Consider the following 57,671-nt stretch of genomic DNA (forward strand, 5'->3'; position numbering starts at 1 on the left):
CCATCAATCACCGCACCTGCCCCGCCGGGGCATATTATTGAAAAAGTGCCCTGTTTCTTCAAATAAGGGCTTACCCAAATCCGCACTAAGGCTAGAAGAGTAGATTGACCGCTAATTCAGATATTCGCCACAAGAACGCCTCCCTACTATCGGTAACCAGGGTGCTACCGCCGGAGGTCGTCACCAGCTCCTACTTTGACGAGCAACTAGCGGCCACCTACAAGCGACTGAGAATGCCCAAGGGCCTACTCGAGCGCCTCGCCGGTATTAGTGAGCGCCGCTCCTGGGGCCCCTCCATGCATTTTGAGGACGGCGCGGTGCAGGCTGCTGAGCAGGCTATCGCCCAGGCCGGTATCAGCAAGGAACAGATCGGGCTGATTATTAACACCTCGGTCACCCGCGATAATTTTGAACCGGCAGTGGCCGTGGGTATTCACGACCGCCTGGGTCTACCCCGTCACGCCCTGAACTTCGATATCACCAACGCCTGCCTGGGCTTTGTGAACGGTATTACGGTGGCCGCCACCATGATTGATGCCGGAGCTATCGACTACGCCCTGATTGTGGACGGTGAGGACCCCTCCCCCTGGCACGCTACCGCCCTGCGCCAGCTCAACCGCCCCGATTCAACCCGAGACGACGTACTGGCCCAGTTCGCTACCCTGACCCTGGGCTCGGGAGCTGCGGCCGCCGTCATTGGCCGCTCCGACCTGCACCCGACGGGCCACAAGATTATCGGTTCGGTCTCCCGCGCGGGAACCGAGCATCGTAACCTCTGCATTGGTGGTGAAGCCGACCAGGGGATGAATACGGACGCCGCGGGTCTGCTCAAGCACGGCCTGCAGCTGGTCGCTGAGGCCTGGGAAGAAGCCCACCAGAACGGCTGGGACTGGGGCAACATGCGCTCCTATGTAACCCACCAAATTTCTAACGCCCACACCAACGCCATTATTGAGGCCGTGGGTATCGACCGCGAGCGCATCCCCATGACCTTCCCGGTCTGGGGTAACGTGGCGGCAGCCGCCCTTCCCATGACCCTGGCTGAGGAAAGCGCCCACTTCGTAGACGGTGACCGTATTCTCTGCATGGGTGTGGGCTCCGGCCTGAACACCGCGCTCATGGAAATCACCTGGTAGGAGCCACTATGACGTTTTCTCAGCTCACTCCTGTTCCTGCCCTCTGGCCCGGCGTTGACCCTGCCTGGTCCCAGCAGGTGCAGGTGCCCGCGTCCGCCCCGGTAGAAGAAGCCGGGGCTAGCCGCCGCTGGCACTACCTCGATAATGGCCCGGCGCTCGAGGCCGCCGGGCGCACTCCGGTCGGTACCGTACTGGCGGTGCACGGTAATCCCACCTGGTCCTATCTCTGGCGGTCGGTCATCGCTGCCGCCACTGTTGCCGAGCAGCCCTGGCGCATTGTAGCGGTAGACCAGCTCGATATGGGCTATTCGGAGCGCACCGGCCTAACCCGCTCGCTCTCAGACCGTATCGCTGACCTCGGTGATTTTACGGCCGCGCTTGGGCTTGATACTACCGAGCTTCCCCTTGTCACGCTGGCCCATGACTGGGGCGGGCTGATCTCGCTGGGGTGGGCCCTGCGCCACCGTGAGATTGTCTCGGGTGTCATGCTGACCAACACCGCTGTTTTTCATGACGCCGGTGAGAAAATCCCGGTAGCCCTACAGGCGGCCCTCAACCCGGCTCTGCATTCCTGGGCGACCGAAAAATCAACCGCCTTTATCGACGTGACTCTGGGCCTGGCCCAGGGCGGTCTTGATGCTGCGGTCAAGAAGGCCTACAAGCTGCCCTACACCACCGCCGAGCATCGGGTGGGTGTGCGGAATTTCGTGGCCGACATACCGGCAACCGAAGCGGCTGCCAGCTATCGCCCTATGGTCTCTATTGCCGAAGGTATTACCGAGCTCGATGTACCTGCCCTGATGCTCTGGGGCACTAAAGACCCGGTCTTTCAGCGCCGTTACATGGCCGACCTGGCTACCCGCCTGCCGCAGGCAGATATCCACCGTTTTGAAACCGCCAGCCACCTGGTTGCCGAAGACGAAGACATCGCCAGCCCCATTCTGGACTGGCTGACCGAGCACTTCGTCACCGGCACCACCCAGCGGGACCTCCACCTCACCGCGCGCGCTGCCCGGGTGCCGGCGTCCGCTCATTACCGCCCCATGGGAGCCGAGCTGGCAGACCGGGCGGACGAGCCCACCCTCGCTATCGTTGATATGAGCAGCAAGGGGGACGGCACCGAGGTAGCCGCCCAGCTCTCGTGGGCTGAACTGGCTGCCGAGGTTGACCGGGTTGCCTCTGGCCTGCACCGGCTCGGGGTGAAGCCCGGCGACCGGGTCAATCTGCTGGTGCCACCCGGCATTAAACTCACCACCCTTATCTACGCCTGCCTCAAGATTGGGGCCGTGATTGTTGTGGCTGATACCGGCCTGGGCGCTGCGGGGCTGACGCGCGCGCTCAAGGGGGCCCGCCCGTCCTGGCTCATCGGTATTCCAGCTGCCCTCACCCTGGCCCGTACCCTGGGCTGGCCCGGCCAGCGCATTGCAGCCGGTTCCCTCCCCGCTGCCGCCGCCCGGGCCCTGGGCGTGGTGGGTGCGGTCGATGACTTTGCAGCCCCCGAGGTTTTTGCGGTAGCCGACCCTGACCCCGATGCGGACGCCGCCATCCTCTACACGTCAGGCTCCACCGGCCCGGCTAAGGGCGTGGTCTACACCCACCGCCAGCTGGCGGCTATGCGGGATACCATCGCAGCCACCTACGATCTGGCTGCCGGCAGCGGTCTGGTGGCGGGCTTTGCCCCCTTCGCCCTGCTGGGCCCGGCCCTGGGAGCTACCTCTGTCACCCCGGCCATGGACGTCACCAAACCTAAGACCCTCACCGCCGCAGCCCTGGCATCCGCAGCCCAGGCTATCGGGGCAACCACGGTCTTTGCTTCCCCGGCAGCCCTGATGAACGTGCTCGAGACCGTCGATGGCCTCAGCAGCCAGCAGCGCTCTGCCCTGGGGCAGGTCACCACCCTGCTCTCCGCCGGGGCTCCCATTACCTCTCCCCTGCTGGCCCGCCTGCAGACCCTGCTGCCGGCAGCTTCCCTGCACACCCCCTACGGCATGACCGAGTCCCTGCCCACCACCGACGTCTCCTACGCCCAGATTCAGCAGGCCGAGCAGGACGCGGCAGCCGGGCTCCTCGGCGCTGGCGGCGGTGTCTGCGTTGGCACCCCCGTCCACGGGGCAGCCCTGCAGATTGCTCCCCTGCTGCCGGATGGAACCGCCTCAACCGAGGTCACCACCGAGCCCGGTATCACCGGTGAAATTCTGGTGGCAGCCCCGCACATCAAGGACCGCTACGACACCCTCTGGGTCACCGAACGCGCTTCCAGCGCCACCCCCGGCTGGCACCGCACCGGCGATGTGGGGCATTTCGATGCCAGCGGACGCCTCTGGGTTGAGGGCCGCCTTGCCCACGTGCTGGTGACCGCCCAGGGCGTACTCACCCCGGTTGCCCTGGAACAGGCTGCCGAGCTCGATGCCGAGGTGCGCCGGGCAGCCGCTGTTGCTACCGGCCCGGCCGGGGCGGCGTCCGTCCTGATCGTGGCCGAGGTTGGCCCCACCTTCCGGGGCAAGAAGACCCGCAACGGCCTGGCTCCGGCTGACCTGGCCCAGCGGGTGCGGGAGCGGGTACTGGCTGAGACCGGTGTAGAGGTATCGGCTGTGCTGGTTGTTGCTGAGCACCCCACCGATGTGCGACACAACTCAAAGATTGACCGCCCGGTTCTTGCTGCCTGGGCTGAGCAACTCCTCCAGGGGAAAAAGGCCCGTCTGGGAAAGGGGGTTATCGCGTGGTAGTTTCGCTGCGTCCGCTCACCCCCGAGGTCTGCCAGCCTGCCCGTTCTGAGCGGGTGCTGGTCACCGGCGCCTCTGGGCTTCTGGGCCGTGAGGTTGTCTTTGCCCTGCTGAGGGCAGGGTATGCTGTGCGGGCCTTCCAGCGCGGGGACTCCGGTATCGCCCAGATGCTCCCTGCCCACCTGGCCGACCGCTTCGACCAGGTGCAGGGTTCTCTCACCGACCAGCTGGCGGTGCGCCGGGCTGTTACCGGTGTTCAGGGGATTATCCATCTGGCCGCTAAGGTGTCTGTGGTCGGGGACTGGGAGGACTACCGGCAGGTCAACGTCGAGGGCACCCGCACCCTGCTTGAGGCTGCCCGCACAGTCGGTATCGGCAAGTTCCTGCACACCTCTTCGCCCTCTGTAGCCCACACTGGAGCCTCCATCGTGGGCGAAGGTAACCCGCCCGCTAGCCCCGACCAGGCCCGCGGTAACTATGCCCGGTCTAAGGCCGAGTCTGAGCTGCTGGCCCTAAGCTACAATGCGGACGACTTCTGGGTGGGTGTGCTGCGCCCCCACATTGTCTGGGGCCCCGGCGATACCCAGCTGGTGGAGCGCGTCCTAGAACGCGCCGCTGCAGGCCGTCTGCCCCTACTCAACCAGGGCACCGCCATGATTGACACCCTCTACATCGATAACGGGGCGGACGCTTTCGTACGCGGCTACCAGCGCCTGGAAGCGATTCGCGGGGTACCCCTGGTGGTTACCAACGGCCAGCCCCGCCCGGTCGGTGAGATTATCGCCGGTATGTGTACCGCCTGCGGCGTCAAGCCCCCGGCCTACTCGCTGCCGGCGTCCGTGGCCTACGGACTGGGTTTGGTGATGGAAAAGGCCTGGGCCCGTTGTGCCCCCGGGCAGATTCCCCCGCTGACCTCTTTCTTAGCCGAGCAGCTGTCCACCGCCCACTGGTTCGACCAGCGCACCACCCGGGAACTCCTGGACTGGTCCCCTGCCATCTCCCTGGAAGAAGGGTATGAGCGGCTGGGCGACTACTACGGACGCAGATTTCGTAGGAACTAATAACTAGCCCTTTTCGAATAGGCAGGCAGAGCGCCGACAGCCAGCTGGACCGGGGCTGGCGGTGAATTGGGCGAGCGCCCCGCGCGAGACCAAGAGGGTTGCTGGCCTAGGCGCTCTGCCTGCTGTCAGATGTAGTCACATTCCTCTGGGCTTTCTCTGGCAATGGGGGCACCGGTAGGAGCTCCTTCCTCCGAAGGGCTCCCGCACTATCAGCGAGGTGCGCCCCGCCTCTAGGCAGCGGGGGCAGGGTTTTCCTGCCTGCCCGTAGGCATTGAGGGACCGGTCGAAGTAGCCCGATTCCCCGTTGACGTTGACGTAGAGGGCATCGAAGCTGGTGCCGCCCTGGGCTAGGGCATCCCGCATGACGGTGCGCGCGGCGTCCACCAGTTCGCGGGCGGTTGAGACTGGGATGCTCTTGGCGGGTTTGGCGTAGTGTAATCTGGCCCGCCATAGGGCTTCGTCGGCGTAGATATTGCCCACCCCGGAAATGGCGCTTTGGTCGAGCAGGAGCTTCTTGATGCCGGTGGAGGTGCCCAGCATGGTGCGTCTGAACTGCCCGAAGTCGAAGTGGGGGTCGAGCGGGTCGCGGGCGATGTGGGCAACGGCCTGCGGGATGAGGGGTAGCCCCAGTGCGGACGCGGACGCCCCCGGCACCGGCTCCCCGGCGGCGTTGCGGGTGGGTAGCAGGGGGCTTACAAACATGCCGCCGAAGATGCGTTGGTCCACAAAGCGCAGGGTGAGCGGGGCTTCGCGCCCGCTCTCGTCGGTGGCTCCTGCTAAGTCTATGAGCACTTTGAGGTGTTTTTCTGCCGGTAGCTCGGGGGCTTTGAGCAGAACCTGCCCGCTCATGCCCAGGTGAATGACCAGGGCAAATTCTTCGTTGCCCTCAAAGAGCAGCCAGAGGTACTTGCCGCGTCTGGCCACATCCGCCACGCGCAGGCCCGTCAGCAGTCGCTCGAAATCCACCGGCCCGGCCTCGTGGCGCCGCACCGAGCGTCCGTCCACTACCTGCACGCGCTCCAGCACCGCACCGAGGATGTGCCCGGCTAGGCCCCGGCGGACCACCTCGACCTCGGGTAACTCCGGCATATTCACTCCGCCTTTCCAAAAATGAAAAAATATGCACCGCGTGGTGCCCACATCTTGAACATATCAGGTGCAGAATAGAGCCTGTGCATTCTCACCTGTCACCAGCCTACTGATATATGGCGGGCGGCAGGGGGCAGAACCAACCCTTCTGTAAAAGGAGAGACTTTTGTCGACACCCCCACCCCCCACGAGGCAGCACGCTGATGTGCCGTCCTTCGCCCACGAGCAAGAAGGCTTCCAGCAGGGCCTCAAGCCCCGGCAGATTCAGATGATTGCCATGGGCGGGTCCATCGGAACCGGCCTCTTTCTCGGTGCGGGCGGACGCCTGCACGACGCCGGCCCCTCCCTCATCTTCCTCTACGCGATCGCAGGTTTTTTCGGCTACCTGATTCTGCGGCAGCTGGGTGAGCTGGTCAGCTACCGCCCCTCGTCCGGCTCCTTCGTGAGCTACACCCGCGAATTCTACGGCGAAAAATGGGCCTTCTTCGTGGGCTGGATGTACTGGTTCTCCTGGGCCGCCACTGCCATTGTGGACGCCACCGCTATCGCCATCTACTTCAACTGGTTTAGCCAGTACATCCCGGCTATTGAGCAGATAGACCAGTGGGTTGTGGCGTTGGTCGTCATTGTTGTGGTGGTCTCGATGAACCTGATTTCGGTCAAGATCTTTGGTGAACTCGAGTTCTGGTTTGCCCTCATCAAGGTGGGCTCCCTGCTGCTCTTCATGGTGATTGGCATCTTCTTCGTCATCTTCGGTACCCCCACCGGTTCCCCCGTGGGCTTTACCCATATCGCGGAGTCCGGTTTCCTCCCCAACGGCCTGCTGGCTGCCCTGGTGGTCTCTCAGGGCGTTATCTTCGCCTACTCCGGTATTGAGCTGGTCGGTACAGCCTCGGGTGAAATCAAGGACCCCCGCAAGGCTATCCCCAAGGCCATCAATACCGTGGTCTGGCGTATCGCCCTCTTCTATGTAGGCTCCGTACTGCTGCTCTCCCTGCTGCTGCCCTACGACGCCTACTCGGCCGATGAATCTCCCTTCGTCACCTTCTTCGGCTCTATAGGCGTGGACTACGCCGCCCCCATCATGCAGCTGGTGGTCATTACCGCAGCGGCCTCATCACTGAACGCGGGCCTCTACTCCACCGGCCGTATCACCCACTCCATGGCCATGAACGGCTCAGCTCCCCGCTTCACCGGAGCTATGAGCAAGTCTGGCGTACCCATCGGCGGTATCCTGCTCACCGGCGCCGTGGCCCTGCTCGGTGTAGTCATCAACTACTGGAAGCCCTCAGAGGCCTTCGAGATCGTCCTGAATATCTCAGCCGTCTGTATCGTGATTGGCTGGATGGCCATCACCCTACCCCACCAGCGCTTTGTGGCCATGGCCCGCCGGGGTGAACGCGTCCGCCCCGAGTATCAGGCCCCCCTAGCTCCCGTCACCAACTGGCTCACCATGGCCTTCCTGGTGGGTGTGCTGGTACTCATTGCCTTCGACTACCCCATCGGTACCTACGCCCTGGCCGCTATGGCCCTGGTGGTACCGATTCTGGTGATCGGCTGGCTGGCTGTGCGCAAGCGGGTTCGGGCTCTAGCAGCCGAGCGTGCGCAGCAAGTACCCACCCAGACCACCTCGATCAACATCGTGGGTAGGGACGACGAAATTGGTCTTCCCTAGTCCACAGTAAGGCTTTACCCCAACACTAAAAAAGAGGGGCGGGCCCACCGTATCAAACGGTTTGAGCGGGGGGCCCCGCCCCTCCTTTTAAGGACTGCATTGAGATTCTGTAGACAGCCGGTGCTTTAGCCGTAGACCTTATAGTAGGCCTGCTCAGCGGCCATACGCTCAGCTTCTTTTTTGCTGGTGCCCTTGCCCTGCCCCATGACCTTACCGGCCAGGAGGACCTTGGCGGTGTAGCGGCGGGCGTGGTCGGGGCCGGTGCCCTCAACCTCGTAGACGGGCTCGCCGGTGCCCTGGGCGGCAGCGTATTCCTGGATTTCGGTCTTCCAGTCGCGCCCGATGTTCAGGGTCTTGTTGTCATCCAGCAGGTGGGAGGTGTGAGCCAGAACGAGCTGGTGGGCGGCCTCAGGACCGTGCTTCATATACACGGCACCGAAGACGGCCTCCATGGTGTCAGCCAGAATGGAGTCCTTATCGGCACCACCGGTTTTCTTCTCGCCCTTACCCAGGCGGACGCAGGGCCCCAGCTTGAGACTGCGGGCCAGGTTGGCCAGGGTTCGGGTAGAAACAATCACGTGGTGGCGCTTGACCAGCTCGCCCTCGGGCAGGTCAGGGAACTTCTTGTAGAGCTCTGAGGCGACGGCCAGGGACAGCACGGAGTCGCCCAGGAATTCTAGGCGCTCGTTGTGGGGTATGCCGCCGTTTTCAAAGGAGTAGGAGCGGTGAGTCATTGCAAGCTGAAACGTCTCGGTATCGAGGTCGATACCGAGACGTTTCAGAAACTCTTGTGATGCAGAGTTAGTCATAAGGCGCGAATTAGGCGTCAGCTACCTTGCGGCCCTTGTACTCGTAGAAGAGTTCGTTGCCAGCTGAGTCAGTCACGAGCTTTGCCTGGTGGGGCAGGGAGTAGGTGACGCGACCGTTTTCTACGGTCTTGACCAGCTGAGGAACGGAAGCCTTCCACTGGGAACGGCGGGCGCGGGTGTTAGCACGGGACATTTTCCGCTTGGGAACAGCCACAGCTATCTCTTTTCTCTTGTTGCTTTATAAGTTTTATTTGTCGTTCGCATCGAGCAGCGCTGATAGCGCGTTCCACCGGGGGTCGATGACCTCATGGTGGTGCTCAGGGTCGTCCTCTAGGCGTGCGCCGCATTCGGAGCACAGGCCCTGACAGGAGTCACTGCAAACAGGTTGGAACGGCAGTTGAAGAATCACTGCGTCCCGCAGCGCCGGTTCGAGATCAATTTCATCGTTCTCTACGGCGTACTGCTCATCTACTTCATCTTCGGGGCCGCCTTCGGGGGCCTTCTCGAAAACAAAAAGCTCTTGAACATCGGCTGTAACATCAAAGTCAACCGGGTCTAGGCAGAGGCTGCATTCACCGGAAACGGTGACAGTTGCAGTACCAGTTACCAAGATACCATCTGAAACGGATTCCAGGCGAACATTGAGGTCAATGTCGCTGCCTTCTTCCGCCTCAATCAGAGCGTTGCCAAAGTCGCTTGGCGCTGGCAGAACTTCATCAAGGGTCTCCATTGCGCCCGGGCGATGAGCTAGATCTCGAACCGAGATCTTAAGGGGCGATGAATCTTTTCGTGAAATGACGAACTCCCTATCGAATGTTTTAAACCAAGTACCTATTTTAGGGGCTTAAGACCGGCCGAATCAAGCGCTCTAGGTTTAACCTCTTGTTTGGCTGACCACATTAATGCTCGGGGTAGAGGGCTCGCTGCACCGCGCGCGGGACGAAAGCCCGCACGTCCCCACCGAAGCCTGCGACCTCTTTAACGATGGTCGATGAGATGTGGTTGTACTTGGGGTCTCCGGCGATAAAGCTGGTTTCAACCCCGGCGATGTGCCGGTTCATCGAGGCCATGGGAGCCTCGTATTCATAGTCAGCGGTATTGCGCAGCCCCTTCACGATGAGCACGGACCCCTGGTCGCGCACGAAGTTAGCCAGCAGCTCCCCCTCGGGTAGCACCTTGGCGCTCACCCCGTCGAAGAGGGCGAAGGTTTCCTCAACCATGGCGACGCGCTCTTCGAGGGTGAAGCGGTACTTTTTCTTGGTGTTGTGGGAGACCGCGACGATGACGTTACCGTAGATTTTTGCGGCGCGGGTGATGATTTCGACGTGACCGTTGTGGATGGGGTCAAAGGATCCGGGGCAGACAACCAATTGCATGTCTCTAGGCTACAGCAGGTTGGTTAGGTATGACACACTAAGTCACGCTCTCTTGGGCACCAGGGCTAGGCCGGTAATCTTGGGTTCAGACAAAGATACGGACGCCCGCCCTGCACTTGTGATGGTGGGCTAGACGAGAACGGGGTGGGCACCAGATGGCCACTGAGAAAAAGCAACGGGCCTTTGAACGGGTTGGGCTAGCGGCCGGGCTGATGGGGGCGGACGGCCACTGGCGCTCTACCATCTTCGAAGAGATGTCGGCCCTTGCTCACCGCTACGGTGCCCTGAATCTGGGGCAGGGTTTTCCAGATACGGACGGCCCCACAGAGATGCTTGATGCCGCAGCGCAGGCGCTAGCGGGCGGGGTCAACCAGTACGCTACCATTGCGGGCAACTCCGCCCTGCGGCAGGCCATTGCCGAGCATCAGCAGCGTTTCTATGGGCTCGCCCTCGATCCCGATACCCAGGTCACAGTGACCGCAGGTGCTTCTGAGGCCCTGGCAGCTACCATTGCGGCCCTGGTAGAACCGGGCGACGAGGTTGTTCTCTTCGAACCCTACTACGACCTCTACCCTGCCGCTGCCGCCCTGGCCGGGGCGCGCGTCCGCACCGTTCCGCTCGTGCCACCCACCTTTGAGCCAGACCTGGACGCCCTCGAAGCAGCTTTTTCTGACCGCACAGCCCTGGTGGTGGTCAACGACCCGCACAACCCTACAGGTATGGTCTTCTCAACCGAAGCAAAGACTAAGATCGTGGAGCTGGCGACCAGGTTCGACGCTGTGATTCTGGCTGACCAGGTCTACGAGCACCTGGTCTTTACCGGCCCCTACCAGCCCATTCAAACCCTGCCAGGGGCGGCGGAGCGCACGGTGGCGGTTTCAGCGATTTCGAAGACCCATTCGGCCACCGGCTGGCGGGTGGGGTGGATGACCGGACCAGAAAACCTTATACTCCCCATCCGCCTGGTGAAGGGCTATTTCACGCACTCTGCGGCCGCTCCCCTGCAGGCAGCTGCGGCTGTTGGCGTGGGCCTGGGTGATGACTTCTATACCGGCGTGCAGGCCCGGTACGCCCAGCAGCGGCGCATTTTGGTGGAAAACCTAGCGGGCTCACCGTGGGAGGTAACTCCCCCGGCAGGTACCTTCTTCGCGGTAGCCGATGTGTCGCGGGTCCTGGCTGAGCGGGGCCTGATCTCAGCAGAAGAGCTCTGCCACCTGCTTCCCGAGCAGGCCGGGGTCGCACTGATTCCCCTGACCGCCTTTACGACCGAGGCCTACCGGCAGCGGGTGCAGACCTACGTGCGTTTTGCCTTCTGCAAACGCCCGGAAGTACTACAGGACGCCGCCACCCGCCTGCGCGCCTATAGCGGCTAAGCCCTAGTTGCGGGCGTCCTTTGCCCGGATGAGGTCAAGGGCAACCAGGCCGCCCAGCATGGCCAGGCGCACGGGTTCGGGGGCGCCGGGGTCGAAGTTCACCCCGTAGCGGCTCTTACCGCGCAGCCCCGCCACCAGGCCGCCCCATTCGCGGGCAACGCGGGCAGCTACATGGCCGTTAACCGTGATGTTGAAGTCGTACTCAAAGAGACTACCTTCGAGCTCCAGGGTGAGGCCCGGCAGCTCGATGGTGAGGCGCTTGCGCATGAAAGAGAACTGCTTTTGCACGTGGGCAAAGAGAGAGCCATCGGGGTTCAGCAGTTCGTAGCGATCCAGGCCAAAATCAAAGGGGTCAACAATCTTAAGAAGAAGGTTCCCGTTACCGTCGACCAGGTCAAAGGTGCGGTTACCCTTGAGCAGGCGGCCTGCGGTTGAGCCGGTGGTGAGCACCCGGCCGAGCACGCGCCCGTCCTGGCTCTGCATCTCAAAGTCATTGCTCATGAAGCTGCGGGTTTGCTGCACCACCAGGGTGTTTTCGGTCAGCAGGGGCGCGGACGCTCCCTGGTTCGTTTCTGGGGTCGGCTGGGGCTGATACCCGGGGTTGTTTGTGTTCTCACTCATAGTTCCACCCTAAACTAGACGGCGGGCTCCACATAATAGAGCACGGTCTCACCGTATTTTTTCTCGGCAAACTTTTCAAGGCCTTCGGGCCAGGCGGGCTCGTCGGTGCGGGAGGCCCGTTCAACCACCACCACCGCTCCCTCGGTCAGGCGGGGCGCCAGCAGGGCCAGCAGATCTTCGAGCTCGCTGTTGGTCACGGCGTAGGGCGGGTCAATAAAGACCAGGTCCCAGGCGGACGCCCCCGCCGAAAGGTAGGTGCGGGCCGTCATCTTATGCACGCGGGCCGCACCCCCGGCGGTCTTGCCCACAGCGGCGATGTTTTTTTCGATGACGGTAACGGCCTTGGGGTAATGGTCCACGAAGTCCACGTGGGCAGCCCCACGCGAGAGAGCCTCGCAGCCCAGGGCACCCGAGCCGCCGAAGAGGTCGAGGGCGCGGACGCCGTCCAGCATGTTGTAGGTATCCAGGCGAGAAAAAAGGGCTTCTTTGACCCGGTCGGTGGTGGGGCGGGTGTTGTCGCCGGGGACGTTGGCTAGGCGCAGGCCGCCTGCGGCTCCTGCAATGATGCGGCTCATTCGGCTGCGCTCCGCTCGTAGTGGTAGAGGGTGGGACTGTTATAAGGGTACCGGTAGGGCTGGTGAGAACAAAGAGAGGGTTAGGTATGGGTGACCGGTGACGGAGGGCCCGCCGAGTACTTGAGTTGACCGCATTTATTCTGGTTTACCCGCAACCAGTTGCGGGTAAACCAGAATAAATGCGGGGCCTACGGCCTTGGCCGAACCTACCCACGCCCTAGGAAGGCCTCGCGGTCGGCGTCGAGGGCCCGGTCGATGGTGCGGGCCAGGTCGGGGTGTTTGGCCAGGGTGGGGTCAGCCTCAATAATTCCGAAGGCGTCCTGCCGGGCCCGCTCGATGAGCTTGGCATCGGTCAGGGCCCGCAGCAGCTTGAGGGTGGACTTCTTCCCTGACTGGGCAGCGCCGAGAATATCGCCTTCGCGCCGCTGTTCCAGGTCAACCCGCGAAAGCTCGAAGCCGTCGGTGGTGGCCGCTACCGCTGCCAGTCGCTCCCGGCTGACGCCGTCCGCCGGCTGCCTGGTGACCAGTAGGCAGGTGCCGGGCAGGGAGCCGCGGCCAATGCGTCCGCGCAACTGGTGGAGGCCAGAAATACCGAAGCGGTCGGCGTCCATAATGATCATGAGGGTTGCGTTGGGCACGTTCACGCCCACCTCAATCACGGTGGTAGACACCAGCAGATCAATGCGGCCGGCGGAGAATTCGGTCATGACCCGGTTTTTCTCGGCGGTATCCATTCGCCCGTGTAGCCCCTCGATGCGCACCCCTGCTAGGGCGGGAACGTCCTCGAGCTCCTCCAGGGTGCTCTCGACCGAGGCCAGCGAACCGCGGGCGCTCTCCCCCGCCGCAGCCTGGGAGCCCAACCCCTTACCTGTGAGGCCACCTGCCCCGAAGAGAGTCTGGCCCGCTTCAGCGTCACCGGGGGTATCGGCCCCGCCGATTTTGGGCACCACCACATAAACCTGGTGCCCGGCATCGATTTCTTCGCGGGCGCGGGCCCAGATGCGGTCGGCCCAGCGGGGATGCTCTGCCAGCGGCACCACGTGGGTGGTAATTTTTTGGCGGCCGGCCGGTAGCTGGTCAAGCACCGAGGTGTCGAGATCGCCGAAGACGGTCATGGCGACGGTACGGGGTATGGGGGTGGCGGTCATGACCAGCCGGTGGGGCAGCTCCCCGCCGGGCCCGCGCAGGGCATCACGCTGTTCAACGCCGAAGCGGTGCTGCTCATCGACCACGACCAGCCCGAGGTCGGCGAAGGTCACCGAGTCTCCGAGCAGGGCGTGGGTGCCGATGACGATGTCTGCCTCACCCGAGGCGATAGCTAGCAAGGCTTCCCGTTTGGCCTTGGTTTTGAGTGAGGCGGTCAGCAGAACGACGCGGACGCCCGCCCCGGCGCTCCCGGAGCTGTCCTGCGGGGCCAGCATGTCACCCAGAATCTCGCAGACCGACCGGTAGTGCTGTTCGGCCAGCACCTCGGTGGGGGCCAGCATAGCCGACTGGGCACCGTTATCTGCCACCTGCAGCATGGCGCGCAGGGCCACCACGGTTTTACCCGAGCCCACGTCCCCCTGGAGCAGGCGGTTCATGGGCGAAGAGCTGGCCAGGTCAGAGCGGATTTCTGCGCCAACGGCCTGCTGACCCTCGGTCAGCTGATAGGGCAGGGCCTCCAGCAGGGCGTCCGCGAAACCGCCCTCTACATAGGGGCGGGCAACGGTCTGGTGGGCGGCGCGGGCTGCACGAATACGGGCAAGAGCGGCCTGTAGCACGAAGGCCTCGCGGTAGCGCAGGGAGTGGTGGGCTGCCCGCCAGGTTTCTTCGGTATCGGGGGTGTGCACGGCCCGGTAGGTCCACTCGAGGGAGGGGATCTTGCGGCTCTTGCGCACGGTAAAGGGGACGGGGTCTTCGAGCTCCTTGAGGTTGATGCGCTCAATCAGGGTCTCGATGGCTGCGGCCACCTTATCGGTGGGGAACTTGGGGCTGGCCTTATAGACCGGTATGGGGGCGGACGCCCGCGCGGCGGCCCGCTCTATCGCTTCGGCGCTGGCGCCGGGGGCGGCGGCCAATTCTTTCCCGGCGATGACGGCATAGTGGGGGTTGGTCAGGGTGATTTCGCCCCGGTAGGAGCCCACCTTGCCCGAGAACATGACCTGGTCGCCCTCGTGAATGTCGCGGGCTGCTGTCCAGGCGTTGAAGAAGCTCAGGGTCATGGTGCCGCTGGCTGTCAGCGAGTAGGGTTCGGGGGCGTAGCCGCCAAAGATGTCTCCCAGCTGGTAGCTGGGCTGGGTGCCCGGTAGCTGGGTGTCGGTGGAGCCCCCTGCGCTACCGTGCAGACGGGGGTTGGTGTAGCCCCGGGTGTAGGACGCCGGTGGGGCCGCTCCCCGGTAGGCGTTGGGGTTAGGGGGTTGCCAGGCGGGCTCGGGCTGACCAACCTGATCTAGCTGGTCGGTGATGGTGATTTCTGTGATGGACCCGCGGCGCGATGCCATCTGGCGGGTTGTCACCCGCACTACCCTGGCGACGATGGTAGCTTCGGTACCTTCTACCAGGGATGAGAAGGGGGTCAGTTCCCCGCGCGGCAGGTACTTGCGGGGGTAGTAGTCCAGGGCCTGCCCCACGGTTTCTAGCCCCAGGTGGGTCTTAAAGGACTTGGCCAGGGTCGCTCCCAGGTAGTCGGCCAGGGGGGCGTTATCGAGGCGGTCTTCTGCTGCGTAGCGGGCCAGGGCGTCCTTTGCCTGCTCGCTCAATTCCGGGGTCTTTCGTTTACGGGCTGCCATTAGGAGGTAGGCTCCTGGTGGGCGGGGTCATCCAGGGAGGTGGTTCGCACGTTGAGGGGCTTGCCCGCAGCGCGGATGAGGGCCAGGGCGTCCTCGGCCTCGGGGACGTGCACGTGGATAGCCCACAGGGCCTCATTCCCAGCTTCGACCTGGGCAATGGAGACCGAGTCCCCGACCGTCTCAAGTGCACTGCGCAGCTGGGTTACTTCGAGCACCGGCAGATAAATCTCGCACATGACCTCGATGCGAGGCTCCCCTGCCGAGCGCTGTCTCGTGTTTCGGGTCGGTAAGGACGCCGCCCCCACCTGGAGCAGGTCGCGGTAGGTGGCCTGCGGGGCGGCTCCCAGCAGCTCTGTTGCCAGGGCCACTAAGACCAGGTGCAGGCCCAGGGCTCCGGAATCAACCCAGCCGTTACGGGCGTGGTCTGCTTCGGCGGTAGCTCGCAGGGCAGCCTCTGAGACGGCCAGTAGCTTCGTGAGGTAGTCCTGCCAGGGGTCCTCTTCATCGGTAGGATCTGGCAGCGGGCAGGTGGCTAGAGCCTGCATGAGGGTCAGCATGGTGCCATCTGCTGGCTGGCTGAGGGCAGCGGACGCCTGCTGGGCTCCTCGTTCCCAGGCGGCGCAGAGCCCCCCAGGAGTAAGAGGCTGCACCGGGGACGGTGCTAGTTGCCCGGTCTCCCCCAGCTCTTCTGCCAGTCCCAGCAGCCACACAGCTAGCAGGGTTCCAGAGTTGCCTCTGGCCCCGCGCAAGGCTGCCCGCGCGGCCAGAGCTAGGGTGGGTTCGTCCGCCATGCCGGCGGTGTCGGCGGCACGCCCGAGGGTGGCGACCATGTTGGCCCCGGTGTCGGCGTCGGCCACGGGGAAGACGTTAATGCGGTTGAGAAGGGATCGGTGCTCCACCAGCTGGGTGCGAGCGCGCAGTAGCCAGTTCAGCCACCAGTCAGCGGGAACCTGCCTCAAAGTGATCCCATCCTTTCGCGGTGTAGGTGCGGCCGTCGACGGTGATTCCGTCACCTGCCTGTACCGTACCAATTCTAGTAAATCCGGGCGGTATCTGTGCAGGTGGGCAGGTGCCTAGTAGACCGTGGTCTTCCCCGCCGGTCAGTACCCAGCGTAGGGCTTGGGCGTCCGCCTGTTCGGGGGTGCCTGCGGTGAGCAGGGCTGCAGGGCCTACCCTGTTGACCCATGGGGCCAGGGCCGTCGAGTCAAGGTCAAGAGCCACACCGGAGGCCGCTGCGATACGGCCGCCGTCGCGTACCAGCCCGTCGGAGACGTCCATGAGGGAGGTCAGGTGGGGGGCGCCCTCCGGCCCCAGGTGTAGGGGTGAGCGGGGGCGCTGCTGGGCGCGGACGCAGGCGGTCAGCTCTTCGGTGGCAGTGAAGGGGGCTGAGTCGAGCAGGGCTAGGCCGGCAGCGGCGGTACCCAGGGCACCGGCGAAGACTACGGCGTCCCCGGGGCGGGCCCCGCTTCGAGTGATGGGCCGGTCGGTCAGGCCCACGGCGGTAACAGTTACCGAGATTTCGCTGCCGGAGCCCATATCACCGCCGGCAATTGTGCAGGTGGTAGCCCCCTGGGCGGTGCAGGATTCGGTAATCCCCCGGGCAAAATCCTGCACCCAGCTCACGGGGGTATCAGGGGTCAGGGTAAGGGACACCAGCAGGGTGACCGGGGTAGCCCCCATAGCTGCGATATCGGCCAGGTTCTGGGTAGCGGCCTTCCAGCCCACCTCATACCCGCCGGTTGTGTAGCCCGAAGGCCAGCTGCGGCGGAAGTCCTGGTTTTCGGTTTGGGTGTCGGTACTCATGACGGTCAGCCCGCCCCGCAGATCGAGGGCAGCAGAATCGTCCCCCGGCCCCAGGACCAGGGCGCCGGGGGTACCCAGCTCGGCACGGACGTCCGCCGCCCGCTCATTGTGCTCGGCCAGCACGGGCATAAACAGGGCAAGAAGCTGGCCCTCACTCACCTGGGCAACGGTCTGCATAGGGCTCCTAGTTCCTGGGCGCGCGGTTACGCCAGACAAAGTTAAAGACCACCAGGGCCAGGCCCGCCGTGGCAATACCCGTAAAAATAAGCAGGGGGCGGGCACCGTTCATAATGGTGTTGCCGCGCTGGAAGATACTCCCCCCGGTCACTGCCCCAGCCTGGTGCCCCTGGGCTTCTGCCCCGGCAACACCGGCGGCCTGGTTGGGGTCGGCAGATGAAGATCTGTTCCCCTGGGCCCCCGACACGTTCAAGAAGCCCTCCACCCACTCAGGTGCCCCCGCGTACCCGGGGTTCTGCTGGCTACTTGAGAAAATACCCAGCACGGTTCCATCTACCGGTGAGATTTCCAGCTGGCTGGTATCGGCGTCCATCCGGGTCGGGTCCTGGGCCCCGGCGACGCTGTTGCCCAGGGTTGAGGGCACGAAGGCCCCCTGGCCCGGCGCCGCAACTTGGTTGCCCTCGCTTTGGCCCGTACCGGCGGACGGCTGGGCCGAGGGGTCGGCGGCGGGCAGGCTGGGCAGCCCGGCAGCTCCACCGGTTACATCGGGGGCGGACGTCTCCCCCGGCGGTACCGGAAGCACGATGACCGACTCGCTGGGGGCAGGAACCGGCTCAGGGTCAGCCGAAGGCACCGGGTCGCTGGTGGGTTCTGGTGCCGGGCTAGATGGCGCAGGTGAGCTAGGTTCAGGCGCGGGGCTTGTCGGCTCTGCACTCGTAGGCTCAGGGCTAGGAGTCTCCGGTGTGGGAGTCCCAGGTGTTGGTGTTTCGGGGCTGGGTGATTCAGTAGCGCTAGGGGCGACTGTGATCTCCAGGCTAGGGCTCTCGCTCGGGATCTCGCCCACCAACGGTGTGCTGGTGGGCGTGGAGCTTGTCGGGGCGGGGCTTTCTGTCGGGTCAGCGGCGAAAGCGCTCTGGGGGCCGGTGAAAACCTGCCCGGCGAGCAGGGCAAGGGGGGCTACCGTCACAGCAAGAGCCGTCCCCGCCGCATAATAGGTCTTCTGCTTCACAGCCCCTCCTTCCATCGCTCATATCCAGGTAGTCTTGTTCGGCTACCTGCCCCGGCTAGCTCTACCCCTACCCTACCGAATCTGCTCTCCCCCGGCTAGCGCCCTCCACCACCGGCGTCCTGCCACAGCGAAAGTTATACAATAGCCAGGTGAGAACACCGCGCAAACCCCTCGTCCTCGTCCTGACCGCTCTAGGCCTGACCGGCTGCGGGGCAGGTGCCGTCAACCTCGAACCGGCCCCAGACGCCGCTAACCCCACCTGCGCCTACGCCCTGGTTGCTATGCCCGATACCGTGAGCGGCCTGGCGCAGCGCGAAACCACCGCCCAGGCCACCACCGCCTGGGGCGACCCCAGCGCCGTCATCCTCAAGTGCGGGGTCGAACTCGGCACAGCCCCCGTGTCGGATACCTGTGTCTCGGTCAACGGCGTTGACTGGATCGTTAAGCCCGCCGACGAAGAACTCGCTACTGCCGCCGAGCAAACTGCCACAGGCACCTGGGTTGCCGAAACCTTCGGCCGCGACCCCGCCGTGCAGGTAACCTTCGACGCTGACCGGGTATCGTCCTCCACCGTCCTTGCAGAAGTATCGTCGGCCGTTGCCCAGATACCCCAGCAGATGCAGTGCACCAATGTCGATGACACCCTTACCGGTGTCGACAGCGGCACCGGCAGCTAAACGAGAAACCGTGTAAGCGAAAACCCCCGTTACCGTCTCAGGTAGCGGGGGTTTCGTTGGCATCTAGAGGCAGGGGGCTTACCCCGGTGCCGTCGAAGGCTCCTAGCGCAGGCCCAGGGGGCGCTCCAGGGCCAGGGAAATCAGCTCGTCGATCAAATCGCCATAGGCCAGGCCGGTGTTCTCCCACATGGTCTTATACATAGAAATCGGGGTAAAGCCGGGCATGGTGTTCACCTCGTTAATCACCAGGCGGCCGTCCTCGGTGTAGAAGAAGTCAGCGCGGCACAGGCCTTCACCGTCAACGGCAAGGAAGGCCTCAACAGCCAGCTGGCGCATCCGCTCAGAAACCTCAGCGGGCAGGTCAGCCGGGCAACGGGTCTCAGCGGAAGTCTTCGACACGTACTTGGCCTCAAAATCATAGAAACCGTGTTGCTCATCAACGACCACAATCTCACCGGGGTAGGACGCCCGGGGCAGCTCAGAACGGTGCCCATCGAGCACAGCGCACTCAATCTCACGGCCCACAATACCGGCCTCAATCACCAGCTTGGGGTCGTGGGCCTGGGCCTCGGCAATCGCCGCATCGAGCTGGTCCGCCGAATCAACCTTGGTAATACCGAAGGACGAACCCGCACGAGCAGGCTTCACAAAGACCGGGTAGCCCAGTTTTTCGATGCGTTCGCGGGCACCGGCCTGGTCAAGCACCCACTGGCGGTGGGTCACAACCTCGTAGGGCCCAACCTCTAGGCCAGCGGCCTCGAAAGCCACCTTCATAAAGTGCTTATCCATGCCGATAGCAGATGAAGCTACGCCGCAGCCCACGTACTTCAAATCTGCCATTTCCAGCAGGCCCTGCACGGTGCCGTCCTCGCCGAAGGGGCCGTGGAGCAGGGGGAAGACCACATCAATTGCCGGGCCCATCTCAACGCTGGTGGCTTCGGCGGAGTCAATCAGGCGCAGGCGGTTGTCGCCGCCGCCCAGGGGCAGGAAGACCTGCTTGCCCTCAGCGGGGAACTCTGCCAGAGCGGTAGCCTCGGTCAGCTCGACCAGGGCCGCCTCGTCGGTCAGGTACCAGCGGCCGTCCTTAGTGATACCGATAGTAACCACGTCGTACTTGTCGTGGTCAATAGCCCCGAGTACGCCTCGGGCGGTAATCAGTGAGATGGAGTGCTCGGACGAGCGCCCACCGCACAGCAGGGCGACGGTAGGTTTGGTGCTGGTTTCGGTCATAACGTCCTTTGGTTTCGTGCGGGGCACAGCCCCGTCTGCCCTAGCCGGCTGCCGGGGTGCTTTCCTCAGATTTGAGGGAGCGGCCCAGCAGGGCGGGGGCTAATTCTTCAACTGATATTCTACGGTCGAGCACGGCGGTGACCGCTTCGGTGATGGGCATTTCTACCCCTACTTTTCGCGCGAGTTCTGCCACAACGGGGGCAGATTTAATAGACTCGGCGGTCTGGGTCATGACAGTGTGTAGCTGGTCAGGGGCAATGCCTTCGGCCAGCAAACGACCGGCAGTGTGATTGCGGGAAAGCGGTGAGGCACAGGTAGCGATGAGGTCGCCCATACCGGCCAGGCCACTCATGGTCTCGCTCTTACCGCCAAGAGCCAGGGCCAGGCGGGTGGTCTCAGCAAGACCCCGGGTCATGACCGAGGCTTTGGAGTTATCGCCGTACTGCTTGCCCTCGCACATACCCACGCAGAGAGCAATGACGTTCTTGACCAGGCCGCCAATTTCTACGCCCACAATATCGGTGTTGGTGTAGGGGCGGAAGTAGTCAGCGGCGCAGATAGCGGCAACCGCCTGTGCGGTTTGCTCGCTTTGAGCGGCAACCACGCTGGTGGTGGGCTGCTCCGCGATAATCTCCTTGGCCAGGTTGGGGCCAGAGAGCACGGTGACCCGCCCCGGCACAGCCTCAACTGTTTCGGGGGCTGCACCGCTGGCGATCAGGTGCCCTTGGAGCACCTCAATCATGACCTCGCTCATGCGCAGGCCCGTGCCCATTTCTAGGCCCTTGGCGAGAGACACCAGCAGGGCGTCTTCTTCCATCAGGGGGGCAAAGACCTCAAGCTGGGAGCGCAGCACCTGGGCCGGAATAGCCAGCACCACGATGCTGGCCCCGGTCAGGGCTTCAGCGGCGTCGGCCGTCATGACCATGCTGTCAGGGAGCTTGACCCCGGGGAAGTAGCCCTCGTTAGTGCGGCTCTGCTGCATGGCTTCCATCGTGGTGGGGTTACGCCCCCACAGCACGACCTGCCGGTCGGCGCCTGAGCTGGCGGCGGCGTCCGCAAGAACCTTGGCAAAAGCGGTGCCCCAGCTACCTGCTCCAAGAACAGCGATTTTCTGGTGCTTCACATTGGTCATGGGTGCGGGCCTCCCCTAGCGGTTACTGGTCAGGTGACTGGCGGACGTCCAACACGGCATTCCAGCGCCCGGCAGGGGCTTTCTCCCCGCGCAGGCCTTCAAGCAGGCTGGTAACGTCATCAAGCATACGGTTGGTGACGGCGTTCAGCTCGTCGTGGGTATAGCGAGCACCGGCTTCACGGCGCTGAACCAGGTCGCTGAAATCGACCGGGTCGCCCACCACAATCTTGACCTTCTTACGGGGCCAGCTGAAGCGGGGCTTGCCGCGGCGGGGCCAGAAGTCCTGGTCGCCCCAGTGGGCTACCGGGTAGACCGGGGCGCCGGTGGCCAGGGCCAGGCGGGCTGCCCCCGATTTACCGGTCATGGGCCACATGTCGGGGTCCTTGGTCAGGGTGCCCTCGGGGAAGATAATGACCGCTCCCCCGGCGTCCAGAACATTCTGGGCAACCTCAAGGGACTGGCCTGCCCGGGCTGAGCCGCGGGCAACCGGGATGTGGGCGCACTGGCGCATGAGCCAGCCCAGCACCGGCACCCTAAACAGCGCTTCTTTGGCCAAGAACCGGGGCAGCACGCCCTCAAGGAAGAGGGGGTAGGCTGCGGTAATCGGGTCTACCACGGTCAGGTGGTTTGAGACCACGATAAACCCGCCGGTCTTGGGTAGCTTCTCCCGCCCCTCAATCTGCGCCTTCATGGGCAGGTTGTAGAGGGGTCGCAGGAGCGTACCGGCTACGGTGTAAACCGTGTCCCCCATCTTGGTGGGCTTGATATCACTCAAAGAAGCGCTGTTCTTGCTCATCTTAGGCAGTGACCTCGAAGTTAGCGCCCAGGGCGGTGAGCTTATCAACGAAGTGCTCGTAACCGCGGGAGATCACAGAAACACCGGTGACGTTTGAGGTGCCTTCAGCGGTCAGGGCAGCAATCACGTGGGAGAAGCCACCGCGCAGGTCGGGCACGTTGATGTCAGCCCCATGCAGGGGGGTCTTACCGGTGATGATGGCTGAGTGCTTGAAGTTCTGGTGGCCGAAGCGGCAGGGGGTGGGGCCCAGGCAGTCCTTGTGCAGCTGTACGGTAGCGCCCATGCGAACCAGGGCGTCGGTGAAGCCGAAGCGGTTCTCGTAGACGGTCTCGTGAACAACGGAGACACCCTTAGCCTGGGTCATGGCTACGACCAGGGGCTGCTGCCAGTCGGTCATGAAGCCGGGGTGCACGTTGGTTTCAACGAAGAGGGGGTTCAGGTCGCCGCCCTGGTGGAAGAAGCGGATGCCCTCGTCGGTGATGTCCAGGCCGCCACCCAGCTTGCGGTAGACATTGATGAAGGTGGAGAGGTCCTTCTGGTTGGCGTTGCGCACGAAGATATCGCCGCCGGTGGCCAGGGCTGCTGACGCCCAGGAGGCTGATTCGTTGCGGTCGGGCATAGCCACGTGGTTGAAGCCGGTCAGCTCGTCGACGCCCTCAATGATGATCTGGCGGTCGGTTTCGACGGTGATGATGGCACCCATCTTCTGCAGGATAGCGATGAGGTCCATAATCTCGGGCTCAATAGCAGCGCCGGTCAGCTCGGTCTTGCCCTTGGCACGGGAAGCGGCCAGCAGAACCTGCTCGGTAGCACCAACTGAGGGGTACTCTAGGTTAATCTGGGCGCCCTTGAGGCCGTCTGCGGGGGCCTTCATAGAGATACCGGTGGGCAGCTTCTCAATCTTGGCGCCGAACTTTTCGAGCACGCGCAGGTGCCAGTTGATGGGGCGGTCACCAATCTTGCAGCCACCCAGGTCGGGAATGAAGGCCTCACCGATAGTGTGCAGCAGGGGGCCACAGAGCAGAATCGGGATGCGGGAGTCGCCTGCGTGCACCTCAATGTCGGTGTGGTTGGCTACAGAGACCTTCGAAGGGTCCATGCGCAGCTCACCGGCCTGCACGTTGTAGTCCACCGAAACGCCGTGCAGCTCAACCAGGTCGGTAACGACCTGTACGTCCTTGATTTCGGGAACGTTGCGGAGCACCGAGGGGGTGGAACCCAGCAGGGCGGCAACCATGGCCTTGGGGACCAGGTTCTTAGCACCGCGGACGTTTACCTCGCCCTTCAGAGGGGTGCCACCTTCAATACGCAGTGCGCTGACCATGTATGTCCAATCGTCAAAACTACTAGGGTGTTGATTCGCGTTACTTTACGCGTCAATTCTCGTTTACCAACTTTACCCCACTTAGGTGCACTGGTTGTTGTACAGGCGGTGTTCTTAGCCATACCACAGCTTTTACTTATCTAGACGGGCCAGGCAGAACACCAAAAGGACGCCGGTGCGCGGGGCACGGCGTCCTTTGGGTTAAGCTGTGGGCTGGTTTTACAGCTGCTGGGTGCGGGGCAGCCAGGCGGGGCGCTTGGCCTCGTAGGCGGTGATGGCGTCCTCATGCTGCAGGGTAAGGCCGATGTCGTCCAGGCCTTCCATCAGGCGCCAGCGCACGTAGTCGTCAATCTGGAAGGGTACGGTCAAAGCGCCGACGGTGACGGTCTTGTCTTCCAGGTCAACGGTGACCTCGGTGCCGGGTTCGGCCTCTAGCTGCTTCCAGATCAGTTCGATGTTGTCCTGGTCTACCTGGGCCGCGACCAGGCCCTGCTTGCCGGAGTTACCGCGGAAGATGTCAGCGAAACGGGCTGAGATGACCACGCGGAAACCGTAGTCCTTGAGAGCCCAGACCGCGTGCTCGCGGGATGAGCCGGTGCCGAAATCGGGACCAGCAACCAGCACTGTACCGTGCTTGTAGGGCTCCTGGTTGAGGATGAAGTTTTCGTCCTTGCGCCAGCCAGCGAACAGGGCGTCGTCGAAGCCGGTCTTGGTCACGCGCTTGAGGTAGACGGCGGGGATAATCTGGTCGGTGTCGACGTTGGAGGCGCGCAGGGGCACCCCGATGCCGGTGTGCTTCTTAATGGGTTCCATCAAAAATCCGTTTCCGCCCGATCAAGCCGGGCTAATGCGAGTGGGATGCTTAGAGGTCAGCCGGTGAGGACAGGGTACCGCGGATGGCGGTAGCGGCGGCAACCAGGGGTGAGACTAGGTGGGTGCGCCCGCCCTTACCCTGGCGTCCTTCGAAGTTGCGGTTGGAGGTTGAGGCGCAGCGTTCGCCGGGAGCCAGCTGGTCGGGGTTCATACCCAGGCACATGGAGCAACCGGCGAAACGCCAGTCAGCCCCGAAGTCCTTGAAAATCTGATCCAGACCCTCTTCTTCGGCCTGGGCACGTACCTTCTGAGAGCCGGGGACCACCATCATACGGACGCCTTCGGCCAGCTTCTGACCCTTGACGATTTCAGCGGCAGCGCGCAGGTCCTCGATACGGGAGTTGGTGCAGGAGCCCAGGAAGACCACATCGACGGGGATGTCCTTCATAGGGGTACCTGCGGTCAGGTCCATGTATTCCAGGGCGCGGGAGGCGGCCTTCTGCTCGTTCTCGTCCTCGAAATCCTCGGGGAAGGGCACTGCCTGGGAAAGGGGGACGCCCTGGCCGGGGTTAGTACCCCAGGTAACGAAGGGTTCTAGCTCATCAGCATTGATGAAGACCTCCCGGTCGAAGGTTGCTCCCTCGTCGGTGGGCAGGGTCTTCCAGTATTCAACAGCGGCATCCCAGTTTTCGCCGGTGGGTGCGTGGGGGCGACCCTTGACGTACTCAAAGGTGGTCTCGTCGGGGGCCACCATACCGGCGCGGGCACCTGCTTCAATGGACATGTTGCAGATAGTCATTCGCCCCTCCATGGAGAGGGCACGGATGGCAGAGCCACGGTATTCCAGCACATAGCCCTGGCCACCGCCGGTACCAATCTCCGCGATAACAGCCAGAATGATGTCCTTGGCGGTCACGCCGGGCTTGAGAGTGCCCTCTACGTTAATAGCCATGGTCTTAAAGGGAGCCAAGGGCAGGGTCTGGGTAGCCATCACGTGCTCTACCTCAGAAGTGCCAATGCCAAAGGCTAGAGCACCGAAGGCGCCGTGGGTTGAGGTGTGGGAGTCACCGCAGACCACGGTCATACCGGGCATGGTCAACCCCAGCTGGGGGCCCACCACATGCACGATTCCCTGTTCTTTATCGCCCAGGGAGTGGATACGGACGCCGAATTCCTCGGCGTTCTTGCGCAGGGTTTCGATCTGGGTGCGGGAGGTCAGATCAGCGATGGTGGAGAAGATGTTCTCGGTGGGGGTGTTGTGATCTTCAGTTGCGATGGTGAGGTCGAGACGACGCAGGGGGCGTCCTTCCAGACGCAGACCCTCAAAGGCCTGGGGTGAGGTGACTTCGTGGACCAGGTGCAGGTCGATGTAGAGCAGGTCGGGCTTGCCGTCTTCGCCGGGCACTACGGTGTGCGCGTCCCAAACCTTTTCAGCCAAAGTTCGCGGGGTATGGTCGGTAATACCAGCCATGGAGTCCTCCATAAAGTTTTCTCGTGGTGCTTTAACAAGTGTGACCCGCCGAAGAAAATCTTTCCAATAAATGAACTTGCATATCACCATATGAGAAGTCATGATAGGTTATACGGACACAATCCTTTAGCTCTCGATCTTTCACACTCGAAAGGCTCCCACCGCAACCACTCACCTGGGCCGCAGCCCGGCCCACGACCACAGGCGAAAGTTACCACCATGCAAGATAACCGCAGCTCAGGCGTCGGCGTCCTCGATAAAGCCGCCCACATTCTTGACTGTCTCGAAGCAGGCCCCGCCACCCTCTCCCAGCTCGTTGAAGCCACCGGCCTAGCCCGCCCCACCGCCCACCGTCTCGCCGTCGCCCTAACCCACCACCGCCTGGTGGCCCGCGATGTTCAGGGTCGCTTCATGCTGGGGCCCCGCCTGGGCGAACTATCCAGCGCCGCCGGTGAAGACCGCCTGATCGCAGCCGCAGGGCCCGTACTCAACAACCTGCGCAATGTCACCGGTGAGTCCTCCCAGGTCTTCCGCCGCCAGGGCGACTGGCGCGTCTGCGTGGCCTCCGCCGAGCGTCCTATCGGCCTGCGCGACACCATCCCGGTGGGCACCCAGCTTTCCATGAAGGCAGGGTCAGCCGCCCAGATTCTTACCGCCTGGGAAGACCACGCCCGCCTGGTCGAGGGCCTACACAACGCCCGTTTCTCAGCCACCATGCTGGCAGCCGTCCGCCGCCGCGGCTGGGCCCAGTCTGTCGGCGAGCGCGAACGCGGTACCGCCTCCGTTTCAGCGCCGGTGCGCTCCCCCTCTGGCAAGGTCATTGCGGCTGTTTCTATCTCGGGCCCCATCGAGCGCCTGACCCGCCAGCCCGGCCGCCTGCACGCCGAAGTAGTGTGTGAGGCTGCAGCTGCGCTGACTGAGGCGCTGCGTAGCTAGAGCTGCTAAGAGGCTGAAATACAGAAACTCCCCGCTCACCGGTTTCGGTGGGCGGGGAGTTTTTGTTTTATCGGGCCTCGTGCAGGGCCTGGCGGTAGCCCTGGAGGCGGGCTAGTTCGTCTTGCACGGGGGCGGTGACGCAGCGGGCTGCCACATCTGCCAGGTTTGTTTCGAGCTGGCGGCGGATGTTCTTGGCGTAGATGCGGTGCCCCACTGCCGCTAGCCCTCGGCCCAGGGCCGCGGTGAGTATGCCCAGTAAGATGCCGGTGGCTACGAGCAGGGTGGGCACGGGCAGGGGGAAGCCCTCAACTGTGGGCGGATCGGGCAGCACAATCTGGAAGTAGCCGGCAAGAGCCAGGCCGGTGAGCCAGAGCAGACCCACAAGCGCCGTTGCCAGCCCCACCCATTGCAGGACGTTGAGCAGGTGCCACCACCAGCGTTTTTTCTGGGCATCGTAATGCACGGTAGCGGCAGCCCGCTCAATCTCACCGGGCAGGTGGCTCTCATAGGTGCGGGCAGCGTTCCTGATGGAGTGGCTCCAGGGCTCCTCGACGCCCTGTGAAACGCTGGTGGCAAAGGTGCGCAAGGACGTTGAAAGGGCCGCTTTCTGGGGCGCTCCCAGCGGTGGCAGGGATGACTTAGAGATAGGTGCCCCGTCGTGTTCCTTATGCAGGCCTAGGCGTTTGAGGGGGTCGCGTTTGATTTTGAGCAGCCAGCGGGTTGCAATCCAGCCGGTGGACGAAGCAGCGTGAAGCCTATAGGAGTCAGCCGCGGCCTTGACCAGGGCTTCTGCGCCCGAGGCAGCGTAGAAGTCGTCCTCAAGCCGGGTCGTTGCGGCGGCGGTGATGCCCGCGGGCTCTCCCCCGCCGTCCTGACCAGCCAAATCTGTGCGGACGCCCGCCAGGTCAGCTTCGATGCGGGCTACCGCAGCGTTCTTGGCAACGGCCACCTGGCCGAGAATCTCGCGCAGGCGGGGAATCTGGTAGCCGGTGCGGGCAGAAACCCCCAACGGATCAGCAAGCAGGGTGGAGGTGAGCCCGTCCTGGGCCAGTAGGAGCTTGAGGGAGTCCAGAACTGCCGGAACCTCGGTTTCGTCCAGGCGGTCGACCTGGTTGAGTACGGCCAGGGTTACTGCCCCGTGGGCGGCTAAGGGCCGGATGAAGTCCTGGTGAATCACGGCATCGGCGTATTTTTGAGGGTCCATGACCCAGACCAGCACGTCCACGCACTGGGCCATTTTCTCCACAATCGCCCGGTTGGAGGCCTCTACCGAATCGAAGTCGGGCAGGTCAAGAAGCACGAGCCCGCCAGTGGCCTGTTCAGTCTTGCCAGCTCCCACCGAACGGCGGATTTTGTTCCACATGCCCACGGTCACCGGCACATCGGCGCGGTTGAGAGCCTCTGCTGCCTGGGCGGGGTCTTCGTCCATGTAGGTACGGTTGGTGACGCCTAGCCAGTCCAGCAGGGGTTCTGCCCCGTCCTTACCCCAGATGGCGGCCTGGGCGGTGGAGGTGGTGGGGCGGCGGGCTGCGCTCTTGGCGATGTCTTTACCGACCACCGCGTTGAAGAGGGTGGACTTGCCCGAGCCAGTAGCCCCGAAGAAACCGATGACGGTGTGTTCGGCAGACAGTTCCCGGCGGGTTGCTGCCCGGCCCAGGGTTGCGCGGGCGGCTTCGAGGGTTTCGGGAGCTACTCGCCCTTCGCCCAGGTCAAGTGCCTCGGTGAGGGCGTCCAGGCGGGTAGCCAGGGCGGTGGTGGCGAAAGCTGTATCTGTGGTGGTCACGGTGGGTACTCTCGCTTACTTGGTCTCGGCTGTGGGTGCGGGGTTGGCTGCGGTGGAGGCGGACGCCAGCTGCTCCCCCGCGTGGGCCAGGATCTGGGCTGCTTCGGTCAGGTCGGCAGCTGAGGGGGTTTCGGGGTCGCTGCTGCCGCTTGCCTCGTCCAGGCGTTGGGTAAAGCGTTCTTGCTGGCTGACAAGGAGCTCTCGCATACGCTCTTCGAGGCGGGTGCGGGCTCCGGCTGCCATGCGGCGGACGGCGTCCTCACCAAAAATTGCTTCGAGCAGTTTCTGGCCCACGACGCCCGAGCCACCGGCGATACCCACTTCCAGGCCGGTGAGGCCGCCGGTCATGGAGAAGACCGCCACCATCAGAATCACGGCGGTGACGTTCACTCCCAGAGACATGAAACGGGCCCGCTGGCGTTTACCGGCGCCTTCGGCGGCGATGATGTCCATGACGTCCTGCTGCCAGGCTCGAATTGACTCGGCGACCTCTTCGGAGAAGTTCTCACCCAGGGCTGCCAGGTCGTCCCCGGCCAGCAGGGCGCGCCCGGCTCGGTCTTCGAGCCAGCGGCGCTGGGCGGTTTCGGCAGCGGCCGCAGCCTCTTCCATGATGACCGAGTGCAGGCCCACTTCAAGGGCCTGTTCCACCTCTACGGCACGGGTGGGCGGGGTGCCTCTGAAGAAGCCGGCGACGCGGTCGCGCACCTTGCCGATAGTGGTTTCTACCTGGCGGAAGAATTCACCGGTACCCACAAAGTCCTGCCAGCGGGTCAGCACCTCGCCGCGGAGCATCTGCCCGTCCTGGGTGGCCTCGTTCAGGTTGGCCAGGGCTCGCTCAAAGGCTGAGGTGACGTCCGCACGCAGGCGAGCTTCGGCGTCCTGCTGTTCACCGGCAGCCTGGGCGAGAATAGCTGCCTGCTGCCCTACCGCCCGCACCGCGCCTTCTAGGGTGCGGCGGGCGATATCGGAGCGGGCGTCCACGTCAGCGCCCAGGGAGCGCAGCCAGAAAATCAGGGGGGTGAGGGCGACGGAGGGCAGCAGGCCGCGTTCGTCGCGTTCCTGCTCGGTCACAGAGTGAATCAGGGCGGGAGTGATGCCCGCTTCGGTCAGCATGCGGGTGAGGTCGGCTTCAATTTCGTCTTCGGCGCCCTCGGGCACGCGGTTGAGCACCACGGCGATGGTGATATCGCGGGCAGCGGCCTGGCGCAGAATCTCCCAGGGCACGGCATCGGCGTAGCGGTTAGCGGTGGTGACAAACAACCAGAGGTCGGCAGCGCGCAAAAGCTGCTGGGCCAGGCGGCGGTTCTCGTCTGAGACCGAGTCGAAGTCGGGGGCGTCAATCAGGGCGATGCCGGCGGGCAGGGAGTCGACAGGTACGGTGACCAGCTCATCCTGGCCCTTGTGGGGGTTAGCGCCGGGTAGGGCTTCGCCGGGGGCTACCGGCACTCGCACCAGGTGGGGCAGCATACGCTCCGGGGTGAAGGCGTCAGCGTCTTCGGGGCGGTGCAGCAGGACGGGCTGGCGGGTAGTGGGGCGGATCGCGCCGGAGCGGGTGACGGGTTCCCCCATCAGGGTGTTGACCAGGGTGGACTTGCCGGCACCGGTAGAGCCACCCACCACGACGGTCAGCGGGGCGTCGAGGGTAGCCAGCTTAGGCAGGATGTAGTCATCGAGCTGGGTGACGGCGGTACGGGCTTCTTTGCGCGCGTCGTCAGCGGAAGCTGTGATGAGGGGAAAGGACGCTGCCGCCAGGGTGTTGCGGGCGTCGCGGACGGCTGCGAGAGCGGGGGTGATTGTTTCCTTGTGCACGTACCCTATTCTCGCATGTTTAGCGAAAGACGCGGGGCTTGGTAGCCAATGACGCTGTGGGCAAAAGAAAAGCTCCACATCCTACTGGATGTGGAGCTTTTTAGCCTGTGACCCCAACCGGATTTGAACCGGTGTTGCCGCCGTGAGAGGGCGGAGTACTAGGCCGCTATACGATGGGGCCGAAACTCTTTCGAGCTGCTACCGTTATCCAGCAACAGATAAAACTATACACACACCGTTTACCTGTGCGCAAGCTGGAAGGGTGTAATCTGCGCCATTTCTAAGAACACAGGCGCACGGGGCACATGTGGCGCCTACCGCCATATGTGGCGATGGCGCTGCCACATTTGGCGGCCACCGCAACATATTGCATTCAGACACACGAAAAAATCCCCCGCTTCGAATGAAGCGAGGGATTTTAGCCTGTGACCCCAACCGGATTTGAACCGGTGTTGCCGCCGTGAGAGGGCGGAGTACTAGGCCGCTATACGATGGGGCCGTAACATCTTGAACCAAGATGTTCGCTGGGATACCAGGACTCGAACCTAGAATGACGGTACCAGAAACCGTAGTGTTGCCAATTACACCATATCCCATTATTATTTACTCCGGCTTGTTTTCCTTTCGGAACTCATCGCCGCAACGAGTAATAACTCTATACGAGCTTTTGAGGGCGTGCAACTTGAAATCTGTAGAGCTGGCTCACATTCAAGTAGTTCACCCTGTGTTTACCCTTATTTCTAGCGGTTTTTGGCCCCAAAATTTTTGTAAAAATTCCTGAAAAAGCTGCTGCGGGCGTCCTACTTCCCCACTTTTCCATCTTCCTAGGTCTTATAAAAAGCACCACCCCGCTCCCCTACTAGGCGGGGTCACGGGGCGGTGCGTGAGCTAAACCTCGAAATTTTTTAGGCCAGCGAAGCGCGGAGCTTCTTCAGGCGGGCAAGAGAGGAATCCTTGCCCAGAATCTCCATAGACTCGAAGAGCGGCGGTGAAATGCGCTGGCCGCTCATGGCGGTGCGCACCGGGCCGAAGGCCAGGCGGGGCTTGATCTCAAGACCGTCGACGATAGCTTCGCGCAGGGCAGCTTCGATGGTGGTAGCGGTGAAATCGGTCAGGCCCTCAACGGCGGTAATAGCCGCATCGAGAACTGCCGGTGCTGACTCCTTAAGCTGCTTGGCGGCGTCCTCAGCAACCTCGATGTTCTCATCGGCGGTGAAGAGGAAGCCCAGCAGGCCGGGAGCCTCACCCAGAAGCTGCATGCGCTCCTGAACCAGAGGGGCTGCCTCGGTCAGAATGGCCTGCTCACGCTCGGTCAGGTTCTCGAAGCTCTCAGCGGAGACCAACTGAGCCTTGTGCAGGAAGGGAACCAGGCGGTTGCGGAAGTCCTCTGCTTCCAGCATGCGGATGTGGGTGCCGTTGATAGCCTCAGCCTTCTTGACGTCAAAGCGGGCGGGGTTAGCCAGCACGTCCTTGATATCGAAGGCAGCCACCATCTGGTCCATGGTGAAGATGTCTTCGTCGTGTGAGAGGGACCAGCCCAGCAGGGAGAGGTAGTTGAGCAGTCCCTCCTTGATGAAACCGGCATCCAGCAGGTTGTAGAGGCTGGATTCGGGGTCGCGCTTGGAGAGCTTCTTGTTGCCCTGGCCCATGACGTAGGGCAGGTGGCCAAATTCGGGGATGAAGCTGGTGACGCCGACCTCAACTAGGGCCCGATAGAGGGCGATCTGGCGGGGGGTGGAGGACAGCAGGTCCTCGCCACGCAGCACATGGGTGATGCCCATCAGGGCGTCGTCCACGGGGTTGACCAGGGTGTAGAGGGGCTTGCCGTTGGCGCGGACGACCACGAAGTCGGGTACGGATCCGGCCTTGAAGGTGATGTCGCCGCGCACCAGGTCGTGGAAGGTGATGTCTTCATCGGGCATGCGCAGGCGCAGGACGGGCTGGCGGCCCTCGGCCCGGTAGGCGGCCTTCTGCTCTTCGGTCAGGTCGCGGTCAAAGTTGTCGTAGCCCAGCTTGGGGTCTTCGCCCTTGGCCTTGTGGCGCTCTTCAACTTCTTCAGGGGTTGAGAAGTCTTCGTAGATAAAGCCGCCGGCCTTGAGCTTCTCTACTACCTCGGCGTAGATGTCCATACGTTCTGACTGGCGGTAGGGCTCGTGGTGGCCGCCGACGCCGACGCCTTCGTCCCAGTTGATGCCCAGCCACTGCAGGGATTCGAGCACCTGGTTGAAGGATTCTTCGGAGTCGCGGGCAGCGTCGGTATCTTCGATACGGAAGACCATGGTGCCGCCGGTGTGCTTGGCGTAGGCCCAGTTGAAGAGGGCGGTGCGCACCATGCCCACGTGCGGGGTGCCGGTGGGTGAGGGGCAGAAGCGGACGCGGGTTTCGCTGGGGTCGTTAAGTTTCAGAGCGTAATCACTCATGGATGTTGGCACATCCCTTTCTTCTTGAAAGCTGGTGGTGGGTTCTAGTTTACTCGCCGCTTTTCTCCGGCGCGGAACTTTGCTGAGGGCGGTCTTTTACTCGGCGCGGACGGTGTTGATGAGGGAGCCGATGCCCTCTACCTCAATCTCGACCTCGTTACCTGCGCTCAGGCGTCCTACCCCTGCGGGGGTACCGGTGAGAATCACGTCACCGGGCAGCAGGGTGAAGTATTCGCTGGCGGCGGCGACGAGTTCAGCCACGGAGAAGACCATGTCGGCGGTGGTGCCGTCCTGTTTGAGGTCGCCGTCCACCCAGGTTTGGATGGTGAGGTCGTCGGTGTCCAGGTCGGTTTCGATCCAGGGGCCGAGGGGGCAGGCACCGTCGAAGCCCTTGGCGCGAGCCCACTGGATGTCAGTTTTCTGGGCGTCTCGAGCGGTCAGGTCGTTGGCAACGGTGAAGCCGTAGATAACTTCGGGCACGCGGTCCAGGGGCACGGACTTGGCGATGCGGCCGATGACGACAGCAAGCTCACCCTCGAAGGAGACGTTATCTGACCATTCGGGCAGGGCGATGGGGTCGCCGGGGCCGATGACGCTGGTATTGGGCTTGAAGAAGAACTGGGGGGTGGTGGGGGTTTCGTTGCCCAGTTCGGACGCGTGGTCGCGCCAGTTGCGGGCCACACCAATGACCTTGGAGCGGGGAATGATGGGGGCCAGCAGGCGGACGTCCGCTAGGGGGTATCGCTTGTCGGTGGGGTTAATGCCTGTGTAGAAGGGGTCGCCGGAGAGGACAGTGATGGTCTCTTCGCCGGGCTCACCTTCAACCAGGCCAAAGTGCAGGGTATCGTCTACGGTAAATCGGGCAATGCGCATGGTTCTAGACTACCGGACTTGAACACAAGGTGACTCGCTTTTCGGTAGGGACCAGATTTCTCTCAAATTCCTTCATCTCAATACATACAGCCGTCACTTTTCTGGTCCATTCTCAAAAGTGGCAGCACTAGCTGAATTTCAGAAGTCATTGACAGCGCCCACCCCGCTCCCCTACAGTAATCACCAGTTCTTGTTCCCTACGGAAGGCTCCCCAGTGGATTTTTCAGCGGCTCTCTAGACCACGCTGAAACCCCTCACCGCGGTTTTCAGCACCTCACCTCTTTGACTCTGAATGGATCGCACCCACATGCCTATTTCCGTATCTGAACCCCACCTTTCTTTTAACAGCCTCAGCCTGATTTGGCCCGACGGCACCCCCTGCTTTGAAAACCTCACCGGCGCTGTCAGTGCCCCGGTTACAGCTCTCATTGGCGATAACGGCTCCGGCAAATCAACCCTGCTCAAGCTCCTAGCTGGCACCCTAGAACCAACGAGCGGCAGCATCAGTCGGCCCGGTACCGTGGCCTACCTGCCCCAGGATTTAGGGCTCACCCCGCAGACCACCATCGCCGACCTCTTCGCTATCACCGACGTCCTCGACGCTCTCACTGCGCTAGAAGCCGGCGACTACTCCGAAGAGCTCTACGACCGGATCGGTGATAACTGGGATGCCGCTGAGCAAGCCCAGGCTGCCCTGGCCGCGTCCGGCTTCTCTCCCGCCCTAGCCGCTACCGACGCCCGGGCCCTCATGCGGCGCACCGTCGGCACGCTCTCAGGTGGCGAGGCCGTCACCGCAGCCCTCACAGCCCTAGTTGCCACCCGCCCCGGCGTCCTACTATTGGATGAGCCCACCAACAACCTCGACGCCGACGCCCGCGCTACTCTCTACCGGCTCCTAGATACTCTGCCCTGCCCCGTGCTCGTGGTCAGTCACGACCGCGACCTGCTCGAGCGGGTCGATGAAGTGCTGGAACTCAGGCAGGGAACCCTGCGCTCTTTCACCGGCAACTACAGCGCCTACCGGCAGGCCATCGACAGCGAGCAGGACGCCGCCGCCCGCCACCTGCGCGAGGCCAAGCAGGTTGAGCGGCAGGAAAAGCGGGAGCGCATCGAGGCAGAAACCAAGCTGGCCCGCGCGGCCCGGGCTGGAGCGACCGCCCAGGCTAACCGGCGGGGTTCGCGTATGTCGATGGGGCTGGCCGCCTCCTCAGCCCAGCGGTCGGCGGCCAAGATTCGGCAGACCCACCAGGGCAGACTTGACGCTGCTACTGCAACCCGGAAGGCCCGGGAACGGGATATCCGCGAGGACCAGGCCATCTATCTTGACCTGCCCGGCACCCGGGTGCCAGCAGGTAAGCGGGTGCTGGAGCTAACCCTGCGGCAGGGTACCGGTGCGGACTCCAGCCCCTACCAGGGTGAGCAGGAGCAGGCGGATGACGGGGCGGCAGCGGCTACTCCCCTGCCTGAGCGGCTGATTGTCCAGGGCCCAGAGCGCCTGCGGCTGGCAGGAGCTAACGGGTCAGGTAAGAGCACCCTTCTGAGGGCAATTATGGGAGATGCCCAGGCAGCCGACACTGCCCACTACACCTGCGACTATCGGGTAGCGAACACCGGCTACCTGCCCCAACGGCTGGCCCTCCCCCAGGACCAAAGCATGCTGCAGCTGGTCATGGCAGCCAACCCGACGCTGACCGAACAGCAGGTGCGCGACGACCTAGCCCGACTGCTCTTCCGCCGGGAACGGGTACACCTGCCCGTGGGAGTACTTTCCGGTGGCGAGCGATTCCGCGTGGCCCTAGCAACCGTCCTCTTGGCCAGCCCGGCGCCCCAGCTGCTGATTCTCGATGAACCCACCAACAACCTCGATATGGCCTCGGTGGACTGGCTAATCCAGGCGCTAGCCTCCTATGAGGGTGCCCTCCTGGTCGTCAGTCACGACGAAGCCTTCTGTGCGCAGCTAGGCCTGACGGACGTCCTAACGCTCCCCAAGCACCACTAGAAAAGACCATTAAAACTAGAAAAACCCACCTAGTTGGTGGGTTTTTCTGATTTAGATGGTACCTACCCGAGGGGCTAGACCAGCTTGACGTTCCAGCCCAGGCGGTCCTCAACCTTGCCGGTCTGAATACCAACCAGCTCTTCGCGCAGGGCCATAGTGACTTCGCCACCGTCCGCACCTGATGCCGAGGGGATCTCAAAGTCAGCGGCCTTGAGCTTACCCACGGGGGTAATCACAGCAGCAGTACCGCAGGCGAAAATCTCGGTAATCTCGCCACTTGCCACGCCCTCGCGCCACTCGCTCAGGGTAATCTTGCGTTCTTCCACGGTGTGGCCGCGGTCCTCAGCCAGCTTGATAATAGACTTACGGGTCACACCGCGCAGAATAGTGCCGGTCAGCTCGGGGGTGACGATACGTCCGTCCTTGTAAACGAAAAAGACGTTCATGCCACCGAGCTCTTCGATGGCGTCATCGCGGTTGGGATCCTTGAAGATGACCTGCTTACAACCGTTGGCCTCGCCCTCCAGCTGGGCAGCCAGAGAAGCCGCGTAGTTGCCGCCGCACTTGGCCTCGCCGGTGCCGCCCACACCAGCGCGGGCATAGGTGGTGGATAGCCAGATATCAACGGGCTTGGGGGTGCCGAAGTAGTTACCGGCAGGGGACGCAATGATGAAGAAAGAAACCTCGTGGGCCGGGCGGATGCCCAAGAAAGCCTCGGTGGCAATCATGAAGGGGCGCAGGTAGAGGGATTCACCGTCACCGTTAGGCACCCAGTCGGCATCGATGGTGACCAGCTGGCGGATGGCTTCAACAAAGAGTTCTTCGGGCAGGTTGGGCAGCACCAGGCGGTCTGCTGACTTATTCAGACGGGAGGCGTTCTCTTCAGGACGGAAGGTGGTGATGGACCCGTCTGCCTGGCGGTAGGCCTTGATGCCCTCAAAGATTTCCTGGCCGTAGTGGAAGACGGACGCCGCAGGGTCCAGGCTCAGGGGGCCGTAGGGCAGAACCTGGGCGTTGGTCCATTCGCCGCCGTCGGTGTGGGTGCCGCGCCAGTCGATGCGCACCATGTGGTCGGTGAAGTAGTTGCCGAAGCCGGGGTCGGCGAGGATCTCGGCGCGTCGTTCGGCACTGGCGGGGTTGGGGTTGCGGTTGATGGTGAATTCGAGTGACATGCTCATCCTTCAAACTGTGTCGTGGGGTCTCTTATCTAGGGTACCCCAGGGTCTTTCGCTCTGTTAGCTAGCTTACGCAAGACCCCACCGGGTTTCGGTGGGGTCAGGGGGCTTAGCCCAGCTGGGCGAGGATTGCGTCGCCGATTTCGTCGGTGGCGCGGGTCGCGCCGGGGTTGGCGGCCAGGTCAGCTTCAACGGCCTGTTCGATCCGGGCGGCTGAAGCCTCGTGGCCCAGGTGGCGCAGGAGCATGGCAGCTGCCAGGACGGTTGCAGTCGGGTTGGCCTTGTTCTGCCCGGCGATGTCGGGGGCTGAGCCGTGGACGGGCTCAAACATGGAGGGGTAGGTGCCGTCAGCGTTGATATTGCCGCATGCTGCATAACCGATGCCGCCGGTAATGGCACCGGCCTGGTCGGTAAGAATATCCCCGAAGAGGTTATCGGTGACAATCACATCAAAGCGGGCGGGGTCGGTGGTGAAGAAGATGGTGGCTGCGTCAATGTGCAGGTAGTCGGTGGTGACCTGGGGGTATTCTTCGGCGACCTTGTTGAAGATGCGGTTGTAGAGGGCACCAGCGTTGACCAGCACGTTGGTCTTGTGGATAAGGGTCAGCTTTTTCTTCTCGCGGCTGGCGGCCAGTTCGAAGGCGTAGCGCACCAGGCGTTCGATACCGTAGGCGGTGTTGACCGACACTTCGGTGGCAATTTCAGCGTCGGTACCGGCGCGGAGCACACCGCCGTTACCGGCGTAGGGGCCTTCGGTACCTTCACGCACGACTACAAAGTCGATGTCACCGGGGTTGGTCAGGGGTGAGACAGCGCCGGGGAAGAGGCGGGAGGGGCGCAGGTTGATGTAGTGGTCGAAGGAGAAACGCAGGTTGAGCAGGATTTCTCGTTCGATCAGGCCGCTGGGAACGGCGGACGAGCGCGGGTCGGCTCCCACTGCGCCGAAGAGGATGGCGTCGTGCTGGGCGAGTGCGGTCTTGGTCTCTTCGGTGAGGGTCTGACCGGTGGCGAGCCAGTGCTCTGCACCGAGGGGGTATTCGGTGGAGGTGACAGTGATGTTGTCGAGTTCGGCGGCGCGGGTAAGGACGCGGTGGGCTTGGGCTACTACTTCGGGGCCGATGCCGTCGCCGGGGATGACGGCCAGGTTGATGGAGCTGTTTTCAGTCATGGTTTAAGGCTAGTCCTGCGAGCGCAGCTTTGCCCATATTTTGACTGGTGGTTTCATATATTGATCTAGGGTGTGAGGTTGTCGGTAGCTGGTAGGGACGCTACCGGCTTATTGCCTGTGGGGGCTACTTCTAGGGTGGTGAGCCTGCCACCAGCCAGATGGGCGAGGACGAGCGCATCCCCGTCCTGGGTGCCTACGGATAGGTAGGTTCGGGGCAGGTCCTGGTCGATGGGCTCGCCCGGGTAAAGCAGGTTGTAGGTGAGGCAGGTGCCGCAGTCGCAGGTCTGCTCTATCTGAGCTTCTTTAAGGGCAGCAATTGCTGCCTCACGTTCTGCTGTATTCGGTTCACGGTCGCTCGGGGTGAGGGGCTTGGCCAGGCTTAATACCGCCGCAAAGAACTCTTTTTCGCTGATCATAGGGAAACTATAACAATCAAATTACCCCCCCCCGCTAGCTAGTCTCACGATTTATACAAGTGACTGATATAGAAACGAAGGAGGGGTTTGCGGTGCTTTGGCATCTCTTTTGAACTGGCTGGTTCGGTGGATTTTAGTCAGCATCAGTCAAATCAGCCATGAGAGCCTCAACCGATGTGAAGGTCTTCCCGTGCCGCTGCTCAGCTTCCTGTCGTGCTCGTACATTGAGAGGGTTCTCGCGGTGCGGAGTAAAGGGCAGACCGTTATCAACGAGTGACTGCTTAAGGAACATATTCAGTGCAGTGCTGAGGTCGAGGCCGAGGTCGCTGTAGAGTTTTCGCACCTCTTCTTTAGTGGCGCTATCGGTGCGGAAGGAAATTGTTGCATCAGTCATGAGTGCTCCTGTTAGTACAACATCATTACAAATGTACCGAACTGACGTTAATCTGCACATTTCAATTTCACAGAAAACTATTCATATTAACATCATATCCAACAATAGGCATCGACACCCCCAACCAAATAGAAATATCTAATATTGATTAGATAGCGCATTCTATAGGACGAGGCAAAGCATTTATTGTCAAGGTTTACTTTATGCCACTGCCAATTTCACCAGCCAAATTACAAAATAACTATTCACTCAATAACTTTGATTTTTCCCTGGAAAACTCTTCATCAGTCAAAAGACCCTTCGAATGCAATTCCCCAAGCTTGCTGATAGCGTCATATTTATCACGAGCATTTTCAGTTTTTGCATGAGATTGAGCAGAATTGAAAGGATCCACCACTGAATTTTTTGAGTTGGAAATCTTTACAGCTTCCTCAATTTGGGCTTTTAGCACCTTAGCCTCAGACAGAAGTTTTTGAGCCCTATCATTTGCAGCAACCGACCCTTTAGGGAGAAAAATATGAGAATATGTGAAACTTCCTCCAGAAGTTGTCACAAGCTCAACTTTAATCTCACCAATCCTCTCTGTTGATGTAGTTTTTGAGCCTGAAGTAACTGCCCCCACCACAGCACCAGCACCGCCAAAAGCGATACCTCCAGCGACAGCTCGGGTTATACCTCCCTTATTTACTGTTTTCGATTCAGTGGTGTTATTTACAATTAGTGAAACTTCGGCAACTTCACTACCTTTAATTCGCTTAGGAGCTTTACCAAATCCATTTATTACATACAAATCACCATTAACATCACCAGTTATTCCAGAACCATTTGGGAGGTGGTTTTCAAACTTCTTCTCTACCCCAACATCTTTCAACTCAGCATCAAGCTTTTGTTTTACAGAATTTATTTTCTGCTCATTTTTCTTTCTTTTATCATTATCCATCATCACAAGACAGAAAATCATAAAAATAATCAATAGAAAAATAATAAATCCGTCCATCTAGCTATCTCCAATCTATATATATTAAAGTTTCTCGATTAGACCAGTTACCTGACTCTATCGCGAATTTTAATTTTAGTTTTCACATAAACAAGATCCGCAGCAAAAACCTGTACCTATGCGTTCTTCTCAATCAGCTCCTTGACAGCCTCAACGTCGTTGGGCAGGTCAATCACGTGGCGGTCGGCCTCCATAATGCCGGCAAAACGCTCAGGGATAGCGGGCTCGGCGCCGGTAGCTTCAAGGATGGTTTCAGCGAACTTAACCGGCAGGGCGGTTTCCAGGCAGATAATGGGGGTATCCACCTTCTCTGCCCAGTCGCGGGCGACCTTAACGCCGTCCGCGGTGTGGGGGTCAAGCAGCACGCCCAGGCGCTCGTTGGCATCGCGGATGGTGGCGACGCGGTCGGCGTGGGTTGAACGGCCAGAGGCAAAACCGTAGCGCTCAGCAGCTTCGGCAAAGGCCGGGTCATCGGTCAGGGAGAATCCGCCCTGGCGTACCTTGAGGCCAAAGAGGTCAGCGGTCCGCTCGGCGTCACGGCCTAGCAGGTCAAAGACAAAGCGCTCAAAGTTTGAGGCCCGGGAGATATCCATGGAGGGGCTGGAAGTCTCGTAGGTGTCAGCTGATGAGCGCACCCGGTAGTCACCGGTGCGGAAGAATTCGTCCAGCACGTCGTTCTCGTTGGTGGCCACAATCAGGCGGTCGATGGGCAGGCCCATCTGGCGGGCGATGTGGCCGGCGCAGATATCACCGAAGTTACCGGTGGGCACACAGAAGGAAACCTTCTGGTCGTTGGTTTCGGTCGCGCGAATCCAGGAGGAAACATAGTAAACAATCTGAGCCATCAGACGAGCCCAGTTAATAGAGTTGACCGCGCCAATGCGCTTCTCAGCCTTAAAGGCAGCGTCAGCAGAAATAGCCTTGACCACATCCTGGCAGTCATCAAAGACGCCGTCAAGGGCAACGTTGAAGATGTTTTCATCATCCAGGCCAAACATCTGGGCCTGCTGGAAGGGGGTCATACGGCCAGCCGGGGTCAGCATGAAGACCTTGATACCGGGACGGCCGCGCATGGCGTACTCGGCAGAAGAACCGGTATCGCCCGAGGTTGCACCCACAATATTGAGAGTCTCACCCCGGCGGCCCAATTCGTACTCAAAGAGTTCACCCAGCAGCTGCATAGCCATGTCCTTGAAGGCGGCGGTGGGGCCCTCAGACAGGTGGCCGATCAAAATACCGGGTTCCAGTTCAGTGACCGGCACAATTTCTTCGGAGGCAAACTTGGGGTAGGAGTAAGCCCGGGCAGTCATGGCCTTGATATCGTCGGCAGGAATGTCGTCGATGAAGAGCTGCAGCACCTCAGCTGCCAGCGCCGCGTAGCCTTCTTCTGCCAGAACGGTCCGCCAGCGGGTGAGGGTGGCCTCGTCAAGAGCAGGGTAGGTTTCGGGCAGGTAGAGACCGCCGTCGGGGGCTAGGCCACCGAGCAGGATGTCGGTGAAGCGGGCGGGAGTCTTGGATGCGTCGCGGGTTGAGATGTACTGCATGGGTATAAGCCTACCGAAACTGTCCGGCCGGTGGTGCTAGGCGCTCATACTGCGGTATGAATTTGGGGTGCGGACGCCCGCCGCCGCCTTCCCGGGGTCGGGGCGGCTTTTAGACTTAGGAGGGTGGATACCCTACAGATAGAACTGGCTACTACCCAGCGCCGGAAGAAGCTGGTCAATGCGTTTGCTGTTGCCCTGGGGCAGATACTGACCCTGGTGATAACGCTTGCCTTTGGTCTTGCCATGGTGGAGGGCACCTGGGCGCTGGTTTATATAGCGGCCTGGCTGGTTGCTACGTCGAGTCTCTATTTCAGGTATTCCCGGCCGGTTCTGGTGGTGGTTCTGGTGGTGGTATCGCTGCTGGTTACCATACCCGCCCAGTACCCGGCGGTGGGTTCCTGGTGGGCTGCCCCGGTGATGGTTTACCACCTGGTGCGGTATTTTTCGAAGCCGGTGCGTATTGGAATTTTTGTCGCAGCTCTCTTAGCTTCAGTCGTCGGTGGGTTTGTTTTCGCCCGCCCCTTTCTGGTCTATGACCCCAGTTCCTTCGAGTTCTACGCCACCGCCCTAACCGCTGCTTTTATCTGCGCGGCGATTGTCACGATTGCCTGGTTCTTTGGCGACTCCCGGCGGCTTCGCGAGAACCGCCACCGGGCCCTAATTGAGCGGAACCGCCAGTTAGAGCACGAGCGGGAGCAGGAACGGGCCCTTGCCGCCCTCGATGAGCGGGCCCGCATTGCCCGGGAAATGCATGATATCGTGGCTCATTCGCTGTCTGTCATCATTGCCCAGGCGGACGGCGCCCGCTACGCTGCCGCTGCCCAGCAGGCTGGGAGCGGGGCGGGGGCGTCCGCGCAGAATGAACCCGTGGAGCTAGCCGCCCTGGGCACGATTTCTGAGGCGGCGCGGTCGTCCCTGCAACAGATGCGTACCCTGCTGGGGGTCCTGCGCACCGATGAGGGCACTACCGTTGAGCCCCTCCCGGCCCTGCACAACGTCCCCCAGCTCATTGAGCAAACCCAGAAGCTGGGCATACCGGTGCGCTTTAGCACGGTATCGGGGGTTGAAGAGAAACTGCCGCAGGGTGCCGACCTGACCATCTACCGTATTGTGCAAGAGGCCCTGACCAACGTGGCCAAGCACTGCCCGGGCACTCCCCTGGTGACCGTCACCATTAGCGAGGGTAAGCAGACCCTGGATATCGACATCACCAACCTGCCCCAGGCCGAGCCCACCCAGCCCCTGCCCGGTGCCCGCCGCGGGCTGCTGGGTATGCGCGAACGTGTCGATATGTACCACGGCACCCTGCACTACGGCCGCCTAGCCGACGGGTCTTTTAGGGTTTTTGCCCAGATTCCCTTCGTGCCCTAGACCCGTTTTCACCAGCCCCCCATGATGACCAGGAGCGATAGAGTAAAACCGTGATTAGAGTTCTTCTTGTAGATGACCAGCAGCTTGTACGTTCTGGCCTGGCTATGCTGATTGGTTCGCAGGCCGATATGCAGGTGGTGGCCCAGGCCGGGGATGGTCAGCAGGCTATCGAGCTGGTCGCCGAGCTGCAGGCTGCTGGGCTGGGGCCTGATGTAGTGCTCATGGACGTGCGTATGCCGGTGCTCGATGGTATCGAAGCCACCAGCGCTATCATCGCCGCCCACTCCGAGGTCAAGGTGGTCATGCTGACCACCTTCGATATCGACGACTACGTCTACGCCGCGGTGCAACGCGGGGCCAGCGGCTTCCTGCTCAAGGACGCCCCACCCGAGCAGCTTCTCGGAGCCATTCGGACGGTGCAGCGCGGGGACGCCGTCATCGCCCCCAGCGCCACCAAGCGGCTGCTTGAACAGATGATTCCCCACCTGGCAGGAGGTGCACCCACCCAGCAGGCGCCCCAGAAACACGCTGAAAAGATTGCCAGCCTGACCAACCGCGAGCGCGAGCTCTTCTTGCTCATTGCCCAGGGCCTGTCGAATGGTGAGATGGCCCAGCAGCTCTTTGTTTCTGAGGCGACCGTCAAAACCCATGTCTCGCATATTCTGGCTAAGCTTGAGGCCCGCGACCGCGTGCAGGCAGTGATTATTGCCTACGAGGCGGGGCTGGTTTAACCTTCAATACTGAAAATTATTAGGTTCCGCAGACTCACAGCGAAGCTGCTGGCTCGGCGGCTGGCGTGAATCGCCGTATGAGCGAAGCGAATCGGGCGAGAGGGTCGGCAGCGAGCGTGAGTCTGCGGAACCTATTTCATACGAGCCTATTTCATACGAGCTTATTTCATACCTAGGTATGAGGCCCGCCCCTTTCGCTTCACTCCCTAGTGCGATGTGCCCTGCCCCACTGCCTTGCCATACTGGGTATATGAGCACCTCACACACTATTCCTATCGCTGTTTCTGCCCGGAATCTTTCTAAAACCTACACGGGTGAGTCCCCCGTGCACGCCCTGCGCAACATTTCCATTGATTTTGAGCGGGGCAAGTTCACGGCCATCATGGGCCCCTCTGGCTCCGGCAAGTCAACCCTGCTGCACACCCTGGCAACTCTCGATGCCCCCGACCCCGGGGAACAGACGTCCGTACAGGTCAAGGGCGTGGAGCTGACGGGGCTCAAGGACGCCGCCCTAGCTGAGTTCCGGGCCCGTAATATCGGCTTTATTTTTCAGGCCTTCAACCTGATCCCCACGCTCACAGCGGCCCAGAATATGGAGCTGCCCCTGGGTCTGGCCAAGATGGCGGTTGATACCATCTGGCGCGATGAGCTGGTACGCACCCTGGGCCTTGAGGACCGTCTCAAGCACCTGCCCTCCCAGCTCTCCGGTGGGCAGCAGCAGCGGGTGGCAATCGCCCGAGCCCTGCTCCCGCGCCCGGCCGTCATTTTTGCGGACGAACCCACCGGCGCCCTCGACTCGGCGACCAGTACCGAGGTTCTGGGGCTCCTGCAGCAGGCCAGCCGGGAACAGGGGCAGACTATTCTGATGGTGACCCATGACCCGCTTGCGGCCTCCTACGCTGACCGGGTCCTCCTGCTCAAGGACGGTCAACTAGCCGGCGGACTTGAAGCCCCCACCCAAACCGGTGTGCTCTCAGCTCTTGCAAGGCTCGGTGATTAGCGTGGCCACTACTCTAGGCACCGTCGCCTTCTCTCATCTAGGCAAACACCGTCTGCGCTTTGCCCTCACCTCTATCGGCATCGCAATTTCGGCTTTCTTTCTCACAGCCGTCCTGTTGATTAATACCTCCTTCTATGACGAGGTGAGGCAGGCAGCAGGCCAGAAGTACTCCACCGCCGATGCTGTTGTCGAAACTACCGATAGGTTCACTCAGGGGGGCGCCACCGACTACCTTCTCACCCAGGAGCAGGCTGACCGAATAGAAAATCTCCCCGCAGTTGAATCGGCCTGGGCAATGGCCGCCACCTATGCCGTTATCCACATACCAGACGAGGGCGAGCAGGCAGGGAGCACCTACAGCATCACCCAAGCCGATATGCCCGCCGAGGCCTTCTTCCCCTACTCCCTGAAAGAGGGCAGCCTACCGACGTCCGCCCATCAGATAGTGATTACCGACCGGGCAGCCGAAGCTCTCGCGGTAGGGGTGGGCGGAGCGGTCGTCCTCGATGATCTTTCTACCGTAACCGAGCAAACCGACCTGGCAGAGCCCCTCCCCCAGGCGGCCTACACCGTCACCGGTATCTACGAACGCCCCACAGGCTACAGAGCGGGACCAGATATGGTCTTTACACCGGGTAACGGTGTAGCAAACTACATTGAACGCAGCCACGCCTATTGGGGTAACACCCCCGACGGCATCTACGAGCAGGTTCTTCTGAAGCTCAAAGACCCCACCTCCACGTCCTTAATGGAGCTCAAGCAGACTCTTACCAACTCTCCCGGCCTTACCGTCTCGTCGGTTGAGGAACAGATTAGAAACGACGTCGGCAAGGGAATGGGCAGCTACACTGCCCTGCTCTCTATTCTTTTCGGCTTTGGGGCTCTCTCGCTCCTTATGAGCTCCTTCATCATCGCCAGCACCTACAAGGTGCATGCGGCAGCCCGCTCCCGTGAACTGGCCCTGCTCCGCACCCTGGGCGCTACCCGCCTAGCGGTGGTGCGCATGCTCCTGGTCGAGGCAGCGGCTCTCGGCGCACTCTCATCCCTCGCAGGTATCATCACCGCCTACCTTGCCGCTCTAGTTTTCAACGAAAGTGGCCGCATCACCTTTAACCCGCTAGCGGGTGCTCTCGCCATGCTGGTCTGCACGCTCATTACCCTCGCCGCCGTGCTCAAGCCGGTCTGGGCAACCCGGGCTATACCGCCGGTGGCGGCGCTCAACGGCTACCAGGAGCTTCCGAACGCTCCCCGCACCAGGCACACCTGGGCTTATATCGGCCTCTGCCTTGTACTCACCCTGGCTACAGTAGTCTGCGCCCTAGCCGGGCTTCAGGAGAGCCATGCGGGTCTCATCATGCTGGCTACGGTTCTGGCCGCCCTTACCTTCGTGGTGGCAGCTCCCCTGCTCGTCGCACCGGGCCTCGCCCTGCTCCGGGTCTTTGCCCGCCCCTACTCCACCGCGGCCCTGGCCCACAGCAACATCGCCCAATCGCGGGCGTCCGCCTCGGTAACCGTCCGCATGGTCTTCATCTGTGCCGCCTTCGTCAGCGCAGCCCTCACCGGTTATTCCACCATGCAGCAGAGCTTCATGGCAGAACTAGACCGCAACTACCCCTACGATGTTGAGGCGGTACTTGCCGAACCAGACATCGTCCGCCTGCATGAGATACAGCGCCAGGTCTCCCAGCTCGACGGTGTGGACGCCGCCCTTGTGGCCCTGCCCCAGGGTAGTGTGCTGACCTCGTCCGATAGCTGGTTCAGCACAACGGTTTACTCCGTAGACCCAGAAACCCTGTCTCGCCTGCACGGTGACCAGACCGGCCAAAAGCTGACCGAGCAGACGGTGCTGCTGAGCCAGGCCTACGCAGACTCCTTCGGGTTTCAGGAGGGCCAGCAGCTCTACATCGAAGGAACCCGTGACGCTATAGAACTCACCGTCAGCATCACCTCCGATACGCTGCGCGGCTTTCTCATCACCACGCAGAACGGCAACCTCATCAGCAGCACAGACCTGGTAGACCCCACCGGAGAGAACACCGAGGCAGGCCTGCTCCTAGCCGATTTTGACCCCGGTATCAGCTGGGGCGACCGGTTCTCTGTGCTCAACCCCATCGCCGAAATCACCGGCCTCGACGCGGGTGAACTTTCGGGCGTAGCAACCGAAAAAGCCCGCTTACAGGATGATATGCGCTCAGTTCTATGGGCCGTTCTGGGGCTTCTATCGGCCTCACTACTGGTCTCGCTCGTGGGGCTTGCCAACACCCAGTTACTGAGCACCCAGCAGCGGCGCCGATCCTACGCACTGCTTCGCATCAACGGCCTCTCCAGCCGTCGGCTGCAGGCTGCCGTCAGCTACGAAACCCTGCTACTGGCTGTCTTCTCCCTCATCTGGGGTGCTGGAGCCGGCCTTATCACAGCCTTGCTACTGCTGCAGGTTTTTGCTGTCAACAATTTCACCCTGGTTTACAGCGTGCAGGCCTGGCACTACCTAGCGATTATTGCAGGCGGCCTTGCCCTGGCCTGGGCCACGGTCTTTTTCCCGGCCCGGTCAGCCTCCCGTATACCGCCGGTTGCCGCCCTACAGGAGGTGAACTAGCAGGGCGGGGCGGGCGTCCGCCCCCTCAGAGAAGCGGACGCCCGCCCCTGCCCTAGCTGGCAGAGGGGCTAGCGCTGGGGGTGGGTACCGTCACCGATGAGGTGTTCTTGGGGTCGGTCTTGTCAGCGGCAACCCGCTCCCCGGCTGTAGCGTGAGTAGCCTCAAGCTCTTCCGAGAACTGCTCAAGACGCTGGTAGACAGCCTCATAGTAAGAGTTCTTCAGGTCGGTAATAGAAGAGTCATAAGAGATGCTCTCACGGCAGGAAATATCGGCCTGCAGCATCTTCTCAGCGCTTTCTGCCCCCAGCAGGCTCGCACTGTAGGCTGCCTGGTCGGTGCTTGAGACCTGGCCGAACCCCGCGTCCTTCATGCAGGTAGCCCACGACTCCTGCAGGGCCAGGTAGTTCTCATCGGCCCGCAAACTAGTATCAATGGCCTGGGCGAACTCAGGCGCTAGCAGGGCAGCCTTCATGCCGCTCTCCACTGATCCATAGATGTACTCGTAGCTCTGGGCCATGCAACCAGCTGAGTTGAGCTCACCGCTGGAGTACTCCATGAAAGTCACTGTAAAGGACTCACCGCCCTCCCCCAGATAGGCGTCCAGCCCCGCCTGGTCAAAGCTAGCGGTAGCCCGGCCTTCAGCGGCAGGTAACTGACCGTAACCCGAGGCTTTCAATTCCTCGGTGGTTCGGCCCGTGTAGACCGCAGAGTCCAAGGTCAACCCAGCCTCAGGCTCCTGGTAGCTACCGCCCGCCTCAGCCACGCAGCGCTCCACAAAAGCCCGACGGGCAGACTCAGCCTCTGCCGGTGGGAAAATCCAGGACTGCAAACTGTCAAGGTGCTCGGCCTGAGCGGTCTCAGCGGTCAGCTCATCGAAGTTCTGGGGCTGTGAAGAACACCCGGCCAGCCCTAAAGCTGTGAAACAGCTAAGCAAGGCCAGCCCCTTCACACAGCGATTCGTAAGTAATGACACGGCATCCTCCCTAGATAATCAGCCTCAATTCTAACTACTATAAATAAGCAGCATCACCACTATCCCCACACGAAACCACGACGACCTCGTCACAGAAAGCAGACTAGTAACGTTATGACCTCCCTTGACCAGCAAGGACTTCAGACCAGCCGCCGTGGCCTCATGCGCTTTGCAGCGCTCACAGGTGTGGCCGGTGTTGCCACCGCAGCAGGAACTGCAGCCATCAACGCTACCGCCCACGCAGCGGACGCAACCGCCAGCGTCTTCCCCTCAGATTTCTCCTACCCCACCGTTACCGGCCCCTCCCTGGCCCTGTGGGGTAGCTCGTCTTTTGACGGCGCACACGCTGACCAAGGGGTACCGGCAGGTTTCGATGCAAGCCCGCGAGCGCTGCTTTCTAGTTATCTCTCTGCCCCGGTTCTAGAGTTCGGGCGTGGTGGAGATACCTCGTCCCTCATCACTGCACGAAGGGGCACTAGCCACTATCGGTGCCATCTCATCTTCCCCAACGATAAGATTCCTGCATCGGGGCAGGTCAATGTAACTCTTGCGGGCGAATCGCTCATGAGCTGGGGCTCTTCCCTTCAGTTGCCCTGCTACGTCGGAGCGGTACCGGGTGTTTTATCTGCTGGCGCTTCTGAAGGGCAGTACGTGTTTACTCGGGCTGTCGCGGGCGATGAAATCTATGCTCCACCTATCAATGGAGCCACTGTAGTTCAGTCCTACCAAGAGATGATTAGTCGCACCTCATATCATGTCATTCAAATTGGTCGTAATAATCTCAATCAACCCCAGCAGATTAAGGATGATACCCAGCGAGCCTATGACATGGCTCCAGAACGTACCATCGTATTAGGTCATTTCAGGGGCCAGCATGACGGTAACGACTCCACCATGGCCAAGCAGGTGAACGACTATAATGCTTGGGCTGCTCAGACCTACGGTGTACGTTTTATGAATCCGGAAACCTACCTGCGCGAGACGACCCAGGAGTCTTGGCTGCGCTACGGTGCCCTGGCGGGCTCGGGTGTCTGGTCTTCTGACGATGACCGAAAGGCCTACGACGAAGGAAAGATCCCTGCAACCCTTTATGCCGCCGATGGTTTCCATCTGAACGGCTGGGGCTACGTTGCCCTATCGCAGATGATCTACTACAAGGTCACTGAGCTCGGCTGGTTCTAGCATCTCGGGTATAAGCATAAGGACGCGTCCCCCACCTTTCCTGCGGAAGGTGGGGGACGCGTCCTTCTAATGCATTGATAGGAAACGCTGCTAGTAGCCTAGGCGCTCTTGGGCTCCTCGTAACGGGGGAAGATGGGGGCCGGGGCGGGCAGCTCGGTGCCGGGGATGAGGGCCTGCCCCAGGGCCGCAAAGACGCGGTTCTCGGGAGCAACCGCCAGCAGGTCGAGCATCTTCCCCATGGAGGTGGGCATAACCGGCTGGGTGAGGGTGGCGACAATGCGGAGTACCTCGGCGGTCACGTAGAGCACGGTGTTCATGCGCTCTAGGTCGGTCTTGCGCAGCTTCCAGGGCTCCTGGGCGGTGAAGTAGCGGTTAGCTTCACCCACAACCTGCCAGATACGCTCCAGGGCGCGGTGGAAGGCCTGTTCATCGAAGTCAGCGCGGACGGGTTCGTACAGGGCCGCTGCCATCTCAAGCATGGCGGTATCTTCTGCGGTGAAGGCGCCGTGGGCAGGAACCTTACCGTCGCAGTTCTTAGCGACCATGGAGAGAGAGCGCTGGGCCAGGTTACCCAGGTCGTTGGCTAGGTCGGAGTTAATGCGGTTCTTGATGCCTTCGGCTGAGTAGGAGCCGTCCTGGCCGAAGGAGACATCGCGCAGCAGGAAGAAGCGCAGCTGATCCAGGCCGAAGCTGGCGACCAGGTCAGCGGGGTCAACCACGTTGCCGATGGACTTGCTCATCTTCTCGCCGTCAACCAGCAGGAAGCCGTGGCCAAAGACCCGCTTGGGGATCTCAAGACCGGCTGACCATAGGAAGGCGGGCCAGTAGATGGCGTGGAAGCGGGTGATGTCCTTACCAATCAGGTGAAGATCAACGGGCCAGAACTTAGAAAAGAGTTCGCCCTCGGTATCGGGGTAGCCCAGGCCGGTGATGTAATTGGTCAGGGCGTCCACCCAGACGTACATGACGTGCTTTTCATTGCCGGGTACAGGTACGCCCCAGTCGAAGGTGGTGCGGGAGATGGAGAGGTCGGTCAGGCCGTTCTTGATGAAGGCGGCCAGTTCGTTACGGCGGGATTCGGGGTAGACGAACCCCTCGGTGGAGTAGAGCTCCAGCAGGCGATCGCCGTACTTGGAGAGACGAAAGAAGTAGGATTCCTCTTCGGTCCACTCGACCTCGGTACCGGTTGAGATGGCGTAGCGGACGCCGTCCCGTACCTCGGTTTCGTCCTCGGTGTAGTAGGCCTCGTCGCGCACGGAGTACCAGCCAGCGTACTTATCCAGGTAGATATCGCCGTTCTCTTCCATCTTCTTCCAGATGGCCTGAGAGGCAGCGTAGTGATCGGTATCGGTGGTGCGGATAAAGCGGTCGTAGTCGGCACCTACCAGATCGGCCATAGCGCGGAAGCGGGCTGAATTCTCATCGGCCAGTTCCTTGGGGGTCTTGCCCTGTTTGGCAGCGGTGGTCTGCATCTTCTGCCCGTGCTCATCGGTACCGGTCATGAAGCGCACGTCGAAGCCGTCAAGCTTCTTGAAGCGAGCCATGGTGTCGGCGGCAATAACCTCGTAGGCGTGCCCGATATGGGGGGCACCGTTGGGGTAAGAAATCGCAGTGGTGATGTAGTACGGGGTAGAAGTCATAGGTACCACTTTACCCGTTTACACCAACCACTGCGAACGCTATTTCCCGTGCTGGAAAGGCGCGGGTGGGCTTCTTGCTAGTCAGCCAGGTTAATAACCGCCGCGCGGGAGGCGTTGACCACGCGCTTGATGGATTCGAGCACCTCGGCTGAGAGGGCTGAGTCCAGGGCAAGGACGCAGAGGGCTTCAGCGTTCTTGTCGTTGCGGGAGACCTGCATACCGGCGATGTTGATGGAGGCGGTGCCCAGCAGGGTACCGATAGCGGCAATGACGCCCGGGCGGTCTTCGTATTCGAGCACCAGCATGTGGTCGGTGATGGGGATTTCGATATCGTAACCGTTGACGTTGGTCAGTTTCTCGATGAGCTTGGGGCCGGTGACGGTACCGGCGACGGAGACCACTTCACCGTTAGCGAGAGCACCGGTGAGTACGGTTTCGTTGCGGAAGTACTCGGTATCGGTGGTAGTGACCAGCTCGACCTCAACGCCGCGCTGTTCGGCCAGCACGGGGGCGTTGACGTAGGAAACCTTGTCTGAGACGACGTCGGTGAAGACACCCTTGAGGGCTGAGAGCTTGAGGGAGGTGACGTCCTTGGTCGCGATTTCACCGGCAATCTTAACCTCGACGCGGGTGAGGGCTTCGTCGCCGCCGATGGCGGTGAGGATGCGGCCGACCTTCTCTGCCAAGGGAACGCCGGGGCGGACGTCCTTGTCAATGGCGCCGCCTGCGACGTTGACGGCGTCGGGCACCAGGTCGCCTTCAAGGGCCAGACGTACAGATTTTGCAACCGAGATACCGGCCTTTTCCTGGGCTTCAAAGGTGGAGGCACCCAGGTGGGGGGTGGCAACGACATTGGGCAGCTCAACAAAGGGCACGTTCTTAGCGGGTTCCTTGACGTAGACGTCGATGGCAGCACCTGCAATTTCGCCTGCGCGCAGGGCAGCATCGAGGTCAGCTTCGTCAATCAGGCCACCGCGGGCTACGTTGACAACGTAGGCGGTCTTCTTCATCTTCTTGAAGCTCTCAGCGTTGATCATGCCCAGGGTTTCGGGGGTGCGGGGCATGTGGATGGTGATGAAGTCAGAGCGGTCCACTAGCTCATCCAGTTCAACCAGTTCTGCGCCCAGGGCTGCTGCGCGGGCTGAGGTGACGAAGGGGTCGTAGGCGATAATCTCGGTGCCGAAGGCCTTGAGGCGTTCTGCAACCAGACCACCGATTCGGCCCAGGCCGATAATACCGATGGTCTTTTCAAAGAGCTCGACGCCTGAGAAGGCGGAGCGCTTCCACTGGCCGGCCTTCATGGAGGCATCGGCGGCTGAGATGTTACGGGCCAGACCCAGGATGTGCCCGACGGTGAGTTCTGCTGCGGAAATGACGTTAGAGGTGGGAGCATTGACCACCATGACGCCTGCCTTGGTGGCGGCCTTGATATCGACGTTATCGAGGCCAACGCCCGCGCGGGCGATGACCTTGAGCTTCTTGGCAGCGGCGATGACTTCCGCATCGACCTGGGTGGCTGAGCGCACCAGAATAGCGTCTACATCGGCAATGGCAGGGAGGAGTTCTTCGCGGTTGGCGCCGTCGCAGGAGCGGATTTCAAAGTCGGGGCCCAGGGCTTCAACGGTGGCGGGTGAGAGTTCTTCAGCGAGCAGAACGACGGGTTTTGCAGTCACAGGTGGTTTCCTTAGATAACGGGTGACGGTTGTGGGAAAGTGGGGCAGCTGGCGCTTCGGACCCTAAGGACGCCGCTGGTAGGGGTGCTCGGCAAAGAGCAGGAGTGCGGTGGTTAGGCTACAGTTCACCGTACGGCTGTAGCGAGACCGCTCCCCCAGTTTACTGGGGGTTGGCAAGAGCCGGCTACCTTGCCCTGGGTAGGTGAGGTAGCCGGCTCTTGAGAGTTCACTGCTGGTGCAGGTGAGAGTAGCTTGGCTTAGCGGGCAACTGAGCCGTCGACGTAGTCTGAGTCAACGGAGTTGTTCCAGGCAAAGAGCTTGCGCAGTTCGCGGCCGGTTGCTTCGATGGGGTGGGCTTCACCCTTGGCACGCAGCTCCTTGAACTCGGGGCCGCCGGCTGCCTGGTCTTCCATGAAGCGCTTGGCGAAGGTGCCGTCCTGAATGTCGGCCAGAACAGCCTTCATGTTTTCCTTGACCTCGGGGGTGATCACGCGGGGGCCTGAGACGTAGTCGCCGTATTCGGCGGTGTCTGAGATGGACCAGCGCTGCTTGGCGATGCCGCCCTCAATCATGAGGTCAACGATCAGCTTGAGCTCGTGCAGCACCTCGAAGTAGGCGATTTCGGGCTGGTAGCCAGCTTCGGTCAGGGTTTCGAAGCCGTACTGGATCAGCTGGGAAGCGCCACCGCAGAGAACTGCCTGCTCGCCGAAGAGGTCTGATTCGGCTTCTTCCTTGAAGGTGGTCTCGATAACGCCTGCGCGGGTTGCACCCATAGCCTTGGCATAAGCCAGGGCCAGGTCGAGGGCCTTACCTGAGGCGTCCTTTTCAACGGCAACGAGGGCGGGTACAGCGCGTCCTGCCTCAAATTCGCGGCGGACGGTGTGGCCGGGGCCCTTGGGGGCAACCATGGCAACGTCGACGCCCTCGGGGGCTTCGATGTAGCCGAATACGATGTTGAAGCCGTGGGCGAAGAAGAGGGCGTCACCTTCGTTGAGGTTGGGGGCGATGTCGTTCTTGTAGACCTCTGCCTGAACCTGGTCGGGGGTGAGGATCATGATGACGTCTGCTTCTGCTGCTGCTTCTGCAACGGTGAGCACGCGCAGGCCTTCTGCTTCTGCCTTGGCGCGTGACTTTGAGCCTTCTGCAAGACCAACGCGGACGTCTACGCCGGAGTCACGCAGGTTGAGGGCGTGGGCGTGGCCCTGGGAACCGTAGCCGATGATGGCGACGGAGCGTTCTGCGATGTTCGCCAGATCTGCGTCGTCGTTGTAGTAGATCTTTGCCATGGTGTTCGATCTCCTTGATCGGTTGAGGGGCAGCAGCTGCTGCTAAACCTTGGTTGTGATGAACCGTTAGTCTCTAGCCTAGTAGGTTCGGCTGATTTTGAGACGCAGGTTTCATATTTTGGAACGATATTTTTGGGCGGCTCTTCGCCTAGCCGCGCAGGGCCTTTTCGCTCATGGAGCGAGGGCCGCGAGAAAGCCCGATGGTGCCAGCACGCACGATTTCGCGAACACCAAAGGGTTCAAGCACCTCAAGCAGGGCGTTAATCTTATTGGCCGAGCCGGTGGCCTCGATAATGACGGACTCGGTAGAGACGTCTACAATCTTGGCGCGGAAGAGGTCGGCGGCCTGGGTGACCTGGATGCGGGCTGCCGCGTCCGCCTTGACCTTGATGAGAATGTGGTCTCGCTGGGCCGACTGTTCGTCGGGCAGTTCCACAATCTTGAGCACGTGGATCAGCTTGTTGAGCTGTTTGGTGACCTGCTCTAGAAGCACCCCTTCTGCGTCCACCACTACGGTAATGCGGGAGATGCCGGGAACTTCGGTGGGGCCCACGGCCAGGGAGTCAATGTTGAACATGCGGCGGGCAAAGAGGCCTGAGACTCTGGCCAGCACGCCGGGCTTATCTTCTACAAGAACCGAGAGGGTGTGGCGGCTCATAGCATCTCCTCATCTTCGCCCCAGGAGGGTGAGATATCTTTAGCAATCTGAATCTGGTCGTTCGATACACCGGCGGGCACCATGGGCCAGACTAGGGCATCGGGGCTGACGTTGAAGTCTACGACGACGGGGCGGTCGTTGATCGCCAGGGCCTGCTTGATAGTTTCTTCTACATCTGCATCGCTCTCGCAGCGCAGGGCTGCGCAGCCGTAGGCTTCAGCCAGTTTGACGAAGTCAGGCACGCGCTCGGTACCCATGCCGGTCTTGAGGTGTGTGTTGGAGTAGCGACCATCGTAGAAGAGGTTCTGCCACTGGCGCACCATGCCCAAGGACGAGTTGTTGATAATGGCAACCTTGATGGGGATGTTGTTCTGCACGCAGGTGGCCAGTTCCTGGTTGGTCATCTGGAAGCAGCCGTCACCGTCAATAGCCCACACGACAGAGTCGGGGAAGGCAACCTTGACACCCATAGCGGCGGGGACGGAGAAGCCCATGGTACCCAGACCGGCTGAGTTGATGAAGTGGCGGGGGTTTTCGCTCTGGATAAACTGGGCTGCCCACATCTGGTGCTGGCCCACACCGGTGACGTAGTAGGCATCGGGGCCGGTGAGCTCGCTCAGCTTTTGGATGACGTACTGGGGGGATCCCAGACCATCGTCAGTCTTGGTGTAGCCCAGGGGGTAGGTTTCCTTGAAGCGGTTGACCAGCGTCCACCAGTCGGTCAGGTCGGGAAGTTCAGAGGCGAACTCACCTTCGAGAATCTCGTTGAGTTCGGGCAGCACGTAGCGTAGGTCCCCCACGATGGGTACGTCGGCAATACGAATCTTTGAGATTTCTGCGGGGTCTACATCGACATGGATGACCTTAGCGTGCGGAGCGAATTCTGAGACGACGCCGGTGACGCGGTCGTCAAAACGGGCGCCCAGGGCAATGAGCAGGTCAGACTTCTGCATGGCGGTTACAGCAGGAACCGTGCCGTGCATGCCCGGCATACCCAGGTTCTGGGGGTCTGAGTCGGGGTAGGCGCCGCGGGCGGTCAGGGTGGTGACGACGGGGGCGCCAGTGGTTTTAGCAAGCTTGAGCAGCTCGTCGGACGCTTCAGCGCGGACGACACCGCCACCCACGTAGAGGACGGGGCGCTGGGACTCGGTGATAAGCTTAGCCGCTTCGCGAATCTGCTTGGAGTGGCCGCGGGTCACGGGGTTGTAGCCGCGGGGGTCGGTGTTAGCGGGCGGCCAGGAGAAGTCCATCATGCCCTGCTGGGCGTCCTTGGTGATGTCAACGAGGACGGGGCCGGGGCGGCCGGTTGCGGCAATTTTGAAGGCGGTGGCGATGCAGCGGGGAATCTCCTGGGCATCGCGCACCATAAAGGAGTGCTTGGTGATGGGCATGGTCATGCCCACGATGTCGGCTTCCTGGAAGGCATCGGTGCCGATGACCTTTGAGGAGACCTGGCCGGTAATACAGACAATGGGCACAGAGTCCATGTTGGCGTCCGCAATGGCGGTGAGCAGGTTGGTGGCACCGGGGCCCGAGGTGGCAATAGCTACGCCGACCTTGCCGCTGGCGATAGCATAGCCTTCTGCAGCGTGCCCTGCCCCCTGCTCGTGGCGCACCAGGATGTGGTTGAGCTTTTCAGAGTCAAAGAGGGGGTCGTAGGTGGGCAGAATTGCGCCGCCGGGCAGGCCGAAGATATCGGTAACACCCAGTTCTTCGAGGGAGCGGACGATGGCCTGCGAGCCGGTCATACGCTCTACCGGTGAGGTTTCTGAGCTGCTACGGTTGCCCAGGTTTTTAGCTAGATCTGCAGGGTTGATGGGATTTCCCGCTGTCATTGGTGATCCTCGCGATGGTCTGAAGATGATCTTGTGTGTGAGCGGTGGGTGCGCCCGTTGGGTGTAGGTAGTGCCGGGTTGCGGATAAACCTAGAAAAAAACCCTCCGCTTGGTTGAGCGAAGGGTGCGCACGCCGTAAGACACATCAAAGACTTATGCTGCGCACTCGTTCACGAGTCGCACCACAAGAATAATCTGTGACTGTTGGCGTGTTGTCATACCCTTTATTCTTGGTGCTCGAGGGCACACCGGTCAAACCGGTCTTAGAATATGACACAGCCAGCTCACCCCTCAGACACCAACGGAGAGGGGTAAAGCGGTCTAGCCTGGTCAAACGACACAAACCTGCACATCGTCATTTAAAGACTTTTAGGCAATCAGTAGCACTTTTCTAGCCAAGACTTCAGCTATAGCACGTAGACTGATGGTATGACTGAACCCCAGCTCACCAGTAGTGAAATTGCCAAGGCCCTGCACACTGTCTTTGATAGTCAGATTATTAACTATGGGGCCTACAACCTGGTTTTTGCTACAGGTTCATCTATCTACCGCAACCCCGATTTGGCATCCCATCAGGAAGAAAACCAGAGCCACTTCCTTATCGGCTACAGGGATACCCCGCGAGAGGCCGTCATCGCCCCGCTCTCCCTACCCGAAGTTCGTGGCACCGGAACTCCCACTTCTATCGACAACACAAATGCCGCCCGCACCTTTAGCCTTTCAGAGTTTTCCTTTGGGTTAGAATCCACGAACGGCACCTCTTTTTCTCTCACCTTTGATCCCCACATGACCGTCCAGACAACAGAAGGTAGCGGCGTACTGGATCAGGCACTTGATATTGAAGATTTTAAGCGCGTCATCATTGAGGCCTGGGAGCTCTAGCCCTCCCCCAGGGTGAAGCCCGCACACAAAAGATTGGGTATCGTCTGAAGACTAGACGTAGATAAACCAGGATGAATAAAAAAGAAGCCCGACCGGCTAGCCGGTCGGGCTTCTTACGCTGTGCGCCCCCTGGGACTCGAACCCAGAACCCATTGATTAAGAGTCAATTGCTCTGCCAATTGAGCTAGAGGCGCATATTTACTTGTCAGACCGAGAACCTGTCTCAGCAGCGGGTTCTACTATACGCACCTTTCTTGAGGCGTGCAAGTCGAAAAGGGCGTTTGTGAGCACCTTCATAAAAAGCGTATATATACAGCCCATACAGAAGGCCTCCCGCCATATCAGCAGGAGGCCCAGAAGCACTATTTACGGTACTCAGCAATCATCTCTGGCGTAATAACGTCCATAACAGCGGTATTGACGCGCTCAACGATAGGCTCCGTGACATTAGCCTCGGGTACGTCGGCTTCTGCCGACGGAGCCTCTGCTAAAGATTTAGTGATAGCCCCAATCTGGGCGGTGTGCTCACCAGCAACATCATCGAGCACCTCGCTACCAGCATGGTGCTCGCTCAGGCCTTCAATAATGTGAATGAGCATTTCGCGAAATTCAGGGTTTGAGAGCTCGCCGGCAGATCCAAGCTTGCGGTCAATGTTCTCCGCTTCGGCCAGCACGCGCCGCCCCTCTTC

The 57,671-nt window shown here is 61.4% G+C and carries 48 protein-coding genes and 4 tRNA genes (1 of these 52 only partly in view); 14 read left to right on the forward strand and 38 right to left on the reverse strand.

Translation table 11 applies throughout. From position 1 onward, the window contains the following. Window positions 1-104 precede the first annotated feature (104 nt). The 3 genes from L6758_RS03165 to L6758_RS03175 are packed head-to-tail and all read left to right on the forward strand — an operon-like array spanning window position 105 to window position 4,920. Window positions 105-1,136, forward strand: coding sequence for a 3-oxoacyl-ACP synthase III (locus L6758_RS03165; RefSeq protein ID WP_237205815.1), 1,032 nt, complete (start codon window positions 105-107; stop codon window positions 1,134-1,136). Window positions 1,137-1,144: 8 nt separating this feature from the next. Further along, window positions 1,145-3,862 (forward strand): alpha/beta fold hydrolase, encoded by a 2,718-nt coding sequence (locus L6758_RS03170; RefSeq protein ID WP_237205816.1) that lies wholly within the window; start codon window positions 1,145-1,147, stop codon window positions 3,860-3,862. After that, a complete protein-coding gene (locus tag L6758_RS03175; RefSeq protein WP_237218606.1) occupies window positions 3,856-4,920 on the forward strand; it encodes an NAD-dependent epimerase/dehydratase family protein in 1,065 nt (354 codons plus the stop codon). Before L6758_RS03170 ends, L6758_RS03175 begins: the two co-directional genes overlap by 7 nt. A 135-nt stretch (window positions 4,921-5,055) precedes the next feature. Here the strand turns inward: L6758_RS03175 and mutM are convergent, their stop codons facing one another. Next, window positions 5,056-6,009: a bifunctional DNA-formamidopyrimidine glycosylase/DNA-(apurinic or apyrimidinic site) lyase gene (gene mutM / locus L6758_RS03180; RefSeq protein WP_237205818.1), complete on the reverse strand. Its 954-nt coding sequence runs from the start codon at window positions 6,007-6,009 to the stop codon at window positions 5,056-5,058. Window positions 6,010-6,175: 166 nt separating this feature from the next. On the opposite strand from mutM, the gene L6758_RS03185 reads away from it, so the two are divergent. Beyond that, a complete protein-coding gene (locus L6758_RS03185) occupies window positions 6,176-7,684 on the forward strand; it encodes an amino acid permease (RefSeq protein WP_237205819.1) in 1,509 nt (502 codons plus the stop codon). Window positions 7,685-7,809: 125 nt separating this feature from the next. On the opposite strand, the gene rnc is transcribed toward L6758_RS03185, so the two are convergent. The 4 genes from rnc to coaD all read right to left on the reverse strand — a co-directional run bounded on the left by rnc (window position 7,810) and on the right by coaD (window position 9,869). After that, window positions 7,810-8,493, reverse strand: coding sequence for a ribonuclease III (gene rnc / locus L6758_RS03190; protein ID WP_237204467.1), 684 nt, complete (start codon window positions 8,491-8,493; stop codon window positions 7,810-7,812). Between the two features lie 10 nt (window positions 8,494-8,503). Beyond that, entirely contained in the window at window positions 8,504-8,707 is a 204-nt protein-coding gene (rpmF, locus tag L6758_RS03195; protein WP_135011069.1) for a 50S ribosomal protein L32, read from the reverse strand. Between the two features lie 33 nt (window positions 8,708-8,740). Further along, complete coding sequence (locus L6758_RS03200; RefSeq protein WP_185174525.1) at window positions 8,741-9,223, reverse strand: YceD family protein; 483 nt, start codon at window positions 9,221-9,223, stop codon at window positions 8,741-8,743. Window positions 9,224-9,392: 169 nt separating this feature from the next. Beyond that, the gene (coaD, locus tag L6758_RS03205; RefSeq protein WP_237204468.1) at window positions 9,393-9,869 is read right to left on the reverse strand and encodes a pantetheine-phosphate adenylyltransferase; all 477 of its coding nucleotides are present in this window, start codon (window positions 9,867-9,869) and stop codon (window positions 9,393-9,395) included. Window positions 9,870-10,024: 155 nt separating this feature from the next. On the opposite strand from coaD, the gene L6758_RS03210 reads away from it, so the two are divergent. Continuing rightward, entirely contained in the window at window positions 10,025-11,242 is a 1,218-nt protein-coding gene (locus L6758_RS03210) for an aminotransferase class I/II-fold pyridoxal phosphate-dependent enzyme (protein WP_237204469.1), read from the forward strand. Window positions 11,243-11,245: 3 nt separating this feature from the next. Here the strand turns inward: L6758_RS03210 and L6758_RS03215 are convergent, their stop codons facing one another. From L6758_RS03215 to L6758_RS03240, 6 genes are all read right to left on the reverse strand, one after another. Continuing rightward, entirely contained in the window at window positions 11,246-11,863 is a 618-nt protein-coding gene (locus tag L6758_RS03215) for an LURP-one-related/scramblase family protein (RefSeq protein ID WP_237204470.1), read from the reverse strand. Between the two features lie 14 nt (window positions 11,864-11,877). Then, window positions 11,878-12,438, reverse strand: a complete 561-nt coding sequence (gene rsmD / locus L6758_RS03220; RefSeq protein ID WP_237204471.1) for a 16S rRNA (guanine(966)-N(2))-methyltransferase RsmD — start codon at window positions 12,436-12,438, stop codon at window positions 11,878-11,880. A gap of 206 nt (window positions 12,439-12,644) precedes the next feature. Then, entirely contained in the window at window positions 12,645-15,209 is a 2,565-nt protein-coding gene (locus tag L6758_RS03225; protein WP_237211844.1) for an ATP-dependent DNA helicase RecG, read from the reverse strand. Then, window positions 15,209-16,168: a DAK2 domain-containing protein gene (locus L6758_RS03230; protein WP_237204473.1), complete on the reverse strand. Its 960-nt coding sequence runs from the start codon at window positions 16,166-16,168 to the stop codon at window positions 15,209-15,211. The genes L6758_RS03225 and L6758_RS03230 overlap by 1 nt, the downstream gene beginning before the upstream one ends. Beyond that, the gene (gene thiL, locus L6758_RS03235; protein WP_237204474.1) at window positions 16,149-17,189 is read right to left on the reverse strand and encodes a thiamine-phosphate kinase; all 1,041 of its coding nucleotides are present in this window, start codon (window positions 17,187-17,189) and stop codon (window positions 16,149-16,151) included. Before thiL ends, L6758_RS03230 begins: the two co-directional genes overlap by 20 nt. Before the next feature lie 7 nt (window positions 17,190-17,196). Beyond that, window positions 17,197-18,198 (reverse strand): hypothetical protein, encoded by a 1,002-nt coding sequence (locus tag L6758_RS03240; protein ID WP_237204475.1) that lies wholly within the window; start codon window positions 18,196-18,198, stop codon window positions 17,197-17,199. 149 nt (window positions 18,199-18,347) lie between these two features. Here L6758_RS03240 and L6758_RS03245 point away from each other — a divergent pair, with 149 nt between their 5' ends. Next, on the forward strand, window positions 18,348-18,875 hold the full coding sequence (locus L6758_RS03245) for a DUF3515 family protein (protein ID WP_237204476.1): 528 nt from the start codon (window positions 18,348-18,350) through the stop codon (window positions 18,873-18,875). Between the two features lie 102 nt (window positions 18,876-18,977). Here the strand turns inward: L6758_RS03245 and L6758_RS03250 are convergent, their stop codons facing one another. From L6758_RS03250 to leuC, 6 genes are all read right to left on the reverse strand, one after another. After that, on the reverse strand, window positions 18,978-20,132 hold the full coding sequence (locus L6758_RS03250; protein WP_423817179.1) for a D-alanine--D-alanine ligase family protein: 1,155 nt from the start codon (window positions 20,130-20,132) through the stop codon (window positions 18,978-18,980). A gap of 13 nt (window positions 20,133-20,145) precedes the next feature. Beyond that, a complete protein-coding gene (locus L6758_RS03255) occupies window positions 20,146-21,237 on the reverse strand; it encodes an NAD(P)H-dependent glycerol-3-phosphate dehydrogenase (RefSeq protein WP_237204478.1) in 1,092 nt (363 codons plus the stop codon). A gap of 22 nt (window positions 21,238-21,259) precedes the next feature. Beyond that, window positions 21,260-22,033 (reverse strand): lysophospholipid acyltransferase family protein, encoded by a 774-nt coding sequence (locus tag L6758_RS03260; protein ID WP_237204479.1) that lies wholly within the window; start codon window positions 22,031-22,033, stop codon window positions 21,260-21,262. A gap of 1 nt (window position 22,034) precedes the next feature. Further along, on the reverse strand, window positions 22,035-23,357 hold the full coding sequence (murA, locus tag L6758_RS03265; protein WP_237204480.1) for a UDP-N-acetylglucosamine 1-carboxyvinyltransferase: 1,323 nt from the start codon (window positions 23,355-23,357) through the stop codon (window positions 22,035-22,037). Window positions 23,358-23,576: 219 nt separating this feature from the next. Further along, window positions 23,577-24,170: a 3-isopropylmalate dehydratase small subunit gene (gene leuD, locus L6758_RS03270; RefSeq protein WP_237204481.1), complete on the reverse strand. Its 594-nt coding sequence runs from the start codon at window positions 24,168-24,170 to the stop codon at window positions 23,577-23,579. A 49-nt stretch (window positions 24,171-24,219) separates the two neighbouring features. Continuing rightward, window positions 24,220-25,641 (reverse strand): 3-isopropylmalate dehydratase large subunit, encoded by a 1,422-nt coding sequence (gene leuC, locus L6758_RS03275; RefSeq protein WP_237204482.1) that lies wholly within the window; start codon window positions 25,639-25,641, stop codon window positions 24,220-24,222. Window positions 25,642-25,860: 219 nt separating this feature from the next. Here leuC and L6758_RS03280 point away from each other — a divergent pair, with 219 nt between their 5' ends. Beyond that, on the forward strand, window positions 25,861-26,577 hold the full coding sequence (locus tag L6758_RS03280; RefSeq protein ID WP_135013841.1) for an IclR family transcriptional regulator: 717 nt from the start codon (window positions 25,861-25,863) through the stop codon (window positions 26,575-26,577). A gap of 67 nt (window positions 26,578-26,644) precedes the next feature. Here the strand turns inward: L6758_RS03280 and L6758_RS03285 are convergent, their stop codons facing one another. The 7 genes from L6758_RS03285 to L6758_RS03315 form a co-directional block, all read right to left on the reverse strand. Continuing rightward, the gene (locus L6758_RS03285) at window positions 26,645-28,360 is read right to left on the reverse strand and encodes a dynamin family protein (RefSeq protein WP_237194226.1); all 1,716 of its coding nucleotides are present in this window, start codon (window positions 28,358-28,360) and stop codon (window positions 26,645-26,647) included. A 15-nt stretch (window positions 28,361-28,375) separates the two neighbouring features. Then, window positions 28,376-30,169: a dynamin family protein gene (locus L6758_RS03290; protein ID WP_237194229.1), complete on the reverse strand. Its 1,794-nt coding sequence runs from the start codon at window positions 30,167-30,169 to the stop codon at window positions 28,376-28,378. 108 nt (window positions 30,170-30,277) lie between these two features. Next, window positions 30,278-30,350: transfer RNA gene (locus L6758_RS03295), tRNA-Glu, on the reverse strand. Between the two features lie 245 nt (window positions 30,351-30,595). Further along, a tRNA-Glu gene (locus L6758_RS03300) sits at window positions 30,596-30,668 on the reverse strand. Window positions 30,669-30,693: 25 nt separating this feature from the next. Beyond that, window positions 30,694-30,765, reverse strand: a tRNA-Gln gene (locus L6758_RS03305). A gap of 309 nt (window positions 30,766-31,074) precedes the next feature. Continuing rightward, on the reverse strand, window positions 31,075-32,589 hold the full coding sequence (gene gltX / locus L6758_RS03310) for a glutamate--tRNA ligase (protein WP_237204483.1): 1,515 nt from the start codon (window positions 32,587-32,589) through the stop codon (window positions 31,075-31,077). 96 nt (window positions 32,590-32,685) lie between these two features. After that, window positions 32,686-33,462, reverse strand: a complete 777-nt coding sequence (locus L6758_RS03315) for a fumarylacetoacetate hydrolase family protein (RefSeq protein ID WP_237204484.1) — start codon at window positions 33,460-33,462, stop codon at window positions 32,686-32,688. Between the two features lie 307 nt (window positions 33,463-33,769). Here L6758_RS03315 and L6758_RS03320 point away from each other — a divergent pair, with 307 nt between their 5' ends. Continuing rightward, on the forward strand, window positions 33,770-35,461 hold the full coding sequence (locus L6758_RS03320; protein ID WP_237204485.1) for an ABC-F family ATP-binding cassette domain-containing protein: 1,692 nt from the start codon (window positions 33,770-33,772) through the stop codon (window positions 35,459-35,461). Window positions 35,462-35,535: 74 nt separating this feature from the next. Here the strand turns inward: L6758_RS03320 and L6758_RS03325 are convergent, their stop codons facing one another. The 6 genes from L6758_RS03325 to thrC form a co-directional block, all read right to left on the reverse strand. Beyond that, entirely contained in the window at window positions 35,536-36,633 is a 1,098-nt protein-coding gene (locus tag L6758_RS03325; protein ID WP_237204486.1) for a branched-chain amino acid aminotransferase, read from the reverse strand. 112 nt (window positions 36,634-36,745) lie between these two features. After that, the gene (locus L6758_RS03330; protein ID WP_237194236.1) at window positions 36,746-37,804 is read right to left on the reverse strand and encodes a 3-isopropylmalate dehydrogenase; all 1,059 of its coding nucleotides are present in this window, start codon (window positions 37,802-37,804) and stop codon (window positions 36,746-36,748) included. Between the two features lie 65 nt (window positions 37,805-37,869). Beyond that, window positions 37,870-38,220, reverse strand: coding sequence for a hypothetical protein (locus L6758_RS03335; protein ID WP_237204487.1), 351 nt, complete (start codon window positions 38,218-38,220; stop codon window positions 37,870-37,872). Window positions 38,221-38,353: 133 nt separating this feature from the next. Next, the gene (locus tag L6758_RS03340; RefSeq protein ID WP_237204488.1) at window positions 38,354-38,614 is read right to left on the reverse strand and encodes a type II toxin-antitoxin system RelB/DinJ family antitoxin; all 261 of its coding nucleotides are present in this window, start codon (window positions 38,612-38,614) and stop codon (window positions 38,354-38,356) included. 241 nt (window positions 38,615-38,855) lie between these two features. Then, window positions 38,856-39,611 carry an SHOCT domain-containing protein gene (locus tag L6758_RS03345; RefSeq protein WP_237204489.1) on the reverse strand — a complete coding sequence of 252 codons (756 nt, stop codon included), beginning with the start codon at window positions 39,609-39,611 and terminating at the stop codon, window positions 38,856-38,858. Window positions 39,612-39,727: 116 nt separating this feature from the next. Then, entirely contained in the window at window positions 39,728-41,155 is a 1,428-nt protein-coding gene (gene thrC / locus L6758_RS03350; RefSeq protein WP_237204490.1) for a threonine synthase, read from the reverse strand. A gap of 123 nt (window positions 41,156-41,278) precedes the next feature. Between thrC and L6758_RS03355 the strand changes: the two genes are divergently transcribed. The 4 genes from L6758_RS03355 (at window position 41,279) to L6758_RS03370 (ending at window position 46,853) form a co-directional block, all read left to right on the forward strand. Next, window positions 41,279-42,526 carry a sensor histidine kinase gene (locus L6758_RS03355; protein WP_237204491.1) on the forward strand — a complete coding sequence of 416 codons (1,248 nt, stop codon included), beginning with the start codon at window positions 41,279-41,281 and terminating at the stop codon, window positions 42,524-42,526. Window positions 42,527-42,576: 50 nt separating this feature from the next. Further along, a complete protein-coding gene (locus tag L6758_RS03360) occupies window positions 42,577-43,257 on the forward strand; it encodes a response regulator (protein WP_237225418.1) in 681 nt (226 codons plus the stop codon). Window positions 43,258-43,507: 250 nt separating this feature from the next. Further along, window positions 43,508-44,257: an ABC transporter ATP-binding protein gene (locus L6758_RS03365; RefSeq protein ID WP_237204492.1), complete on the forward strand. Its 750-nt coding sequence runs from the start codon at window positions 43,508-43,510 to the stop codon at window positions 44,255-44,257. A 1-nt stretch (window position 44,258) separates the two neighbouring features. Further along, on the forward strand, window positions 44,259-46,853 hold the full coding sequence (locus L6758_RS03370; RefSeq protein WP_237204493.1) for an ABC transporter permease: 2,595 nt from the start codon (window positions 44,259-44,261) through the stop codon (window positions 46,851-46,853). A 52-nt stretch (window positions 46,854-46,905) separates the two neighbouring features. On the opposite strand, the gene L6758_RS03375 is transcribed toward L6758_RS03370, so the two are convergent. Then, window positions 46,906-47,787: a hypothetical protein gene (locus L6758_RS03375; RefSeq protein ID WP_237204494.1), complete on the reverse strand. Its 882-nt coding sequence runs from the start codon at window positions 47,785-47,787 to the stop codon at window positions 46,906-46,908. Window positions 47,788-47,940: 153 nt separating this feature from the next. Between L6758_RS03375 and L6758_RS03380 the strand changes: the two genes are divergently transcribed. Continuing rightward, window positions 47,941-49,008: a hypothetical protein gene (locus L6758_RS03380; protein WP_237204495.1), complete on the forward strand. Its 1,068-nt coding sequence runs from the start codon at window positions 47,941-47,943 to the stop codon at window positions 49,006-49,008. Window positions 49,009-49,106: 98 nt separating this feature from the next. Here the strand turns inward: L6758_RS03380 and metG are convergent, their stop codons facing one another. From metG to L6758_RS03405, 5 genes are all read right to left on the reverse strand, one after another. Continuing rightward, the gene (gene metG, locus L6758_RS03385) at window positions 49,107-50,648 is read right to left on the reverse strand and encodes a methionine--tRNA ligase (protein WP_237204496.1); all 1,542 of its coding nucleotides are present in this window, start codon (window positions 50,646-50,648) and stop codon (window positions 49,107-49,109) included. A 77-nt stretch (window positions 50,649-50,725) separates the two neighbouring features. Next, entirely contained in the window at window positions 50,726-52,321 is a 1,596-nt protein-coding gene (gene serA, locus L6758_RS03390; protein WP_237204497.1) for a phosphoglycerate dehydrogenase, read from the reverse strand. A gap of 257 nt (window positions 52,322-52,578) precedes the next feature. Then, the gene (gene ilvC / locus L6758_RS03395; protein WP_185174491.1) at window positions 52,579-53,607 is read right to left on the reverse strand and encodes a ketol-acid reductoisomerase; all 1,029 of its coding nucleotides are present in this window, start codon (window positions 53,605-53,607) and stop codon (window positions 52,579-52,581) included. A gap of 148 nt (window positions 53,608-53,755) precedes the next feature. Continuing rightward, a complete protein-coding gene (ilvN, locus tag L6758_RS03400) occupies window positions 53,756-54,265 on the reverse strand; it encodes an acetolactate synthase small subunit (protein ID WP_185174490.1) in 510 nt (169 codons plus the stop codon). Next, window positions 54,262-56,100, reverse strand: a complete 1,839-nt coding sequence (locus L6758_RS03405) for an acetolactate synthase large subunit (RefSeq protein ID WP_272878554.1) — start codon at window positions 56,098-56,100, stop codon at window positions 54,262-54,264. The genes ilvN and L6758_RS03405 overlap by 4 nt, the downstream gene beginning before the upstream one ends. A gap of 429 nt (window positions 56,101-56,529) precedes the next feature. On the opposite strand from L6758_RS03405, the gene L6758_RS03410 reads away from it, so the two are divergent. Then, window positions 56,530-56,982: a hypothetical protein gene (locus tag L6758_RS03410; RefSeq protein WP_237204498.1), complete on the forward strand. Its 453-nt coding sequence runs from the start codon at window positions 56,530-56,532 to the stop codon at window positions 56,980-56,982. 121 nt (window positions 56,983-57,103) lie between these two features. On the opposite strand, the gene L6758_RS03415 is transcribed toward L6758_RS03410, so the two are convergent. Together L6758_RS03415 and L6758_RS03420 are read right to left on the reverse strand one after the other, a co-directional pair. Beyond that, window positions 57,104-57,176: transfer RNA gene (locus L6758_RS03415), tRNA-Lys, on the reverse strand. A 168-nt stretch (window positions 57,177-57,344) separates the two neighbouring features. Further along, a protein-coding gene (locus L6758_RS03420) for a MarR family winged helix-turn-helix transcriptional regulator (protein WP_237198552.1) crosses the window boundary here: on the reverse strand, window positions 57,345-57,671 show its 3' portion. It continues 288 nt past the right edge of the window; the window shows 327 of its 615 coding nt (coding positions 289-615); its start codon lies off the right edge, out of view — the gene reads right to left on this strand; it ends in the stop codon at window positions 57,345-57,347.

Origin of the sequence: Rothia nasimurium, from assembly GCF_928382285.1 — a bacterium.
GTDB lineage: Bacteria > Actinomycetota > Actinomycetes > Actinomycetales > Micrococcaceae > Rothia > Rothia nasimurium_E.

What these genes read in the sequence shown, in the direction of transcription:
- L6758_RS03380 (WP_237204495.1), top strand. Translation starts at nt 47,941, where the DNA reads ATGACCTCCCTTGACCAGCAAGGACTTCAGACCAGCCGCCGTGGCCTC.
- coaD (WP_237204468.1), bottom strand. Translation starts at nt 9,869, where the DNA reads ATGCAATTGGTTGTCTGCCCCGGATCCTTTGACCCCATCCACAACGGT.
- rnc (WP_237204467.1), bottom strand. Translation starts at nt 8,493, where the DNA reads ATGACTAACTCTGCATCACAAGAGTTTCTGAAACGTCTCGGTATCGAC.
- mutM (WP_237205818.1), bottom strand. Translation starts at nt 6,009, where the DNA reads ATGCCGGAGTTACCCGAGGTCGAGGTGGTCCGCCGGGGCCTAGCCGGG.
- L6758_RS03255 (WP_237204478.1), bottom strand. Translation starts at nt 21,237, where the DNA reads ATGACCAATGTGAAGCACCAGAAAATCGCTGTTCTTGGAGCAGGTAGC.
- ilvC (WP_185174491.1), bottom strand. Translation starts at nt 53,607, where the DNA reads ATGGCAAAGATCTACTACAACGACGACGCAGATCTGGCGAACATCGCA.
- thrC (WP_237204490.1), bottom strand. Translation starts at nt 41,155, where the DNA reads ATGCAGTACATCTCAACCCGCGACGCATCCAAGACTCCCGCCCGCTTC.
- L6758_RS03405 (WP_272878554.1), bottom strand. Translation starts at nt 56,100, where the DNA reads ATGACAGCGGGAAATCCCATCAACCCTGCAGATCTAGCTAAAAACCTG.
- L6758_RS03325 (WP_237204486.1), bottom strand. Translation starts at nt 36,633, where the DNA reads ATGTCACTCGAATTCACCATCAACCGCAACCCCAACCCCGCCAGTGCC.
- L6758_RS03335 (WP_237204487.1), bottom strand. Translation starts at nt 38,220, where the DNA reads ATGATCAGCGAAAAAGAGTTCTTTGCGGCGGTATTAAGCCTGGCCAAG.
- murA (WP_237204480.1), bottom strand. Translation starts at nt 23,357, where the DNA reads ATGGTCAGCGCACTGCGTATTGAAGGTGGCACCCCTCTGAAGGGCGAG.
- L6758_RS03365 (WP_237204492.1), top strand. Translation starts at nt 43,508, where the DNA reads ATGAGCACCTCACACACTATTCCTATCGCTGTTTCTGCCCGGAATCTT.
- L6758_RS03260 (WP_237204479.1), bottom strand. Translation starts at nt 22,033, where the DNA reads ATGAGCAAGAACAGCGCTTCTTTGAGTGATATCAAGCCCACCAAGATG.
- L6758_RS03280 (WP_135013841.1), top strand. Translation starts at nt 25,861, where the DNA reads ATGCAAGATAACCGCAGCTCAGGCGTCGGCGTCCTCGATAAAGCCGCC.
- leuC (WP_237204482.1), bottom strand. Translation starts at nt 25,641, where the DNA reads ATGGCTGGTATTACCGACCATACCCCGCGAACTTTGGCTGAAAAGGTT.
- L6758_RS03225 (WP_237211844.1), bottom strand. Translation starts at nt 15,209, where the DNA reads ATGGCAGCCCGTAAACGAAAGACCCCGGAATTGAGCGAGCAGGCAAAG.
- L6758_RS03200 (WP_185174525.1), bottom strand. Translation starts at nt 9,223, where the DNA reads ATGGAGACCCTTGATGAAGTTCTGCCAGCGCCAAGCGACTTTGGCAAC.
- L6758_RS03210 (WP_237204469.1), top strand. Translation starts at nt 10,025, where the DNA reads ATGGCCACTGAGAAAAAGCAACGGGCCTTTGAACGGGTTGGGCTAGCG.
- gltX (WP_237204483.1), bottom strand. Translation starts at nt 32,589, where the DNA reads ATGAGTGATTACGCTCTGAAACTTAACGACCCCAGCGAAACCCGCGTC.
- L6758_RS03410 (WP_237204498.1), top strand. Translation starts at nt 56,530, where the DNA reads ATGACTGAACCCCAGCTCACCAGTAGTGAAATTGCCAAGGCCCTGCAC.
- L6758_RS03340 (WP_237204488.1), bottom strand. Translation starts at nt 38,614, where the DNA reads ATGACTGATGCAACAATTTCCTTCCGCACCGATAGCGCCACTAAAGAA.
- L6758_RS03215 (WP_237204470.1), bottom strand. Translation starts at nt 11,863, where the DNA reads ATGAGTGAGAACACAAACAACCCCGGGTATCAGCCCCAGCCGACCCCA.
- thiL (WP_237204474.1), bottom strand. Translation starts at nt 17,189, where the DNA reads ATGCAGACCGTTGCCCAGGTGAGTGAGGGCCAGCTTCTTGCCCTGTTT.
- L6758_RS03330 (WP_237194236.1), bottom strand. Translation starts at nt 37,804, where the DNA reads ATGACTGAAAACAGCTCCATCAACCTGGCCGTCATCCCCGGCGACGGC.
- metG (WP_237204496.1), bottom strand. Translation starts at nt 50,648, where the DNA reads ATGACTTCTACCCCGTACTACATCACCACTGCGATTTCTTACCCCAAC.
- L6758_RS03345 (WP_237204489.1), bottom strand. Translation starts at nt 39,611, where the DNA reads ATGGACGGATTTATTATTTTTCTATTGATTATTTTTATGATTTTCTGT.
- L6758_RS03315 (WP_237204484.1), bottom strand. Translation starts at nt 33,462, where the DNA reads ATGCGCATTGCCCGATTTACCGTAGACGATACCCTGCACTTTGGCCTG.
- ilvN (WP_185174490.1), bottom strand. Translation starts at nt 54,265, where the DNA reads ATGAGCCGCCACACCCTCTCGGTTCTTGTAGAAGATAAGCCCGGCGTG.
- L6758_RS03170 (WP_237205816.1), top strand. Translation starts at nt 1,145, where the DNA reads ATGACGTTTTCTCAGCTCACTCCTGTTCCTGCCCTCTGGCCCGGCGTT.
- leuD (WP_237204481.1), bottom strand. Translation starts at nt 24,170, where the DNA reads ATGGAACCCATTAAGAAGCACACCGGCATCGGGGTGCCCCTGCGCGCC.
- L6758_RS03320 (WP_237204485.1), top strand. Translation starts at nt 33,770, where the DNA reads ATGCCTATTTCCGTATCTGAACCCCACCTTTCTTTTAACAGCCTCAGC.
- rsmD (WP_237204471.1), bottom strand. Translation starts at nt 12,438, where the DNA reads ATGAGCCGCATCATTGCAGGAGCCGCAGGCGGCCTGCGCCTAGCCAAC.